This is a genomic window from Stenotrophomonas maltophilia (genome assembly GCF_001676385.1).
GTDB classification, from domain to species: Bacteria; Pseudomonadota; Gammaproteobacteria; order Xanthomonadales; family Xanthomonadaceae; genus Stenotrophomonas; species Stenotrophomonas maltophilia_J.
Genome location: NZ_LYVJ01000011.1, coordinates 113,395 through 171,065, shown reverse-complemented (window position 1 = coordinate 171,065; position 57,671 = coordinate 113,395). Strand labels below are relative to the sequence as shown.

Sequence of the window (57,671 nt, the reverse complement as noted above, 5' to 3'; positions counted from 1 at the left end):
AATGCAGAGGGTTTCGATGTCTGAAATGCCTTTAATTACAAAGACTTAGCATTGTTTTCCAGCGATTCTGTCTCTACCAGCACCACCAAGCTTTTGATTTATTCCACATTTTTTAAAGCATAGGGGCACGGAACCACATGCGTTTCACACTGCAGCGCGAAGCCTTTCTCAAGCCGTTGGCACAGGTCGTCAACGTGGTCGAACGCCGCCAGACCCTTCCGGTTCTGGCCAATTTCCTGGTCCAGGTGCAGAACGGCCAGCTGTCGCTGACCGGTACCGACCTGGAAGTGGAGATGGTGTCGCGGATCGCGGTTGAAGATGCCCAGGACGGCGAAACCACCATTCCCGCCCGCAAGCTGTTCGAGATCATCCGCGCCCTGCCCGACGGCAGCCGGATCACCGTCTCGCAGACCGGTGACAAGATCACCGTCCAGGCCGGCCGCAGCCGCTTCACCCTGGCTACCCTGCCCTCCAACGACTTCCCGTCGGTGGACGAGGTGGAAGCCACAGAGCGTGTGGCCATCGGCGAAGCGACCCTGAAGGAGCTGATCGAACGCACCGCGTTCGCGATGGCCCAGCAGGACGTGCGCTACTACCTCAACGGCCTGCTGTTCGACCTGCGCGGCGATGCCCTGCGTACCGTTGCCACGGACGGCCACCGCCTGGCCCTGTGTGAAACCGACCTGGCCAAGCCCAGCGGGTCCAAGCGCCAGATCATCGTGCCGCGCAAGGGCGTGACCGAACTGCAGCGCCTGCTGGAAAGCGGCGATCGCGAGATCGAGCTGGAAGTCGGCCGCAGCCACGTGCGCGTCAAGCGCGACGATGTCACCTTTACCTCGAAGCTGATCGATGGTCGCTTCCCGGATTACGAAGCCGTGATTCCGATTGGTGCCGATCGTGAAGTGAAGGTTGATCGCGAAGCGCTGCGTGCTTCGCTGCAGCGCGCCGCGATTCTGTCCAACGAGAAGTACCGCGGCATCCGCGTGGAAGTCTCGCCGGGCAACCTGAAGATCAGTGCACATAATCCTGAGCAGGAAGAAGCCCAGGAAGAGATCGAAGCTGATACCACCGTCAGTGATCTCGCCATCGGCTTCAACGTGAACTACCTGCTGGACGCCCTGTCCGCACTGCGCGACGAGGAAGTCATCATCCAGCTGCGCGACTCGAACTCCTCGGCGCTGGTGCGTGAGTCCAGCAGCGAGAAGTCGCGTCACGTGGTGATGCCGCTCCGGCTCTGACACGCCTCCGGTTCCACGTGGAACCAATGACGCCCGGGATTCTTCCCGGGCGTTTTTTTTTGTTCCACGTGGAGCATTGGGCCGTGCCTCGGCGAGAGACCCTGGTTCCTCCAGGCCGCCCTGTTCTTCAGCGGCGCGGATGGCCTCAAACGGTATTCATTCCGCTGGTCGGTATCGGGCGTAGTTGCTGATTGCCCCGGGCGGCTTCTTTCAGGTCCGCGCTTCCCAGCATCAATCGCAGCCTGGCACATCGTGGGCAGCGCCCTGGTTCCCCCGCCTCCCGTTTGTTCTGCAGGCGCCACTGTCCACAGGCCCGGTTTGGCGCAGATCGCAGTATGCCTGGCTTTTAAATCTGGGTATAAATCTAAAGCCTGGTGGTGATGGTAGGGCCAGATTTCGTGGAAAAACATGTTATCTGATTGAATCCAAAGCTATTTTCACCCCTGAAACCCCCTGTATAGAGGCCCTTCGTGCCGGGGGGGAACCTGTGGATAGTTTCAATGGCGGCGCGGAATGGCTTTTTTATCCACAGATTGCCCATACCTTGTGTATAAGTCATACAGCGTCACTGTGGACAGCATGAAACGACCGGGCCAGATTCTTTAAAATCTGTGGAACCCCGCGGGAGATCGGGTTGCAGATTTCGCCGGATCGGTGGGAGCGCAGACGACGAAGCCGGTCCAGCATCGGGAGACACCGCGCAGATGCCCGCCAGATCAGCGAAATCTGCGGGGCTACTCCCCCGGCGCCAGCGCAGATTTTTGAAGCATTGCGGGTTTCCGGACAGGCCGCCATGGCAATGGGGCGGAGCGTCGTCACGTGGAACATGCGAGGGGACGCCGCTTAGCGACTCAGCGTCCTGCTTGGGTGCAGACGTAGGCGTTGCGCTTGACCAATGCAGTAAGCTGATGGGCTCCCCGCCCCTGTACCGCCCTGTGCGGATGGTCTTTCGCGCCCCATGCACATCCGCCGCCTCGCCCTCCACCAACTGCGTCGTTTCAGTGCGGTGGAGCTCGCTCCCCAGCCGGGCCTGAACCTGCTGACCGGTGACAATGGTGCGGGCAAGACCAGCGTGCTCGAAGCCCTGCACCTGATGGCGTATGGCCGTAGCTTCCGTGGCCGGGTGCGGGACGGACTGGTCCGGCAGGGCCAGGACGCGCTGGAGATCTTCGTGGAATGGGACGAGCAGCAGGCCCATCACCCTCCGCACCGCCGAAAGGCGGGCCTGCGCCATAGTGGCCAGGACTGGAAGGGGCGGTTGGACGGCGAGGATGTGGCCCAGCTTGGCAATCTGTGTGCAGCACTGGCGGTGGTGACGTTCGAACCCGGCAGCCATGCCCTGGTCAGCGGTGGCGGCGAGCCCCGTCGGCGCTTCCTCGATTGGGGCTTGTTCCACGTGGAACCGGATTTTCTGTCCCTGTGGCGCCGCTATACCCGGGCGCTGAAGCAGCGCAATGCCCTGCTCAAGCAAGGAGGGCCGTCGCGAATGCTCGATACCTGGGACCATGAGCTGGCCGAGGCCGGCGAACCGCTGACCAGCCGCCGCCAGCACTACCTGGAGCGACTGCAGCAACGGACTGTAGCCCTGGCGGCCAGCCTGGCGCCGCAGCTTGGCATCCGGGGGCTGGATCTGGGGCCAGGCTGGCGCCGGCATGAGCTTCCGTTGGCAGATGCGCTCTTGCTGGCCCGCGAACGAGACCGGCAAGCCGGTTACACCTCGGTCGGACCGCATCGGGCAGACTGGAGCGTGGAATTCAGCAACATCCCGGGCCGCGATGCCCTGTCACGTGGGCAAGCGAAGCTGACTGCGCTGGCCTGCCTGTTGGCCCAGGCCGAGGACTATGCAGAGCAACGCGGCGAATGGCCGGTAATCGCACTGGATGACCTTGCGTCCGAACTGGATCGGACCCATCAGGCCCGTGTACTCGAGCGCTTGCTCAATGGACCGGCGCAGATCTTCGTCACCGCCACCGAAACACCTGCGGCATTGCAGGATTTGACCCATATCACCCGGTTTCACGTGGAACATGCACAGATCGTGGCTGTGCCATAGTGGGCACACCAGGGCCGTTCGACCCCGGCTGGTATAATTCGGGTTGGAATCCTTTCATTCTCGGCGCGCCGCTCCAAGCGGCGTCCGACCTGCGGAGCCTACGGCAAGCGCAATGAGCGACGAACAGAACACCCCGGCAAACAACGGCAACTACGACGCCAACAGCATTACCGCCCTGGAAGGCCTGGAGGCTGTCCGCAAGCGTCCCGGCATGTACATCGGTGATGTGCATGACGGTACCGGCCTGCACCACATGGTGTTCGAGGTCGTCGACAACTCGATCGACGAAGCACTGGCCGGCCATGCCGACCATGTCGCAGTGACCATCCATGCCGACGGCTCGGTGTCGGTGTCCGACAACGGTCGCGGTATCCCGGTCGGCAAGCACGAGCAGATGAGTGCCAAGCTCGGCCGCGAAGTGTCCGCCGCCGAGGTGGTAATGACGGTCCTGCACGCAGGCGGCAAGTTCGACGACAACAGCTACAAGGTGTCCGGCGGCCTGCATGGTGTCGGTGTCAGCGTGGTCAACGCGCTGTCGCAGAAGCTGCTGGTCGATGTGTTCCAGGGTGGCTTCCACTACCAGCAGGAATTCAGCAACGGCGCTGCGGTCAGTCCGCTGGCTAAGCTGGAGAGCACCACCAAGCGCGGCACCACCGTGCGCTTCTGGCCCTCGACCGTGGCGTTCCATGACAACGTGGAATTCCACTACGACATCCTGGCCCGCCGTCTGCGCGAGTTGTCGTTCCTGAACTCCGGCGTCAAGATCGTCCTCGCCGACGAGCGTGGCGATGGCCGCCGTGATGACTTCCACTATGAAGGCGGCATCCGCAGCTTCGTGGAGCATCTGGCCCAGCTGAAGACCCCGCTGCACCCGAATGTCATCTCCGTCACCGGCGAGCACAACGGCATCGTCGTGGAGGTGGCGCTGCAGTGGACCGACTCCTACCAGGAAACGATGTACTGCTTCACCAACAACATCCCGCAGAAGGACGGCGGTACCCACCTCGCCGGTTTCCGCGGTGCGCTGACCCGCGTGCTCAACAACTACATCGAGCAGAACGGCATCGCCAAGCAGGCCAAGATCAACCTGACCGGCGACGACATGCGCGAAGGCATGATCGCGGTGCTGTCGGTGAAGGTGCCGGACCCGAGCTTCTCCAGCCAGACCAAGGAAAAGCTGGTCAGCTCCGACGTGCGTCCGGCGGTGGAAAACGCCTTCGGTGCGCGCCTGGAAGAGTTCCTGCAGGAAAACCCGAACGAAGCCAAGGCGATCGCCGGCAAGATCGTCGATGCCGCCCGTGCACGTGAAGCTGCCCGCAAGGCCCGCGACCTGACCCGCCGCAAGGGCGCGCTGGATATCGCCGGCCTGCCGGGCAAGCTGGCCGACTGCCAGGAAAAGGATCCGGCGCTTTCCGAACTGTTCATCGTCGAGGGTGACTCAGCAGGTGGCTCGGCCAAGCAGGGCCGCAACCGCAAGAACCAGGCCGTGCTGCCGCTGCGCGGCAAGATCCTCAACGTGGAACGCGCGCGCTTCGACCGCATGCTGTCCTCCGACCAGGTCGGGACGCTGATCACCGCGCTGGGCACGGGCATCGGCCGTGACGAGTACAACCCGGACAAGCTGCGTTACCACAAGATCATCATCATGACCGACGCCGACGTCGACGGCGCCCACATCCGCACCCTGCTGCTGACGTTCTTCTACCGTCAGATGCCGGAGCTGATCGAGCGCGGCTACGTCTACATCGGTCTGCCGCCGCTGTACAAGATCAAGCAGGGCAAGCAGGAGCTGTACCTGAAGGATGACCCGGCGCTGGACAGCTATCTGGCCAGCAGTGCGGTGGAGAACGCCACGCTGGTGCCGGCCACCGGCGAGCCGGGCATCGAGGGCCTGGCGCTGGAAAAGCTGCTGCTGGCCTATGCAGCCGCGCAGGACGCGATCGAACGCAACGCGCATCGCTATGACCGCAATCTGCTCGAGGCGCTCGTCGACTTCGTGCCGATGGACCTGGACAGCCTCCGCAGTGCCGGCGATGGCGAAGGCCTGGACGCATTGGCCAGTCGGCTCAACCAGGGCAGCCTGGGGAGCCCGCGTTTCAGCCTGGAACTGCAGGAAGGCAATGATGAGCGGCCTGCCGCCGTACTGGTGACTCGCCGCCACATGGGAGAGCAGCACATCCAGGTGCTGCCGTTGTCGGCCTTCGAGAGTGGAGAACTGCGCGCGATCCACCAGGCGTCGAAGCTGCTTCATGGCCTCGTCCGCGAGGGCGCGACCATTTCCCGCGGCGCCAAGTCGATCGAGGTCGACAGTTTCGCCAAGGCGCAGAACTGGCTGCTTGAGGAGGCCAAGCGCGGCCGCCAGATCCAGCGCTTCAAGGGCCTGGGCGAAATGAATCCGGAGCAGCTGTGGGATACCACGGTGAATCCGGAGACCCGTCGACTGCTGCAGGTGCGGATCGAAGACGCTGTCGCCGCCGACCAGATCTTCAGCACCCTCATGGGGGATGTCGTCGAGCCGCGTCGCGACTTCATCGAAGACAACGCACTGAAGGTCGCGAACCTGGATATCTGACACAATCGGATCACGGCCGGTGCGCGGGGAGGCGCGCCGGCCTTCGACCCTTGAACGCAGGTATCCGATGTCCGCTTCCGCCCCGGCTTCCGCTCCGCCCCCGGTTCCGCCGCCTTCTGCTGCACAGCGCACCCTTTCGCCACTGGCAGGCTTCTTCATCGACCTGGGCATCGGCGCCGTCACCCTGTTCGGCCTGAGCCTGGTCAGTGGCCTGCTGTGGGGCGTGTACCGCGGCGTGGTGGTCAGTTACGCGAATGCGGAAGCCAATGGCGGCGCAATGGGCGCTACCCCGGTGGCCGCCTCGCTCGGCCAGCCCGGTGCGCTCGCACAGATCCTGATGGCACTGTTTGCCACCGGCGGCGCCGCGTTGCTGCTGTACTTCTGGCGACGACCGGCCAGCGCGGCTGAACGGCATGCCTCGCGACAGGCACTGCGGCGGCCCTCGACCTGGGGTTGGACCCTGCTGGTAGCGACCCTGATCGTGCTTGGCAGCAACGGCATTGCCCTGCTGTCGAAGCAGTTCGGCATCGAGCCGGTGCCGACCAACCTTGCACTCATGCAGAGTGCACTCGCGCGTTTTCCGCTGTTCCTGGTGCTGTTCGCGGTGGCAATGGCGCCGGCCTACGAGGAACTGCTGTTCCGCCGCGTGCTGTTCGGCCGTCTATGGCAGGCGGGCCGGCCCTGGCTGGGCCTGGTGCTGAGCAGCCTGGCCTTCGCCATGATCCATGAAATCCCCGGTACCAGCAGCAATGGGCCGGCCGAGATCGCGCAGCTGTGGTTGGTCTACGGCGGAATGGGCGCGGCGTTCTGCTGGCTGTACCAGCGCACCGGCACCCTGTGGGCAGCGATCACCGCACACGCGCTGAACAACGGCGTGGCGCTTGCCGCACTGGTATTCCTTGGCGCAACGTAAGGCCGTGTCTGCTTGACGAAAGATTAAGCCGCGACGCGACACACTGCGCCTATGAACACGGGGGTGGATCCATGAAGCAACTGCTGCTGGCCTTGTTCCTCACCTTCCTGGTCAGCGCCTGCGCGACCACGACCTCGCCCACCGGCCGCCGCCAGATGGTGGGAGGCGTGTCACAGGCCCAGCTGGACCAGCTGGGTGCACAGGCGTTCGCCGAAACCAAGCAGAAAGAAAAGATCAGCAGCGATGGCCGCCAGAATGGCTACGTGCAATGCGTCGTGAATGCCCTGGTCGCGCAGTTGCCGCCCCAGTACCGTAGCGTACGGTGGGAGACCGCCGTGTTCGTGGACAAGGAGCCGAATGCCTTTGCCCTGCCGGGCGGCAAGGTCGGCGTGAACACCGGCATCTTCACTGTGGCCAGGAACCAGGACCAGCTGGCTGCCGTGATCGGTCATGAAATCGGCCATGTCATCGCCCGCCACCACGAAGAGCGCATCACCCGGCAGATGGGGGCGCAGACCGGGCTGGCGGTGCTTGGTGCACTCGCCGGCGCCGCTTACGGCCAGGGCGCTGCCAATACCGTCAACCAGCTGGGCGGCATGGGCGCGCAGGCCGCCTTCCTGTTGCCGGGCTCGCGAACCCAGGAAAGCGAGGCCGACGTGATCGGCCAGCGGCTGATGGCCGAGGCCGGGTTCAACCCCGCCCAGGCGGTGGATCTCTGGCAGAACATGATGGCGGCCAGCGGCGGCCGCAGTCCGCAATGGCTCTCCACCCACCCTGATCCGGCCAACCGGATCCAGGAGCTGCGGCGCGATGCGCCGGGCCTGGCATCCGTCTACCAGCAGGCACAGGCGGCCGGACGGCGGCCAAAGTGCGGATGAGTGCGCAGTTCTATGCTGTATTGCAGCACATAAAACGATTTCTCACGCCATCTGTTTCTGATACGTTTGGCGGCTCAGATTTTTCTGACAGTCCGACTTTGCCGCTGACCGGCGGTTCGATCGAGGTGAACGATGATTTTCCGTAACCACAAAGCTGTGCTTTCCGTCCTCGTCGCGACCGCCCTGACCGGCGCCGTGGTCACCGATGCCGCCGCGCAGTCCTCGCGTTCCTCCGAGCGTGGCAACCGTGGCGGCAAGCAGGCCAAGGCCGAAGTGCTGTACCCGGAAGCGACCCGCCAGGAGCCGACTGCCAAGGCCTCGGCCAAGATGGGCAGCAAGCTCCAGAAAATGATCGACAGCTACAACAAGGAAAAGTTCCCGGAGACCCGCACCCAGGCCGACGCCATCCTGGCCGATAGTGCCGCGAACGAGTACGACAAGTCGCTGGCCGCGCAGCTGGCCTCGCAGGCGGCCTACCAGACCGACGACGTTCCGGCCGCCATCGCCTACCTGAAGCAGGTCCTGCAGTTCAACGGCCTGGACAACAACGGCCATTACCAGTCGATGCTGATGCTGGGCCAGCTGCAGCTGCAGGAAGACCAGACGGCCGAGGGCCTGGCGACGCTGGACAAGTACTTCGCCGAGAGCAAGTCGACCAAGCCGGAAGAACTGATCGCCAAGGGCCAGGCGCTGTACCAGCTGGAACGCTACCAGGAAGCCATCCCGGTGCTGAAGCAGGCCATCGCGGGTGCTGCCGAACCGAAGGACAACTGGAACCAGCTGCTGATGGCGGCCCTGTCCGAAGCGGGCCAGACCGGTGAAGCCGTCAAGGAAGCCGAAGCACTGGCGACCAGGAACCCGAACGACAAGAAGGCCCAGCTGAACCTGGCCAGCATGTACATGCAGGCCGACCAGATGGACAAGGCTGCTGCGGTGATGGACAAGCTGCGCAGCAGCGGCCAGCTCACTGAAGAGCGCGAGTACAAGCAGCTGTACTCGATCTATGCCAACACCGAACACAAGGAAAAGGACGTCATCGCGGTCATCAACGAGGGGTTGCAGAAGGGCATCCTGAAGCCGGACTACCAGGTCTACCTGGCGCTGGCCCAGTCCTACTACTACTCCGACCAGGTGCCGCAGGCGATCGAGGCGTGGCAGAAGGCTGCCCCGCTGTCCAAGGACGGTGAGACCTTCCTGAACCTGGCACGCGTCCTGCATGCAGAAGGTCGCATCCCGGAGGCCAAGCAGGCCGCCCAGCAGGCGCTGGCGAAGGGTGTGAAGAACCAGGCTGATGCCAAGAAAATCATCAACCTGAAGTAAGTAGGAATAACGCCTGAACGCCTGCTCGATTGATGCGCAGGCGCTCAGGATTGGTATAAGCTTGGAGGTTCCTGCGGTGTCATGCACCGCTGATCAGGGATTCCGCCCCCGGCATCCCGGCCCCACTATTGAGCTCTTGGCGCATGACGGAACAACTAGTCGTTCACCGGTACGAACAACCCGATGAGAAGGGGCTGAGCTGGCCTCGCATCGTTGGCATCGCGTTTGTAATTGCCCTGCATCTGGCCGCCTTCATGATGCTCCTCATCCCTGCCGTGGCTCCCAAGGCCGTGGCCGAGAAGGAGCGTAACGTCATGGTGACCATCGTCGACGCCCCGCCGCCGCCGCCACCGCCGCCGCCGCCGCCGCCGCCGCAGGATACTCCCCCACCGCCGGTGAAGAATCTGTCGCCGCCGAAGCCGTCGCCCGTCCCGCCGCCGCCGCAGGCGCCGGTCGTCGACGTGCCGGAACCGCGCCCGAACGATATCGTCACCCCGCCGGCACCGCCTGCCCCGCCTGCGCCGCCGACCTCGATCGAGGCCAGCGTGGATATCTCGTCGAAGGCCATGAACCCGCCGCGTTACCCGCCGGCAGCCTTCCGCGCCGGCATCCAGGGCGAAGTGATCCTGATCATTGATGTCGATGCCAACGGCAACGTCACCAATGTCACGGTGGAAAAGTCCAGCCGTAACCGCGACCTGGACCGTGCTGCGATGGAAGCGGCTCGCAAGTGGCGCTTCAACGCCGCTGAATCTGGCGGTAAGAAGACGGCAGGCCGCGTTCGCGTCCCGGTCAACTTTGCGCTGAACTGATGCGTCCGGGGGCTGCGGTCCCCACATCGCCCGGTTCGATTGTTTAGCTTAGCTACACCCTTTATCACCACACACAACAAAGGTAAGCGTCATGCTGCAGGAAATTTTCATCGCCGCTGCTGCCGGGGGCAATCCGTCCAACGCCCTGTCGCAGATGGGCTTCGAGCACCTGATCCACGAAATGACCACCAAGCCGGGTGATTTCGCCGTTTCCTGGGTCGTGCTGCTGACCCTGGTGCTGATGTCGGCCATGTCCTGGTACTGGACCGTCATCAACATCTTCCGCGCCACCCGCCTGAAGAGCGCGGCCGACCGCGTCGTCAGCCTGTTCTGGGACACCCCGAACGCGCAGGACGCCATCCGCGCGATGGAAGAGCAGCCGGCTTCCGAGCCGTTCTCGAAGATCGCCCTGGATGCTGCCCAGGCTGCTGCGCACCACCAGCGCGCTGAAGGCGGTGCCACCGGTGGCCTGGGTGAGAACCTGAGCCGTTCGGAGTTCGTCGACCGCGCCCTGCGCCAGGCCGTCACCCGCGAAAGCAACAAGCTGCAGTCGGGCATGACCCTGCTGGCTACCGTCGGCGCGACCGCTCCGTTCGTCGGTCTGCTGGGTACCGTGTGGGGCATCTACGGCGCGCTGATCAAGATCGGTGCCACCGGCTCCGCTTCGATCGACGCCGTTGCCGGCCCGGTGGGTGAAGCGCTGATCATGACCGCGATCGGTCTGTTCGTCGCGATCCCGGCCGTGTTCGCCTTCAACTTCTTCAGCAAGGTCAACAGCGCGACCATCAGCAAGTTCGACACCTTCGCGCACGACCTGCACGACTTCTTCGCCACCGGTTCGCGCGTCCGCTAATTGCGGCGCGCGTCATCCAGACGAAGCAGTAGTCACCAAGATTAGACGGAGCCCGTTATGGCTTTCAGTAGTGGTAACAGCGGCGGCCCCATGGCCGACATCAACGTCACGCCCCTCGTGGACGTGATGCTGGTGCTGCTGATCATCTTCATCATCACGGCGCCCCTGATGTCCCACAAGGTCAAGGTGGATCTGCCGGAAGCCAACCTGATCCAGAAGCCGGAAGATGCTGAAAAGCGTCCGAACCCGATCACGCTGGCAGTCAAGGAAGACGGCTCGATCTACTGGAACGACGAAGAAATCAACAAGCAGACTCTCGAGTCGCGCTTGGCGACCGCCGCCCAGCAGACCCCGCAGCCGCCATTGAACCTGCGTGGTGACCGCACCACCAAGATGCGCGTCATCAACGACCTGACCAAGGTTGCGCAGGAACAGGGCATGCTGGACGTCGGCTTCGTCGCGACCAAAGAAAAGGGGCAATAAGCCATGGCATTCAGTAGTGGTGGTGGCAAGGGCCCCATGGCAGACATCAACGTCACGCCCCTCGTGGACGTGATGCTGGTTCTGCTGATCATCTTCATCGTGACCGCGCCGATCATGACGTACCCGATCGCCGTGGACCTGCCGCAGCGCGTGCTCAACCCACCGCCGCAGCTGGTCGAACCGCCGCCGCCGATCGAACTGAAGATCGACGCCAGCAACCAGGTCTCGTGGAACAACAGCCCGATCAGCACGCACGAACTGCAGCAGCGGATGGAACAGGAGGTCCAGCGTGACCCGACCAACCAGCCGGAACTGCGCATCGATGCGAGCCCGGATTCGGAGTACGACGTGATGGCCAAGGTGCTGGCTGCCGCGAAGAACGCTCAGATGAAGAAGATCGGTTTTGTGCAGCAGTAATCGCAATACCGCAACACTCCAGTCATGACGCGACTGCAGACGCCCCTGGAAACAGGGGCGTTTTTTTTTGTTCTCGTCGTGGCGCACCGGTTGGGGTCTCAGATCCCTTTTCCTGCGGAAAAGGGATCTGACCCCATCAAGTGGCATGCGCCGCTATGATCGGCGCATGCTCGCCCTCTTCGATTCCCTGCGCCACTGGCTCGATGGCATCGCCCACCTCGGCACGATCCTCGCGGTCGCCTATCTGTTGTACCTGTTGGCGCTGACCGGCTGGATCATCCTGCAGAAGCGCGAACCGGTGGCCACGCTGAGCTGGATCCTGTCGTTGGCGCTGCTGCCCTACCTGGGACTCTTCATCTATTACCTGCTGGGCCCGCAGAAGGTGAAACGCCAGCGGCTGCGGCGTGGCCGTGCACGCTCAGGCATGGAGCACTACAGCGACGTCTGCCCGCCCGACGCGGACTGCACCGAACTGGCCAAGGTCGCCCAGGCCACGACCGGACTGGCGCCGAGCAGTGCCACCGAAGTCACCTGGCTGGTGGATGGCGCGGCCACCTACGCCGCGCTGCTCGATGCCATCGCCCAGGCGCGCGACCATGTCCACCTGGAGTACTACATCTTCAATTCCGATCACGCAGGCACGGCGCTGCGTGATGCGCTGGTCGAGCGCGCGCGTGTCGGCGTGCAGGTCCGGCTGTTGCTGGATGCCGTGGGATCGTCTGCATTGCCGCGCCGCTTCCTGCAACCCCTGCTCGAGGCCGGCGGCGAAGCCATCTGGTTCCATCCGCGGCAGTTGCTGAAACCCTTCAAGCGACCGTGGTTGAACCTGCGGACCCACCGCAAGCTGGTCATCGTCGATGGACGCGTGGCCTTCACCGGTGGCATCAACATCACCGATGAGGAGGACGAACGCCGCCGGGCCGATGCCTACCGCGACCTGCACATGCGCATCCGCGGCCACGTGGTGCGCAGCCTGCAGCTGGTCTTCGCCGAAGACTGGCTGTACGCCAGTGGGCAGGACCCCTCGCGGCTGCAGGTGGCACGGCTGTGGCCGGCCGACATGCCCCTGCGCGGTGATGGCCCGATCAACGCGCAGGTGCTGGTGTCGGGCCCGGATTCGGGCTGGGAAACCATCCACCGCGTGCATGTGGCGGCAATCCAGGAGGCGCGCGAGCGGGTCTGGCTGGTCACTCCCTACTTCGTACCGGGCGAAGCGGCGCGGATGGCCCTGACCTCGGCTGCGCTCGGCGGGCTGGACGTGCGCCTACTCGTCCCCAAGATGAGTGACTCCTGGTTCGTCACCCAGGCGGCCCGCTCGTACTTCGATGAGCTGCTGCACGCCGGAGTGAAGATCTACGAGTATGGCCCGCGCATGCTGCATACCAAGGCATTCATTGCCGATGAGGATGTCTGCATTGTCGGCAGCGCCAACTTCGATCACCGCAGCTTCCGCCTGAACTTCGAACTGTCGATGATGATCAGCGACCGTGACCGGGTTGCCGCGCTGGCCGAACTGCTGCAGGGCGAATTCGACCGTTCCACGCGGGTACACGACCAGGCCGGCCGCTCGCTGTGGCTGCACCGCCTGCCGGAGGCCTTCGCCCGCCTGGCCTCGCCGCTGCTCTGACGCAGCGCTACACTGCGGCGACATTCCGGGGAGCCTGACTATGTATTGGCTATATCTGCTGCCGGCGCTGGGCTGCTTCGCCGTTGCGCTCAAGACCCCGAGCCCGGGGCTGATGGCCCTGGGCCTGCTGGGGGCCCTGGTCTTCCTGCTGGCCTGGGTCCGCGGCCGCTACGTGGCGCGCTTCGGGGACCTGCAGCGGGATCCTTCGACCCTGGTCGATGCCGAGGAGCTGCGGCGCCTGCGCGAACAGGCCGAGGCCCGTCGTGGCGAAGCCGCCGACCAGGGTCCCTCCTCCCTTTCCAGGTAGTTTCGTTCGATGACCCAGCTCAGCGTCAACGTCAACAAGATCGCCGTCTTGCGCAATTCGCGCGGCGGTACCGAACCGGACGTGGTGCGCGCAGCCCAGGCCTGCCTGGACGCCGGCGCGCATGGCATCACGGTGCACCCGCGCCCAGACCGCCGCCATATCACTGCCGAGGACGTGCTGGCCCTGTCCCGGCTGACCCGCGCGCGGGGCGTTGAATTCAACATCGAAGGCAACCCTTTCGCGCCACCGCGCGAAGGTTACCCGGGCCTGCTGCCACTGTGCGCACAGACGCGTCCGGCGCAAGCCACCCTGGTGCCCGACAGTGATGGCCAGATCACTTCCGACCATGGATTCGACTTCGAGCGCGACGGCGAACGGCTGCGCCCGCTGGTCGCCGAGCTGAAGGCGATGGGCTGCCGGGTCAGCCTGTTTGTCGATGCCGGCAATCCACTGCTGGAGCAGGCCGCCGAGGTGGGTGCCGACCGCGTCGAGCTGTACACCGGCCCCTACGCCGAAGCGTACGGCGCCGGCAATGCCGAGGCGATGCTGGCGCTGTTCGCCACCGCGGCGCGGCGGGCGCAGGCGGTGGGCTTGGGCGTCAACGCCGGCCACGACCTGTCGCAGGACAACCTGCGCGATTTCCTGGCCCACGTGCCGGACGTGCTGGAGGTGTCGATCGGCCATGCGCTGATCGGCGAGGCGCTGTATGACGGGTTGGACGCCACGGTGCGGGGGTACCTGGCGCTGCTCTGACCCAGGGGTGCAGCCGAGCATGGGCTCGGCTCTGCAGTGATACGGGTGCCCTGTAGAGCCGAGCCCACGCTCGGCTCAGCCTCGCCTGAACCCTTCAGGAGGCCGTCGCAGCCATTGAGACGGCTGCGGCGTAATCTGCCGCAATGGGTATCGCGATCAAGGGCAGAGGTTCCACGTCCCACCTTGCCGGGCGCTTTGAGAGCACCGTCAGCGAGGCGGTGGACGACGGCTGGGCGGCCGACGAGAGCGAAGAATTCCTCGCCCCGCGCCTGCGCACCGAAGTACGCGCTGAAACCGCGCGCACCATCATCACCCGCAACAATTCACCGGACGTGGGATTCAGCCAGTCGGTGAATCCGTATCGCGGTTGCGAGCATGGATGTTCCTACTGCTTCGCGCGCCCCTCGCACGCCTATCTGAACCTGTCGCCGGGCCTGGACTTCGAAACCAAGCTGTTCGCCAAGACCAATGCGCCGCAGTTGCTGCGCAAGGAACTGTCGAAACCGGGCTACGTGCCGCAGCCGATCGCCCTGGGCATCAACACCGACGCGTACCAGCCGATCGAACGCAAGTTCAAACTCACCCGCCAGCTGATCGAGGTGATGCTGGAAACCAAGCATCCGTTCTCGCTGATCACCAAGAACGCGCTGGTCGAGCGCGATATCGATCTGCTTGCACCGTTGGCCGCGGAGAACCTGGTCAGCGTGCATTTCTCGGTGACTTCGCTGGACCCGCATCTTTCCGCAAAGCTGGAACCGCGCGCATCCGCACCGCATGCACGGCTGCGCGCGATGAAGCGGCTGCATGAAGCCGGCATTCCAGTCGGGGTGATGGTGGCGCCGGTGATTCCATGGATCAACGACAGCGAGCTGGAAGCCGTGCTGGAGGCCGCACACGACGCAGGTGCGAGCACCGCAGGCTACGTGCTGCTGCGCCTGCCACTGGAAGTGGCGCCGCTGTTCCGCGACTGGCTCGATACGCACCATCCCGATCGCGCCGCGCATGTGATGAGCACCATCCAGCAGCTGCGCGGCGGCAAGGACTACGACAGCCAGTTCGGCACACGCATGCGCGGCCAGGGCGTGTATGCCGATCTGTTGAACAACCGCTTCAAGCTGGCGCGCAAGCGGTTAGGCTTCAACGCGCAGAACAGCCATTGGCCGAAGCTGGACTGCAGCCGGTTCGAGAAGCCGTTGCCGCCGAAGAAGGATTCGCCGCAGGGTTCGCTCTTCTGAGGTGCCTACAACAGCCGGCGAATGCACTCACGGTTTCGTCGCGGTGTGCTGTGCCTGATTAAGGGGCAATGCATGAAAAGCGTTACGTGTGTCCATTGCATCGATGCATCATGCCGGCGGCAATCACGACCGCTATCAGGCAGGAAATCAGCTGACCCAGTACAGCATCGACCCGGGGAGCAACCGGGTGCTGAACTACACCAACCAGGACGGCAACCGTCAGTACCAGTACGACGCATTGGGAAATCGCATCAGCGAAACCGCCGGCAGCCGGATCAGCACCTTCGAGTACGACGCCTTCAATCGCATGAGCCGCAGCAACATCGGAGGCGCAGCGACCGACTACGTGTTGAATGCGCAGGGGCAGCGCGTTGCGAAGATCAATCAGAACACCAATAGTCGCTACTTCTACGCCGGTCAGAACCAGCTCATGACCGAACTGAACAATGGCGTGTGGACCAACTACTTCTGGTTCGAAGGCGAACTGGTGGGGCTGGCCCGCAGCGGGCAGCACAATTACGTGCATACCGATCATTTGGGACGCCCTGAGTTCGTCACCAGCCCAAGCCAGCAGACCGTCTGGAAGGCGTACAACTACGCCTATGGACGCAGTGTCCAGAAGGATGAGATTGGCGGGTTGAACACTGGCTTCCCGGGCCAGTACTACGACGCGGAAAGCGGCCTCTGGTACAACGGCTTCCGCGACTATGACGCGAGCATTGGCCGGTATGTGCAGAGTGATCCAATTGGCTTGGCGGGGGGATTGAATACCTACGCGTACGTCTCGGGGAATCCAATAAACTTCATTGATCCACTAGGTTTGACTCAGGAAGACATTGATCGCCTATACGCACTCGCGAAGGCAACGGAAACGGATCTTGATTTCCCTGCACGTGATCCATTTGTAAGGGATATGGGAAATGTGGCCGGGCAGTACAATCACGTAACCAGAAGGCTCTACTTAGACAAGCAGTATCTTGAGGTCCTTTCTGATGCTCAGAAGAGAGAGCTATATGACACCATCGTCCATGAAGTTCTCCATCGCAATAGAGGCGTGCTCTCGGGCAATGGAGATAAGTACACTGGGCGCCACAAGGAAATCTACGATGAGGCTGCGCGGAGAACGAGCCGAAATGCCGCCAGGATCAAGCTTGCTACGGAGAGCTGCGAATAATTTCCTAACGGTGACAGCCTGTGCATTTCTGTTTTCCATTCCCAGCGGCGATGCGGCTGCAGCACAGAGTGTTCGATTCTTCGTCGATAAGGCGGCGATGAATGCTACGGATTGTTTGCAGGTCGATAGTCGGCGTCTTCTTTTCGATTGCCATCAGATCGTCCCTGGCGACCGCAAGGTGTTCGGAATCAGAACATTCTATTCCTCGTGGAGGAGAGATAGATCGAGTTTCATGAAGCTCACTGTCGAGTTGCCCGACGGACTTAAATCTGGCGATTCCTACAAAATAGCGGATGGCACAGCCAAGGCGTTCCGTAGCACCGGGCCCAGCGCGTTCGCGGGCAAGAATGGATGCTATGGCGCTGCATCGTCGGGAACGATTACGATCGTATCGTCCAGTCCGGGCCGCGTTGATATTCAGGTCGACGCTCTCTTTGATCAGAAGAGCCCGTTGGAATGGCGGGGAGAGTGTGACATTCCTGCTCGTGTTTCTGAGAGATTTAGAACAACGGAACTGGACATTGGGCAACTTGATGCCTGGACGGGCAAAGCCGACCCGGACGCCTCACCGTTTGATCAGGCCCACCCAGTGAGAGGGAAGTAGCGGTCTGTTGTTACATGTACTGCTGCACCGCATTACTCCCCAACAACTTCTGCGCACTCTGGAACAGGATCCAGCTGGTGGCGATGAACTTGTCGCCGCCCTGCGGCCAGTATCCACGCTGGGTGTGGGTGAACGCGATCAGGGCGATCAACAAACTGGCTGTGCGAAGTACAATCTTCCGCCCCTGGAACAGGAGCTGGGTCTCGCCTTCGTCAAAGTCGTCGTTGAGGTACAGTGTCCACAAGAGGAGCGTTCAGCACCATGGATGCAGAACAGCTCCGCCTGCCGGGTCGAGTCGACGCTTCCGGATCCTTGAGCGCATGAAATGAAGTTCATCTACTGGCTCAGCATCGCGTTCCTTTGGATGTTCCCATTGAACTTTCTTCTACTGACGGCGGCTAAATTGCTGTCAGCGGATCTGCGAGGCAGCGAAGAGCTGGTCGGCCTCGGCACTGCCGTATTTGGTGGGGCAGCGGGAGGGATCCTGTATCGACGTCGTCCTCGCAAGCGCCCCGGTCCGTCGAGCATCAATGATCCGGTGCTCGGTGCAAAGACGACTGAAGCCTTGCGGGATTCAAGTAGCGGCGAACAACGGCAGTCGGGGAATGGGCCATGAAAATGCTACCGCTGCGCCATCTGCTCCTGTGCGCTGTCATTGCGGCCCTGATAGGCGGTACCTATCTTTCAATGTTCGGATCCATCGGAGGTGGCGATTGGACCGGAAAGCCAACAGAAGCAGAACTGCGCGCTGCTACCGAGACCTTTGAACTCCCTTCAGGGGTCCTTCCCACGAACGTTAAGTTCTTGCCGAAGGTCACGTTCTTGGGGGCCGTTTTCGACATCGAACTCGAATCTGATCCAGAGCAGATCGCTGCTTTCTTCATCAAACAAGCCGCAGAGAAACGGTGGCGACTGCAGAAAGACAAGCGGCAGCGCCATTACCGATTGATGGTCTTCTGCGAGGATCGCCTGGCGCGCTCGGTAGAGCTGACGACAAGAGGCAGCACGGTGAAGCTCTATGGAGGAACCTACTGGGACTCGGACAGGGGCGGCGACTACTACTGCTCTCCTGACGCCCGGTAATCCACCGACGGCATAACGAACTTGCCTGGATATCGGCTCCAATCGGGAGGGGCGCGATGCCCTCACCCTCCCCCAAACAACTTCTGTGCACTCTGGAATAGGATCCAGCTGGTCGCGATGAACTTGTCTCCACCCTGCGGCCTGTTGCCACGATGGGTATGCGTAAACGCTGTCGTCTCCAACTGGACGACCATTCGCGGTGGATTCAAAGGCCTGAGGAACGTAATGCGAGGTAAAGCGACTCTCCAAGGAGCTTATGACGCCGCAAAAGCCGGGAAAGAAATGATAGATAGCCAATCGTCCAGCACCGATCCATGCGATTGCAATTGGGATAATGATGAAGATTCTACTTTGGGCGCCTGTAGTTGTATTTTCTTTGCTGTCATTGAGAGCAATGGTTTTTGTCGTCTATCAAGGGCTGAATGGCTCTCCCTTTGAAGAAGAGGAAATCATTGTCGCCGGGATCGGATTGGTTTGCGGCTGGATCGCTTGGGTTATGTACAAGACCCTGATCAGATCATGGAGGAAACCGAAGCTCTAGCTTGGGCTGAAGATTGTGAGCCAGCCAGTCGATGGATGAACTTTGCGAGCAGCCCGTTGCACTGGGCATGCTCCTAAGCATGCGACCCAAAAGGCCCAGCAGGTGGTGGAGAAGATGTCCAACCATGCTTATCGGCTCAGTGTCCGCACTGTCGCATGCGCATGAAATCGCCAGGTCATCAACGAAAGTAGCGGTGGACCTGCGTCTCCTTGTTACTGTGGTGGGAAATAGATGAAATGAAGATTATCTACTGGCTTGGCATCGCGTTCCTGTGGATGCTTCCATTGAACGTCCTGTTGCTGACGGCCGGCAAGCTGATGTCGGGTGGCAGGCTTGGAGAAGAAGAGCTCGTTGGCTTCGGTGTGGCAGTGTTCGGTGTAGCGGCGGGCACGATTCTCTATCGCCGTCGCCCACGGTAGAGGTTGCTCGACTGAAAGTGGAACGAAGTCGAGCAAGCGATATCGTCGAGCATGCTCGACGTTCATCCCCCAAACAACTTCTGCGCACTCTGGAACAGGATCCAACTCGTCGCGATGAACTTGTCCCCACCCTGCGGGCGATTGCCACGATGGGTATGAGTGAACGCCGTCGGCGCAATCAGCAGGCTGCCGGTGCGCGGTGCAATCTTCCGCTCCTGGAACAGGAACTCGGTCTCGCCCTCTTCGAACTCGTCGTTGAGATACAGCGTCCACAGCACATGCCGGTGCAGGGTCTCGGCCTGCGGGTCCTTCGGGTACAGCTCGCAGTGCCAGTACGGGTAACCGCCCTCGCCAGCCGCATACCACTGCAGGTTGATCGCACCCGGTCGCAGGCAGGTACGAGCCAGGTCGGCCAGCTGCTGCGGCGGCATGTCAGGGAAGTCCTCGGCAGACAAGCGTCGCGGTTGCCCGTTGCTGTCCTGGATCTGCAACATCAGCGGCGCGATCAATGCTTGTGGATAACGGCGTAGATAAGTCAGCAGGCCGTTGAACACCGCGTGCTGCAGCTGATGGTCCACATCCCGCCAGCCGTCCAGGCCGCTGATGCGCAGGTCCTTGCTGTGCTTGAGTTCCGGGAATACGCCGCTGCCTACCGCGCCTGGCTGCAGCCCCTGTGCGGCGCGCATGCGCTCGACGATCGCAGCGCAGACCTCGCTGGGGACCGCGTTGTGGATGACTTCGATGAAATCGACCGGGCCCTGCTCGTGCATGCATGCATTCCTTCGGCGGCAACGGCCTGATGGTGCCGGTTGCCGCCTCCGGTGTCACCCCACGGTCATGTCATCGATCCGCCATGACCGCTGTCGGGCGATCAGCCCTCAGGCCTGCGCGGCGTCGTGCGCGTGGTGGTAGCGCACGGCTTCGGCTACTTCCTCGCGCGAGCCGAGGAACACCGGCACGCGCTGGTGCAGGTGGTCGGGCTGGATGTCGAGGATGCGCTCACGGCCCGTCGAGGCGGCACCGCCGGCCTGTTCGACCAGCAGGCCCATCGGGTTGGCCTCGTACATCAGGCGCAGCTTGCCGGCCTTGGACGGATCCTTCTTGTCCCACGGGTAGATGAAGATGCCGCCGCGGGTCAGGATGCGATGCACGTCGGCCACCATGCTGGCGATCCAGCGCATGTTGAAGTTCTTGCCGCGCGCGCCTTCCTTGCCTGCCAGCAGATCGCTGACGTAGGCCTGCATCGGCGCTTCCCAGTGGCGCTGGTTGGACATGTTGATGGCGAATTCCTGGGTGGCTGCCGGAATCTGCATGTTCCCGGTGGTCAGCACGAACTCGCCCTTCTCGCGATCCAGGGTAAAGGCGTGGGTGCCGTGGCCGACGGTCAGCACCAGCTGGGTGCTGGGCCCGTAGATGCAGTAGCCGGCGGCGATCTGCTTGCTGCCCGGCTGCAGGAAGGCGTCATCGCCCGGCAGTTCGACGTTGGCCGGGCAGCGCAGCACCGAGAAGATGGTGCCGACAGAGACGTTGACGTCGATGTTGGAGCTGCCATCGAGCGGATCGAACAGCAGCAGGAAATCGCCGCGCGGGTAGATGTCCGGCACCGGCTGGCTGTGGTCCATTTCCTCCGAGGCGCAGGCGGCGAGATGGCCACCCCAGGCATTGGCTTCGAGCAGGATCTCGTTGCTGATCACGTCCAGCTTCTTCTGTGCCTCACCCTGCACGTTGCCGGTACCGGCGTCGCCGAGCACGCCACCGAGGGCGCCCTTGCTGACGGCGATGGAGATGCTGGTGCAGGCGCGGGCGACCACGGCGATCAGCTGGCGCAGGTCGGCATTGATGCGGCCGGCGTGCTGTTCCTGGATCAGGAAACGGGTCAACGAGGTACGGGACATGGGCGGGCAGGTCTCGGCAGCGGGAAAACGCCTATTGTCGCTGGTCTGGCGGGCGCGTGCGTGAGCACGGGGAGAGGTAATCGTTTCCAGATGCGTTGCGCCGCAGAAGCGGGGTGCTTGCCTTCTGTAGAGCCGAGCCCGCGCTCGGCTGCTCTTCGTCCTTCATGCCGCACAAGCCGAGCGTAGGCTCGGCTCTACAGACCAGGGCCCCAAAAACAAAGGCGCCTTTCGGCGCCCTTGTCTTCAAACCACTGGAGCGTTGTTTCAGCCCTTGGCGACGGTGGCCACGGCCTTGGCGACGTATTCCAGGTTGTTCTGGTTCAGCGCGGCCACGCAGATGCGGCCGGTGCCGACGGCGTAGATGCCGAACTCGTCGCGCAGGCGCTCGACCTGCCCACGGCTCAGGCCGGAGTACGAGAACATGCCGGCCTGCTCGTTGATGAAACCGAACTGCGGCGCGCCGGCGGCGGCCAGCTTCTCGACCAGGCCCTGGCGCAGTGCATGGATGCGCTCGCGCATCTCCGTCAGTTCCTGCTCCCACATCGCGCGCAGTTCCGGGTGGGTCAGCACGCCGGCTACCAGCGCCGCACCGTGGGTGGACGGGCTGGAGTAGATGGTGCGGATCACGCGCTTGACCTGCGACTGCACCGCCTTGGCGTCAGCGGCGGTCGGCGCCACCATCGACAGCGCACCCACGCGCTCGCCATACAGCGAGAACGACTTGGAGTACGAGTTGGCGACGATGAAGCTGTCGATGCCGGCTTCGGCGATGATGCGCACCGCAGCGCCGTCCTGCTCGATGCCCTTGTCGAAGCCCTGGTAGGCCATGTCGATGAAGGGGAACAGCTGCTTGTCCTTCAGCAGTTGTGCGACCTGCTTCCACTGGGTGACCGTGAGGTCGGCACCGGTGGGGTTGTGGCAGCAGGCATGCAGCAGCACCACGGTGCCGGCTTCCAGCTTGCCCAGGTCGGCCAGCATGCCGTCGAAATCGACGCCATGGGTGCTCGGGTCGAAGTAGGTGTAATCCAGCACGTCGAAACCGGCGGCGCTGAACACCGCACGGTGGTTTTCCCAGCTCGGGTTGCTCAGCGCAACGGTGGCGTGCGGCAGCAGCTTCTTCAACACATCGGCGCCGACGCGCAGCGCACCGCTGCCACCGACGGTCTGCGCGGTGGTGACGCGGCCGGCAGCCAGCAGCGGCGAATCCTTGCCGAACACCAGTTCGCGCGTGGCCTGCGTGTATGCGGGCAGGCCGTCGATCGGCAGGTAGCCGCGTGGTTTGGCCTCGGCGGCGAGCTGCTGCTCGATCTGCTTGACGGCGCGCAGCAGCGGAATGCGGCCGCTCTCGTCGTAGTAGATGCCCACACCCAGGTTGACCTTGGTTGGGCGGCTGTCGGCGTTGTACGCCTCGGTCAGGCCCAGGATCGGGTCACCTGGGACCAGTTCCACGTTTGCAAAGAAGGACACGGCGGTACTCGTTCGGTAGACGGAAAGGGGGAGGAATTGCGCGACGCAGCTTGCGGCACCTGGGCCGAAGCCGACCCATCGTAACAAAGCCTGCCGGCACTGGCCGCCGCCATCGTCACCCGGGTGTCCGTACCATGGCGTGCGTTGCCGCCCGATCCATCAACCTGAATCATGAATCCCGTCGCACGCCGCCGCTGCCTGCCGTTGTCCGCCCTGCTGCTGTCGCCCTGGGCGGCCGTGGCCGAGCCCGCACCGACCGTCCTGCCCAGCGTGCAGGTACAGGCTGCGCGGGTGCCGGGCATCGACCCGTTCGCGCTGCCGGCCAGCCAGGACACGGTCTGGATCGACGCCAGCCGCGCCGGCGCCGGCGTGCAGCTGTCCGAGGCGTTGGCCGGGGTCCCGGGCCTGGTCGCGCGCGACCGCCAGAACTTCGCGCAGGACACCCAGCTGTCGATCCGTGGCTTTGGTGCGCGCTCGACCTTCGGTGTGCGTGGGGTGCGGGTGTTGATCGACGGAGTACCGGCGACCATGCCCGACGGACAGGGCCAGCTGTCGCATGCCAGCCTGCTCGGCGCCGAACGCATCGACGTGCTGCGCGGGCCGTTCTCGGCGCTGTATGGCAATTCCTCTGGAGGCGTGCTGCAGGTATGGAGCGCACAGGGACAGGCCGGCGACCCGTGGCGACTGCGGCTCAATGCCGGTGCCGACAACTCGCTCAGCGTCGGCGCGCAATTGCAGGGTGCCGGTCACGGGCTGGACTACAACATCGCCGCCAACCACTTCCGCACCGATGGCTGGCGCGACCACAGCCGTGCGCGCCGTGAGTCGCTCAACGCACGCATTGGTGGTGAGCTGGGCGGTGGGCGGCTGGAACTGCTGCTCAATGCGCTGGATGCCCCTGACGCGCAGGACCCGCTGGGCCTGAGCCGTGCCCAGGTCGCGGCTGATCCGCGCCAGGCTACCGCCGTGGCGTACCAGTACAACACCCGTAAATCGGTGCGCCAGCAGCAGGCCGGCCTGCGCTGGACCCGTGAAACCGGGGCGCAGCGCTGGCAGTTGATGGGCTATGCCGGCCAGCGCGCGGTGCACCAGTACCTGCCGATTCCGCCGACGGCGCAGGCCAATCCGCTGCATGCCGGTGGAATGATCGATCTGGAGGGCGGCTACGGCGGCCTGGACGCGCGCTGGGGCTGGCACGGCGACCTCGCCGGTCGACCGCTGGATCTGGTGGCCGGGCTCAGCGCAGACCGCCAGCGCCAGCACCGCACCGGCTACGAGAACTTCGTTGGCCGTGCGTTGGGCGTGCGTGGCCGCCTGCGCCGTGACCAGATCGATACCGTGCAGAACGTGGACCAGTTCGCCCAAGCCTGGTGGCAATGGAGCACACGCTGGTCGTTGCTGGCCGGCGTGCGCCACAGCGCGGTGCGTTTCGCGTCCGATGACCGCTACATCGTCGGCGCCAATCCCGATGACAGTGGCCGCCGCCGCTACCAGGCGACCACCCCGGTGGCCGGGATCAGCTTCGAGGCCAGCCCGCAGTGGCGCCTGCATGCCGCCGTGGGCCGCGGCTTCGAGACGCCCACCTTCAACGAGCTGGGTTATCGCGCCGATGGCCAGGCGGGATTGGCCTTGGATCTGGCGGCGGCGCGCAGCCGCAGCCTGGAGGTGGGCAGCAAGTGGCATGCACAGGACGGAACCCAGCTCGATATCAGCCTGTTCCGTGCAGATACGAGCGACGAGCTGGCAGTTGCCAGCAACATCGGCGGACGCAGCACCTATCGCAACATCGGCCGCACGCGCCGCCAGGGTGTGGAACTTCAGTACCGCCAGCCGTTGGCCGAACAGCTGGAACTACAACTGGCCTGGACCTGGCTGCAGGCCCAGGTGCGTGCGCCGTACCTGACCTCGAACACCTGGGTTGCCGCCGGCAGTCGCCTGCCCGGCGTGCCGCGCCAGCAGGCCTTCGCCCGGCTGCAGTGGACCCCCTCCGACTGGCAGTGGGCACTGGAGGCCTCGGCAAGCAGCGATACCGTGGTCAACGACCTGGCAACCGAACGCGCGCCGGGCTACGCGTTACTGAACCTGGAAGCCGGCCGTCGCTGGACGCTGCCCGGTGGCGAGCTGCGCGCCTTCGCCCGGCTGGAGAACGTGCTGGACCAGGCCTACATCGGTTCGGTGATCGTCAACGACGGCAATGGCCGTTTCTACGAACCCGGCCCGGGGCGACGGCTGAACGCCGGCCTGCAGTGGTCCTGGCACTGATGCCGCTCAACGCCGGGCCAACCCGGGCGCGACCCCTCAATCGGGTGCCTTGGCCGGCACGAAGGGTGAGGTCGGGTCGCTGGCGGGGAAGGTCTCCTCCAGGGCTTCGTCCTGGTTGTCGCTGGCGTGCTGCTTGCGCTCACGGCGCTTGAGCGGGCTTTCCTGGCCGCCGCGATGGCGATCACCGCCGTCCTTGCGATCCAGGGCAGCCTGTTCAGCCTCACGCTTCACGGGTAGATGCTCACCGGCGTGCCCGGCGTCGAAGAACGGTGCACCCGTGCCGCGGTAGTCCGCGTTGTCGGCATCGCGCTTGCCGCGCTGCTCGCCGGGAACGGGCGGGTGATTCTCCCGCAGCGGGTCTCGTGAGGTCTCTCGGCTCATGGTCTGGTACCTGCGCTCAGGGGCTCCCACTAGACCGCTTCCGAGGTAAAGCCGCCGCGAACCTGGCGTCATGAACATCTCGCTCACCCCCCGGTAACGGCGCCGCGCGTATTCCTGCCCACCCGCCCCGCCGCTGCAGGAGCCGGCCATGCCCCGTCTCGAGCGCCCCGCCCCGTCCGTATTCAACGCCCTGCTCGACCCGCTCGGGCAACGCACCACGCAGCGACGCTCGCTTCGAGATGAAGACCCGCAGGCAGTGGCGCAGGACTACCTGCAGTACATGCTCAGCGATTACGAAGCACGCCGCGGCCAGACCCATCGAAACTGGCGCGACCTGTGCCCGGCGTATGCCTTCGCACTGACGACCCACGCAGCCGACTGGCCGCGTGGCGACGCCGCCGACACCTGCGAAGAGCTGGCCGAGCACTGGGAGCAGATGCGTGGCCAGTCGCGCCTGGGATGGGCGCAGGCGCGGCCGGTGGTGGAAGATGCCTGGCGCGCGCTGGATCACATCCCAGCGGCGGCGGTGAGGCCGTTGCTGCAGTAGCGCCGGGCCGGTGAAGCAGCCGAGCGTCGGCTCGGCTCCACATCAAAACGGCGGCGCCACCTGATGTGCACGGCACGGACACGGGTGGTTTACGCACTTCGGCCCACGCTGGGCACCCTGCCCCATCAAAGGTGCATCCATGGCCCGCCCGATCTGGACCGGCACGTTGTCCTTCGGCCTGCTCAATGTTCCGGTGTCCTTGATGTCCGGCGAGCGCAAGGTCGACCTGCAGTTCCGCATGCTCGACTCGCGCGACCGCAAACCGATCCGTTTCGAGCGGGTCAATGCCGAGACCGGCGAGGAAGTCCCCTGGAAGGACATCGTCAAGGCCTACGAGTACGACAAGGGCAGCTATGTCGTGCTGGAGGAAGGTGATATCCGTTCGGCGGCCCCGGAAAGCCATGAGGCGGTGGAAGTTGAATCCTTCGTGGATGCGGCGCAGATCGACCCGCGCTACTACGAGAAGCCCTACCTGCTGGTGCCCGGCAAGAAGGCCGAGAAGGGCTATGTGCTGTTGCGCGAAACCCTGCGCAGTACTGGCAGGGTGGGCATCGCGCGCGTGGTGGTGCGCACGCGCGAGTACCTCTGCGCGGTGATGCCGCATGAAGACGCACTGGTGTTGATGATCCTGCGCTACCCGCAGGAACTGGTGGATCCTGAAGACTACAAGCTGCCCAGCGGCAAACTGTCCGATTACCGCATCACCAGCAAGGAAACGGCGATGGCCGAACAGCTGATCGAGTCGATGGCAGGTGATTGGGATCCGTCGCAGTACCACGATGAGTTCCGCGAGCGCCTGCAGCAGGTGTTGAACAAGCGCATCAAAGCCAAGGGCGGTACCACCCGGGTCGAGGACGAGCCTGCGCCACGCGAGGACGCGACCACCAATGTGGTCGACTTCATGGCATTGCTGCAGAAGAGCCTGGATGCCAACAAACGCACGCCGGCGAAGAAGGGCGCGGCCCGCAAGGCACCGGCAAGGAAGGCGGTGAAGAAGAGCGCAAAGAAGGCCGCGAAGAAAGCCGCTTCCCGGCGCCGGGCGGGTTGAGCCATGTCGCTGCACCAGTACCGGCGCAAGCGCCGCCTTGGCGGTGGCGCGGGGCAGACCCCCGAACCCGACGATATGCCTGTCCCCGGCGACCCCAGGCACCGGCCCGCGTTCGTCATCCAGCTGCACCATGCCAGTTCGCGCCACTACGATTTCCGCCTGGAAATGGATGGCGTGCTGAAGAGCTGGGCGGTACCGAAGGGCCCGTCGCTGCGCCCGGGCGAGAAACGGCTGGCGGTGGAGGTGGAAGACCACCCGCTGTCCTACGCCCGCTTCGAGGGGGACATCCCCGAAGGCCATTACGGCGCCGGCCATGTCGATGTGTTCGACCACGGCACCTGGGCCTGCGACGGTGATCCCTTGCAGGCGCTTGCCGCCGGCAGGATCGACTTCGTGCTGCACGGGCAGCGCCTGGCGGGTGGCTGGAAACTGGTGCGGACGGCGATGAAGGGACGCCAGGTACAGTGGCTGCTGATCAAGCGCGACGACGACGAAGCACGTGACGCCGAGGCGGATGACCTGCTGGACCAGCCGCTGTCCACGCGCGCCCGCGCGCCGGCGCAGACCGCAGCAGGCAAGGCCGCGCGGGCCGCGCGTGCACCGGCCCGCAAGGCGGACGCGCGTTGGCGTGCACGCGCGTTGCGGCTGGATGGAGCGCGCGGCACGCCGTATCCGCGCGGGTTCAAGCCCCAGCTGACCGATCACCGCGACAGTGCACCGGATGGCGATCGTTGGCTGCACGAGATCAAGTGGGATGGCTATCGGCTGCTGGCCGAGCTGCACGACGGCGAAGTGAAGCTGCGCTCGCGCAATGGCCTGGACTGGACGGCCGACTTTCCCGAGGTCGCCCAGGCCGTGCTGGCATTGCCGCTGCGCGACGTGCGGCTGGACGGCGAGCTGGTGGTGCTGGACAAGGAAGGACGCAGTGATTTCGCAGCGCTGCAGCGGGTCATCGACGGCAGCTCGAAGCAGCCGCTGCGCTATATCGTGTTCGACCTGCCCGGGATAGCCGGCGCCGACATCAGCCGTTGTGCCCTGCTTGAACGCAAGGCATTGCTGAAGGACCTGCTCGGCAGCAAGCCCGGCATCCTGGCCTTCAGCGAACACGTGATCGACCACGGCCCGCAGGTCTTCGAAGCCAGTGGCGCGGCCGGCTTCGAAGGCATCGTCAGCAAGCAGGTCGATGCCCCCTACGTGAACACCCGCGCACGCAGCTGGGTGAAGGTGAAGCACGAAGACACCGATGAGTTCGTGATTGTCGGCCACACCGCACCCAAGGGTGCGCGGGTGGGTTTCGGGTCGCTGCTGCTGGCGACGCCGGGCAAGGAGGGCCTGCGCTACGTGGGGCGCGTTGGAACAGGCTTCGATGATGCCGGCCTGCGCGCGTTGAGTGATGCACTGCAGCCGCTGGCGGTGAAGGCGCCGGTGGTGCAGCTGCCGGCGCATGTGCCGTTCCGGGCCGGCAGCGTGCGCTGGGTGAAGCCGGTCGTCGTGGCCGAGGTAGCCTTTCGCGGCTGGGGCAAGGAAGGGCTGCTGCGGCAGGCCAGCTTCAAGCGCCTGCGCAGCGACAAGCAGAGGGAGGATCTGGCGGTGAACGCAGCGAACGTGGATCCCGGTGGCGAAGTGCAGATCACCCATCCCGAGCGGGTGGTGTTTCCGAAGCGGAAGCTCAGCAAGGGCGATGTCGCCGACTACTACCGGCGGATGGCGCGCTGGATACTGCCCGAGATCGCCGGGCGGCCACTGTCGCTGCTGCGGTGCCCGGATGGCGTGGGCAGGCCTTGCTTCTTCCAGAAGCACCACGGCGCCGGCCTCGGCGATGCGGTCCATGCCGTCCCGCTGCAGCAGAAGAGGGGCCAGGAAGACTATGTCTACATCGACGACGCGCGCGGGCTGCTGCAGCTGGTGCAGATGAATACCCTGGAGCTGCATCCGTGGGGCGCGACAGTGGCCGATCCGGAGCACCCGGACCGGCTGGTGTTCGACCTCGATCCGGGCGAGGGTGTCAGCTGGGCACAGGTCAAGGCCGGTGCACGCGATGTGCGTGATCGCCTGCAGGAGATCGGGCTGCAGAGCTTCGTGCGCCTGTCGGGCGGAAAGGGCGTGCACGTGGTGGTGCCCCTGCTGCCCACGGCTGGCTGGGACCAGGCCAAGGCCTTCTGCGAAGCGTTCGCGCAGGCGATGGCGCAGCAGGCGCCGGACCGTTACGTGGCGACGATGAGCAAGGCCAAGCGCGGCGGCGTGATCTTCATCGACTGGCTGCGCAATGCGCGCGGCGCGACCAGCGTGTGCTCATGGTCGCTGCGCGCACGCGAGAGTGGCGGCGTAGCGGTGCCGCTGCGCTGGGAAGAGCTGGCGCGTGCCCGTGCGGCCGATGCGTTCACGCTGGACAAGGCACTGGCCCGGGCAGAACGTTTGAAGGCTGACCCATGGCAGGGTATCGAGCGGCTGAAGCAGACACTACCGCGCATGGACCTCTAGAGCCGAGCCCATGCTCGGCTTTCATGCACATCGACACAGGCAGCCGAGCATGGGCTCGGCTCTACAGGGGCGGCGTTACCTTGCGTCGCGCGATGGGCGGCGGCCGAACCACCAACCGGCCAGCAGCTGCACCGGCAACGACGCCAGCAGCGAAGCGAGGAACCAGAACGGGAAGTCCGCACCAGCGGTCCACATGGCATAGCCGCAGCCGAGGGCAATCAGCGACCAGATCGAGAAGCCATGCGAGCGCGGCCAGCACGGCGCGTAATAGGTCGCGAAGGAAATGCCGGCGATTCCGCCCAGCACGCTGAAGGCCAGGTCCCAGCCCAGCTGTGCGCCGCCACGGGTTGCCAGCCCGAGCAGCGGCGGCAACCAACCGGCGACGCTGCTGACCAGCGCAAGCGACAGCACGCCGCCGATCAGGGCGACCACGGACAGGAACAATGTCTTGAGCGTTGCAGGCATGCCCGCATTGTACGGCCGCCAGCGCGCCCGGGCGGCCGGCGCTACGGGAAGATCGGCATGGCCGCCGTGTCCGTGGGAGAGGAGGACGGAGCGACGGCGGCCATGCACGGGCGGTCAGGCAGCGAGGTCAAGTACCACGCGGCCCTCGATGGTGCCCGCGTGCATGCGCGCGAACACATCGTTGATGTTCTCCAGGCGATCGGTGCTTACCGTTGCGGCAACCTTGCCCTCGGCGGCGAATTGCAGCGATTCCTGCAGGTCCAGGCGGGTGCCGACGATCGAGCCCCGGACGGTGATGCCGTTGAGCACCATGCCGAAGATGTCCAGCGGGAAACTGCCCGGCGGCAGGCCGTTGAGCGAGACGGTGCCACCGCGGCGGACCATGCCCAGTGCCTGCTCGAAGGCCTTCGGCGACACAGCGGTGACCAGCGCACCGTGCGCACCGCCGATCTCCTTCTTCAGGTATGCCGCCGGATCGGTGGTGCGCGCGTTGACGGTGACCTGCGCGCCCAGGCGCCGCGCCAGCGCCAGCTTGCCATCGTCCACGTCCACGGCGGCCACATTCAGGCCCATCGCCCGGGCGTACTGCACCGCCATGTGGCCCAACCCGCCGATGCCGGAGATCGCCACCCAGTTGCCCGGCCGGGTGTCGGTCATCTTCAGGCCCTTGTAGACGGTCACGCCCGCGCACAGCACGGGTGCGATCTCGACGAAGCCCACCTCCTTTGGAAGCAGGCCGACATAGTTGGCATCGGCCAGCGCGTACTCGGCGAAGCCGCCGTTGACCGAGTAGCCGGTGTTGCGCTGTGTCTCGCACAGCGTTTCCCAGCCCCCCAGGCAGTGTTCGCAATGGCCACACGCCGAGTACAACCAGGGGATGCCGACCCTGTCGCCTTCCTTGACATGCCCGACCCCGCCGCCCACGGCCACGACGTGCCCCACGCCCTCGTGGCCGGGGATGAATGGCGGGTTCGGTTTCACCGGCCAGTCGCCCTCGGCGGCGTGCAGGTCGGTATGGCAGACGCCACAGGCTTCGATCCTGACCAGCACCTCGCCCGCCCCCGGGCGCGGTACCACGACTTCCTCGATGACCAGTGGCTTGCCGAACTCACGGACGACGGCGGCCTTCATGGTTCTGTTCATGCATGCTTCTCCGTAGTGCGCTTGCAGGCAGGATGGCGCCGGCCCCATGCCTGCGCCTTGATCCCGATCAATCCATCAGAAGAAGCCGAGCTTCTTCGGCGAATAGCTGACCAGCAGGTTCTTGGTCTGCTGGTAGTGGTCGAGCATCATCCGGTGGTTCTCGCGGCCGATGCCCGACTGCTTGTAGCCACCGAATGCGGCGTGCGCCGGGTAGGCGTGATAGCAGTTGGTCCACACGCGCCCGGCCTGGATGGCACGGCCCATGCGGTAGAGGCGCGAGGCGTCCCGGCTCCACACGCCGGCACCCAGGCCGTACAGCGTGTCGTTGGCGATCTGCAGAGCTTCTTCCTCGGTCTTGAAGGTGGTCACCGCTACCACCGGCCCGAAGATCTCCTCCTGGAAGATGCGCATGTGGTTGTGGCCCCTGAATACGGTGGGTTTCACGTAGTAACCACCGGCCAGGTCGCCACCCAGGGTGTTCTGCTCGCCACCGATCAGCACTTCGGCCCCTTCCTGCTTGCCGATGTCGATGTAGGAGAGGATCTTGTCCAGCTGTTCGGCGGAGGCCTGTGCGCCGATCATGGTGTCCGGGTCCAGCGGATCACCCTGCCTGATCGCGGCCACGCGCCTGAGCACCCGTTCCATGAAACGCTCGTAGATGGATTCCTGTACCAGCGCACGCGACGGGCAGGTGCACACTTCGCCCTGGTTCAGCGCGAACAGCACGAAGCCCTCCACGGCCTTGTCGAGGAAATCATCGTCCTCGGCCATCACGTCGTCGAAGAAGATGTTGGGCGACTTGCCGCCCAGTTCCAGCGTCACCGGAATCAGGTTCTGGCTGGCGTACTGCATGATCAGGCGGCCGGTGCTGGTCTCGCCGGTGAAGGCGATCTTGGCGATGCGTGGGCTGCTGGCCAGCGGCTTGCCTGCTTCCAGGCCAAAGCCGTTGACGATGTTGAGCACGCCCGGGGGCAGCAGGTCACCGATGATCTCCATCAGCACCAGGATCGAGGCCGGGGTCTGCTCGGCCGGCTTGAGCACCACGCAGTTGCCGGCGGCGAGCGCCGGGGCCAGCTTCCAGGCCGCCATCAGCAACGGGAAGTTCCACGGGATGATCTGGCCGACCACGCCCAGCGGTTCGTGGAAATGGTAGGCCACGGTGTCCTTGTCGATCTCCGACAGGCTGCCTTCCTGCGCGCGCACCACGCCTGCGAAATAGCGGAAGTGGTCGACCATCAGCGGGATGTCGGCGTTGAGGGTTTCGCGGATCGGCTTGCCGTTGTCCCAGGTCTCGGCGCGCGCGATCAGTTCCAGGTTCTGCTCGATGCGGTCAGCGATGCGGTTGAGGAGGTTGGCGCGCTCGGCGGTGGAGCGCCTGCCCCAGTCTTCCTTGGCGGCATGGGCCGCATCCAGCGCGGCCTCGATGTCGTCGGCGTTGGAGCGCGCCACCGAGGTGAGCACCCTGCCGGTGATCGGCGTGATGTTGTCGAAGTACTGGCCGCTGCGCGGTGCCACCCACTGGCCACCGATGTAGTTGTCGTAGCGGGGTTTGAACAGCGTGCCGGGACCGGCCGGGTCGGTCGAGGGCGAGGGCGGGATTGAAGCAACGGCATTCATCGGGGGCACTCCTTGGATGGCCCGGACAACCCGGGACCTGCCCGGCTACCGCAACGAGCGTGCCAATCCCGCCGGTGCTGCGGCGCATCACGCGGCCCGGCGGCATCAGTGTTGGCGGTCCCTTGGCGGAATGCCGCAGCGCACCAGCGGACGTCATGGCACTTGAAGGCGGGATGTGCTTTTAATCGAAACAGTGCCCGCAACAGCTGTCGCAGAATGCGACAAGGAGCGAGAGGGTGTCCCAGCCGATTCTTCCCGAGCGCGTCGGCGGCGCGCGCCGTGCCTTCTTCGAGCGCGGTGCAGTGCCGGCTGGCGTGGTACCCGACGCCATCCTGCAGTCGTGGCGGCGCTGCCAGCGCCAAGGCCTGTCGGTGGATGCGCGGCCCGACGTGGCGCCGGTGCCCGAACCCTCCCTGCGCGAACTGCGCCAGCGCCGCGAGCGCCTATGGCGGTTGGCCCGGCCCGAGCTGGAAGGCCTGGCCGGCTCGCTGGCCAGCAGTGATGGCATCGTGCTGCTCACCGACGAGGAAGGCTGGGTGCTGGATGCCGAGGGCAGCAACAGCTTCCTGGACCGTGCCGGCCAGGTCGCGCTGATGCCCGGCGTGCGCTGGGACGAAGGCACCGTCGGCACCAATGCCATCGGCACCGCCATCGTCGAAGGCCGCGCCCTGCAGGTACGCGGCGGCGAGCATTTCTTCGCCCCGCACGGCATCCTCACCTGCTCGGCCACGCCGATCTTCGATCCCTTCGGCCAGCGCGTGGGCGTGCTCGACATTTCCGGTGACGCGCGCCACGCCCATCTGCATGCGCTGGCGCTGGGTCGCCAGGCCGTGGACCAGATCGAGCACCGTTACTTTGCCGACGGACTGGACGACTGCGAACTGCTGCACCTGCATGCCCAGCCGTTGCTGCTGGGCAGCCCGCGCGAAGCGCTGCTCGGCTTCCGCAACGGCCGCCTGGTGGCTGCCAACCGCGTTGGCCTGGGGCTGTTCGGGCTGGACCGGCACGACATCGGCCACGCCTCCTACGAGGCCCTGTTCGACCAGCCACTCGCGCGGCTGCACGACGACGGCATGCTGCTGGACCGGCAGGGACGCGCGCTGTACGGCCACAGTGAAAGCAAGCGCCGCGCACGCGCCGGCAGCGTCGTGCCCGCACGCGCTCCGCGCGTGGTCCCCGTGGCTCCCGTGCCGGCGGCGCCCGGCACGGTGCTGGCCACGCCGGTGCGGCAGCAGTTGCACCGGGCCGTGCGCGTGCTCGATGCCGGCCTGCCGGTGCTGGTGCAGGGGGAGACGGGCACCGGCAAGGAAGTATTCGCGCGCGAGCTGCACCGCCGCAGTACGCGCGCCGGCCAGCCGCTGGTGGCGGTGAACTGCGCGGCCCTGCCAGAGGGGCTGATCGAAGCGGAGTTGTTCGGCTACGAGGAAGGGGCCTTCACCGGCGCGCGCCGGCAGGGCAGTACCGGCCTGCTGCGGCAGGCCCAGGGGGGTGTGCTGTTCCTCGATGAGATCGGCGACATGCCGTTGGCCCTGCAGCCGCGACTGCTGCGCGTACTGCAGGAACGCGAACTGTCACCGCTCGGCGGTGGCCGTCCGGTAAAGCTGGACTTCGCCCTCGTCTGCGCCAGCCACCGCGACCTGCAGCGGGCCGTGGCCGACGGACGCTTCCGCGCGGACCTGTACTACCGCATCGCCGATCATGTGGTGCACCTGCCTACCCTGCGCGAACTGGACGAGCGCGGCGCCGTGCTGCAGGCGCTGTGGGCACCGATGGCCCAAGGCCGCGTACTGCAGGCCGAGGTGCTGGAGCTGCTGCAACGGCAGCGCTGGCCGGGCAACCTGCGGCAGCTGCAGGCCTGCCTGCGCACCCTGGTGGCGTTGAGCGACCCCGGCGAGCCGATCACTGCAGCACACCTGCCGGCGGACCTGATGAGCACGCCGCTGTCGCCGCAGGTGACGGCCGCGGACAGCGCCTGCGCTGTCCGCGGTGGGCTGCGCGATATCGCCGAGGAGGTGATGCGTCAGGCCCTGCAGGCCGCCGACGGCAACATCTCCGCGGCGGCCAAGCAGCTGGGCATCAGCCGCAGCACGCTGTACCGGCGCCTGGGCCGGCCCGCCACGCGCTGAGCGCGCGCGACGGTGCCCGACGCTGCCCGGTGCAACGCAACGGCGGCCTCAGCCGGCCAGCACTGCGGCCTCGCGGGCCAGGCGTTCGATGGCATCCCAGTCGCGGGTCTGCAGCAGCGCCGGGGTGGTCAGCCACGAACCGCCCACGCACAGCACGTTGGGCAGGTGCAGGAACTGTGGTGCGGTCTGCACGCTGATCCCGCCGGTCGGGCAGAAGCGGACATCGGCGAACGGCCCGTGCCAGGCCGACAGCAGCGCGGCGCCGCCAGCCTGTACGGCAGGGAAGAATTTGAACGTATCCAGGCCGTGCTCCAGGCCCAGGATCACTTCCGACCCGGTGGCCACGCCCGGCAGGTAGGGCAGGTCGGCATCGCGGGCGGCTGCATACAGGGCCGGCGTAGCGCCGGGCGACACGGCGAAACGCGCGCCCGCCTCCCGGGCGGCCTGCATCTGCGCGGGCGTGAGGACGGTGCCGGCACCGACCACGGCATCGGGTACCGCCTCCCGCATCGCCCGGATGGCGTCCATCGCCTGCGGCGTGCGCAGCGTGACTTCGATTACCGGCAGGCCACCACGGAACAGCGCCTGTGCGACCTGCACGGCCTCCTCCACCGAGCCGGGGGTATACACCGGAATCACCGGTGCCAGTTTCAGCACCGCGCGCACGCGCGGATCAGCGGCGGACATCGAATCGCTCCTCGCCCATCAGGGCCAGCACGTCAGCTTCGCTGACAGGATTGAAATCACCGGGGATGGAATGCTTCAGGGCCCCGGCGGCCAGGCCGAAGCGCACAGTGGCGTCGGCATCAAGGCCGGACAGGATGCCATGCAGGATGCCGGCCGCGAAGGCATCGCCACCGCCGATGCGATCGACGATGCCCTGCAGCTGGCGCACGGGCGCCTGCGCGCGTGTTCCGTCGCGGCCCAGCAATAGTGCACCCATCGCATGGTGGTCGACGCTGATCACCTGCCGCTGCGTGCACGCCATCCACTGCAGCTGTGGAAACGCTGCGAACGCAGCGACGGCGGCGGCCTCGACGCGGGCGACCGGCTCCTGTTGCGTGAACGGCCGGTCCAGCACCACCTCCATGTCACGGTGGTCGGCGAAGACGATGTCGGCCTGGGCGAACAGCTCGTGCAGCACGGCCTGGGCGTCACCCCCCCAGCGCTGCCAGAGCCTGGGGCGGAAGTTGCCGTCAAAGGAAACACGAACCCCGGCCTGCCGCGCCGCGCGTGCGGCATCCAGCGTCGCTGCGGCGACCTCCGGCCCCAGTGCCGGGCTGACCCCGGACAGGTGCAGCCAGTGCGCGCCCTGCAGCAACGCCGGCCAGTCATGGTCGCCCGCAGTGCTGCGCGCGAACGCCGAGTCCGCGCGGTCATACACCACTTCGCTGGCACGCTGGACCGCCCCGGTGGTGAGGAAATACAGCCCCATCCGAGCGCCCGGCACCTCGTGCACGTGGCGGGTGTCCACGCCGTGCCGGCGCAGTTCTGCCAGCGCGTGGGCACCGAGCGGGTTGCCTGCGACCGCGCCGACCATCGAGACCTGGTGTCCCAGCCGGGACAGCGAGACACCCACGTTGGCTTCCGCTCCGCCCACGTGCACCTGCAACTGCGGAGACTGCAGCAGCAGCTCGCGGCCGGGCGCACCCATGCGCAGCAGCAGCTCCCCGAAACACACGATACGACCCATCTCCGCTCCTTCGTGCTTGCCGCCAGCGTGGGACACTGCGCGGCATGGTTGTGGACCACGTGGGGTGTGGCGTTGACTAGCGGTGTCATTCTAGACCGAAGTTGCGCTGCGGGTGCTCGGTTCGCATGTCGAAACCATTGTCCTGCAAGCGTCTTGGAGACATTGCGGATCTGTTGCGCTGCAAGATGCCCGATTCGAGGCGTGCTGTTAACGTCGGCTTTGACCAGCGGTGTCATTCCGCTGCACAGCTGCGATACCAGACCTTTGGGAGAGGGGAAAGGCATGCAATCTCGGATCCACGGAAAAAAGACACCGGTTACCTTGCTGGCGATGAGCGTGGCGCTGGCCCTGTCCACCACGGCGGCTGCCCAGCAGCAGGCCGCCACCGATCTGGACACGGTCACCGTCACCGGCTACCGCGCCAGCGTTGAAAAGGCGCTGGACATCAAGCGCGGCGAAGCCGGCGTGGTCGACGCCATCGTTGCCGAGGACATCGGCAAGTTCCCCGACCTGAATCTGGCCGAATCACTGCAGCGCATCCCGGGCGTGGTCATCACCCGCGAGGCCGGCGAAGGCCGCAACATCTCCGTGCGCGGCCTGGGCCCGGATTTCACCCGCGTGCGCATCAACGGCATGGAGGCGCTGACCACCGTCGGCGCCGGTGACCAGAGCGGTGGCACCAACCGCGGCCGTGGCTTCGACTTCAATGTGTTCGCCTCGGACCTGTTCTCGCAGCTGCTGGTGCGCAAGACCGCCTCGGCCGACGTTGAAGAAGGCTCGCTGGGTGCCACGGTCGATCTGCGTACCGCGCGGCCGTTCGACTATGAGGGCTTCACCTTCGCCGCCAGTGGCCAGGCCAGCTACAACGCCATGGCCGAGAAGGCCGACCCGCGGGTCGCGGCGCTGGTATCCAATACCTTCGCCGATGGCACCTTCGGCGCCCTGCTTTCGGTGGCCTACTCCGAGCGCCAGGCACTGGAGGAAGGCTCAAACACCGGGCGCTGGGCCAACGGCCCGAGCAACGGCAATTTCGCGGCCTCTTCGCCGTTCGCCGCAGCGCGTGGTGCCAACGTGTTCCATCCGCGTTTTCCGCGCTACGTGCAGATGGAGCATGAGCAGAAGCGCCTGGGCGTGACCGGCTCGCTGCAGTGGAAACCCGGCGATGCCACTGAAATCTCGCTCGACGCGCTGTACTCAAAGATCGATGCCACCCGCGATGAAAACTACATCGAGGCGATTTCCTTCAGCCGCGGCACCAGCGGCACGCCGCGCCTGGTCGGCAAGCCGGCCATGGTGGTCCGCAACGGCGTGATCGAGAACAACGCCCTGGTCCAGGGCGAGTTCGACAATGTCGACATCCGTTCCGAAAGCCGCCATGACGAATGGAGTACCGAGTTCAAGCAGATCGCACTGAACGGCCAGCATCGCTTCGGAGATGATTTCACCCTGTCCGGCAAGATCGGCATCTCGCGCTCCAGGCATGAGAACCCCGTGCAGACCACGGTGATCATGGACAAGTATGACGTCGATGGTTACAGCTACGACTATCGTGGCAACAACCGCGCGCCGATCCTCAACTATGGCATCGACCCGACCAACCCCAACGGCTGGGAGCTGGCGGAAATCCGCCTGCGGCCGCAGTACGTGGACAATGACTTCGATACCGGCCAGATCGACTTCAACTGGAATCTCGGCCCGGGCTTCCGCCTGAAGGGCGGCGTGCTGGCCAAGGACTACACGTTCAGCACCACCGAGCTGCGCCGTGCCAGCGAGCTGGCCGTACCCGGCTTTGCCGATGGCACGAAGGTCGTGCCGGCGGGCATGACCACGCCCGCAGGACTGAAGGGCATCAACGGCAGCCCCGCCAGCTGGGTCGTCCCCGACCTCGGGGCGATTGCCGAGCAGTTCGACATCTACAGCAACAGCGGCAGCTTCGCGGTGGCGCCGCGTGCCAACAATGTGCGCAGCGTGGAAGAAAAGGACCGCGGTGCCTACCTGATGGGCGAGTTCTCCACCGAACTGGGCAGCCTGCCCCTGTCGGGCAACGTGGGCGTGCGGTACGTGCGCACCAAGCAGTCCTCCACCGGCCTGTCCACGCTGGCCAACGGCACGGTGCAGACCACGGCCAACCGCACCTATGACGACACCCTGCCCTCGTTCAACCTGGTGGCGGAAGTCACGCCGGACTTCCTGATCCGGCTCGGCGCGGCCAAGGTGATGAGCCGGCCGGGACTGGGCAGCCTGACGCCCGGTGCGACCGTGGCTGTGGCCGGCGGCGCGCGCACCATCTCCAGCGGCAATCCTGACCTGGATCCGATCCGCGCGACCAATGTCGATCTCGGCTTCGAATGGTACTTCGCCGAGGGCGCGATGGCCGGCATCGGCCTGTTCTACAAGGATATCGAGAGCTTCATCCAGACCACCCGCGAAGTGCGTCCCTACAGCGACAGCGGCCTGCCCGCCTCGCTGCTGGAGGGCACCGGAGCCTCGGCCAGCGATGACTTCACCTACAGCAAGCCGGTCAACACGCCCGGTGGCGAACTGCACGGCGTGGAAGCCAACTACACGCAGCCTTTCACCTTCCTGCCCGGCAAGTGGGCCAACCTCGGCATACAGCTGAACTACACTTGGGTGGAATCGAAGATCCAGTACCTCAACTCGGCAGGCCAGCCGGTCATGAAGACCGATCTCACCGGCCTGTCGAAGTCATCGTGGAACGCGACGCTGTTCTACGAAGGGGAGCGGTTTGCCGGCCGCATCTCGGCGACCAACCGCGATGACTACCTGACCCAGGCCCCTGGCCAGGAGACCGGCTTCAATCTGGATGGCTACCACGGCATGACCGGCACCACGGTGTTCGATGCCTCCGTCCGCTACAAGATCAGCGACCAGCTGGAACTGAGCCTGGAAGGCATCAACCTGACCAACGAGGCGTCCGACGAGTGGGTCTACTCGCCGCTGACCGGCCGACTGCCGTTGCAGTACACCGAAACCGGCCGCCAGTACCTGCTGGGCCTGCGCTACAAGTTCTGAGCGACGCCGGCGGCGCGCACCGGCGTGCGTGCCGCCGGCTGTTGCGCCGCAAGGTGCCGCCGCAGCGCGGTCCTGCTACGGTCCGGCGGCCCTGCGCCGGTCGTTGCCCGTTGAAAGGAAACATCTCCATGCCGCACCGTTCGACCGTGTTGCGTTGCCTGCTGCTGGCCGTGGCGCTGGCCGCGGGCCCCGCAACGGCCGCCGCCGATGCACCTGCCCTGTTGTTCCACGTCGATGCCAGCCAGGGCCTGCAGGCAGTCACCGCGCAGGGCGATGCGGTGCCGAATTTCCGCGACAAGGTCGCCGTGGTCGATGCGGGTGCGCGCGGCAAGGCCATCCAGTGGCAGGACGATGGCGTGCTGGCGTGGAATGCGCCGGGCAATATCCTTGCCCAGCGTGGCACCCTTGCCTTCGACTGGCGCGCACGCTACGCGGTGGGTGAGGCGCCGTTCGTGATCTTCCGCGTCGGCTATGCCGACCACAGCAGCTGGGACATGGCTTGGTTGCGCATCGACTGGAACGGCCACGGATTCGATGCATTCGTCACCGATGCGAATCTGTCACGCACGCGCGTGTCGTTCCGCATGGACACGCCACCACGCGCGGACCAGTGGCTGCACCTGGCCTTCGCCTGGGACGAAGATCAGGGTGTGCGCCTGTTCATCGACGGCCGTGAAGCGGCGCGTGCACAGGCCACCGGCGACTACGATGCCGCACTGGACCAGCTCGGGTTGGCCGGACGGGTGATGGCACCCTACCAGGTGCAGAGCCGCTACAACTTCCTGCGAGGCAGTGATTTCCAGCACATCCGCATCTACGACCGCATGCTCGACGCCGCGGCCGTGGCGGCACTTGCGCAGGGCAGGCCCGTGGACAGTGCCATTGCCGCGGCCACCGATGAGCGCGCCTGGCGCCATCGCTTCGGCTGGGAGGGTGCACCTCCCCCCGCCCTGTCGGCCACCGCCACGCGCATCCGCAAAGTCGAATTCGCCGATACCCGCGACCTGAAGGCGTGGATGTGGAAAGCCACCGACGGCATCGCCGAGACCACCTGGCCGGGTGTCTACAACCGTTCGCGCCTGCCCGGCCGCAATGACTACTTCCAGCTGCCGGACTGGAACACCTATGTGGAAGGCGGCCAGCACCTCGACTTGACCCTGCCGGCCACCGAAACGGTGAATCGGGTGGAGATCCGTGGTGCGGCCTTCGGCACCCTGGCCCACGGGCCCGACGCCGAACATGCCACTGACGTGCTGGCCACCCGCCCGCGCGGCGTGGTGCGCAGCGTCGACGACATTGCCGCACAGCGCGGCGGCGTGCTGCGTTTCAGCAACGTGGAACAGGAGACACCGATCCAGGAAATCTGGGCGTACCACGTGAGCGAAGGCGCCGAGCCGGAAGGCACGCTGAAGCAGACCTACATCATCGACAGCCACGCGCTGCCTGACTACACCAACCTGGATACGCTGCGCCGCTACATCGACGGACGTTTCCCCGCCGCCGAACGCAGCATGGTGATGGCGCTGCCGAAGGGGGCCGGGTCACGCCGGCGCAGCGCCGATACGCTGCCAGCGAAACCGCGCCCCATCGTGCACGTGCTGATCCCTTCCGGGGTGGGCGATGCACCGGCCAACCAGCCGTTGATCCGCAGCTGGGCCTACAGCTGGGAAAACATGCATGACGGCCTGGATGGCGTGGCCATCGACATCCCGGCGCTGAACCTGCCGGCCACCCACGACGGGCTGATCCCATTCAACATCCGCATCAAGGACCCGATCTGGCCGGCGCGCGACATGATCGATGTTTCGGTGTCGGTGCCGCCGGGGCAGGAGCGCACGCTGTGGCTGGACCTGCGCGATCGCATCCTCACGCCGGACAGCCTGTGGCTGAGCATCGCCTCGGCTGCGCCGGGCTTCGACGCGAGCGCTCTCGACGGCGCGCAGATCCGGCTGGTGTTCAAGCCGCGCGCCGACGCACTGAAGGAGCACGTGGCCGACCGCTTCAACCAGGTGCGCGACAACTGGGGCTTCCTGGTGGAAGAACACACCACCTCCAAGCGCCAGCGCCTCTATGCCCGCGTCTACGCAGACCTGAGCGACCTGCTGCGGGTCGACCCGGACCACGAACTCGGTCGCCTGTACTGGAACTACATCAGCTACAACAGCCAGGGCCGCCCGCCCTACACCACACCGGCCGTGCCCAAGGGCGTGCCGGCGTGGGCGTTCAACCAGGTGCAGGACCTGGCCCAGGTACGGCAGTTCGTCGACTGGTGGATCGACGAACGCCAGGTGGCCTACGGTGACTTCGGCGGTGGCATCTCCGACGATTCCGACCTGACCCAGCAATGGCCGGGACTGGCCTTGATGGGCGTGCAGCCGGATCGATTGAACGCTTCGCTGACCGCGCTGTCCGATGCTGTGTACCGCAACGGCATGTTCAGCAACGGCCTGAGCACCATCGAGACCGATGAGCTGCATGCCTACGAGGAAGGCATCAACACCAACAGCGCCATGCTCTACCTCAACTGGGGCGACCCGCTGACGCTGGAGCGCCTGATGGAAACGGTGAAGGCGTTCGACGAGCGCATCGTCCTGCGCAACCCGCAGGGCCATCTGTTGTTCTCCAGCAACTGGTTCGGCGGCAACAAGGTCTACCGCGAACCGAACTGGCAGTGGCAGAAGCCATACTCGTTCCCGGTGCTGCACCCGGCGTTCCTGCTGGGCCAGTACAACGCCGATCCGACCGGCCGCAAGCTGGTGATCGGACTGGCCGATGGCTACCTGGCCCATGCGGGCCAGGACGGCAAGGGCCGCTTCACCCTGCCCAACGAGATCCACTGGGCCACCGGGGCCACCCGTGGCGGCGAGCTGAACGATGGCTCGGGTGCCGGCGACACGATGCACACCTTCTGGGCCGCGTGGCGCTGGACCGGGGATGCGAAGTACCTGCAGGCACTGGACTATCGTGCGGCCCGGGGGGGGCCGGGGGCGCTGGCCAACCTGGGCGAGAACTTCGTGGAGGTGCTGGGCCGGCAGCAGGCGTGGTATCCCCTGCTGACCGCCGAGGCCGACGCCGGCAAGACTGGATTCGCCAGCCTGATGGCCTGGCAGGCCACCGGCGACAGGGCGTACATCGACGCGCTGCATGCCGACGGGCGGCAGGCCAAGGTGCAGCGCGCCTACATGAACACCGAAGGCCACTGGTGGTCCGATCGCGTGGACGCGCCGAGCGAGTTCCTGCAGCGCGCGCGCCTGGGCGGTATCGCGCTCAAGCGCAACCAGAGCTGGCCCGGCCACACCGTCAGTTGGCGCTTCGATCATGAGGGTGCCGCTGAACAGGTCGCGCTGCTGGTGCATGCGCCCTCACGCGAGCGCTTCACCATCACCAGCTACAACCTGGGCACGCGCGCCATCGGCGCCGACATGACCGGCTGGAACGTCGCCAGCGGCACCTGGCGCGTGCGCAGTGGCGTGGATGCCGACGGCGATGGCCGCATTGACGGCACCCCGGCCGAACGCACCGTGCAGTTGGAAACCAGTGCGTCGGTACCGATGCAGTTCCGCCCGGGACGCACCGAAGTGTTCGAGTTCGAGCGGATCACCGCCGGCACGCCAGTGGAAACGCGACCGGACCTCGGCGTCGGGCGTGGCGACGTGCGAGTGGATGGTCGCCAGCTGCACGTGACCGTGCACAGCCTGGGCCACGTCGGCAGCAGCGCGGGAATCGCGGTGCTGGAGGATGCACGCGGCCGGGAGATCGCGCGCACCGGTGTGCCGGCGCTGCCCGCGCCGACCGACCTGCGGCCGAAGACAGCGGTGGTGTCGTTGCCGTTGCCGGCCGGTGACCGCAGCGGACTGCGCGTGCGCATCGGGTTGGCCGATGGCGGTGAGGAAGTGACGCGGTTGAACAACGTGGTGGCCGTACCGCATTGAGGCGTCGCCGGGCACGCCCGGCACCCGGTCACGACGCTTCGGTCTCCATGGCTTTCACCCGCCGCTGGTACCAGTCATCGCCCAGCGGCTCGAAGACCGCGCTGCGTTCCATCACCCCTTGGTAGACATGCAGCGACACCGCGATGTCGTCGTCGCTGGCATTGCACAGCGTGTGGTATTCGTGCGGAGGAATCAGGCTGCCTGCGCTGCCGCGCTGGCCATGCAGGGCCGGCTGTGCGGCGAACCGATGCTGCTCGCCACGTTGTTCGAGCAATGCATAGGGCGTCACGACCAGCTCGCCGTGCCAGACGCCTTCCACGCACCACATGGCGTCATGGTCGTGCAGTGGCGTGCCCTGCCCCGGTGCCCAGCACATGGCGATCACGCTGTAGCCCAGCAAGGGGCTGCGATGCAGCTCGCGCCGGGCGTAGTGCCCTTGTACAGGGCGGCTGACGCAGGGCGGCAACTGGATTGCGGGATCGGCGATCGCATCGCGCAGGACGCGCTGCAGTGCCTCGGTGATCGCTGCCGGATCGTCCAGCTCGACGGCACGGTCGATCGCGGCAATCAGCCGCTCGCGGCCGTTGAACGGCAGTGGCGTGTTCGGCGCTTCCATGTATCCGACTCTAGCCGAGCCGGGTTAACAGAGCGTTTGTGCCGCGGTGTCATTCACTGCGTGCCGCGTTGCATGAACGGGACTTTCGCGTACAGCACACGCTCGCCGGCACGGGGATCATCGACCATGCGGCTTTCGCGGTCGAACAGCATGGTCTGGCGCCGGGGTAGCGCGTACGGTGCCCATTGCGACATTCCGCGATGATTGGGGTTGCCGTTGCGCGCGAAGGCGATCAGCGCGTCGCTCATTGTCGCCGCCAGCGCATGCGCGTCCGCGCCGCCTCCGGTGCGTGCGCCGGGCAGGCCGGCATTGTCGAACACCAGCGGAATGTCGAGGGTATGGAAGGCACGCAGGCGCCCGCCCTCCACCGGTGAACCCCAGTCGAGCTGGTAGGCCCAGGTTGGCGCCGCACCTCTCGGCTGGCGTGCACGGGCTTCGAGCTCCTCCACCGCACCGCGCCAGGAGCGCCCGGCCGTGGTCGCGGCGAAGAACACGTCCGATGGCGTGTAGTGCGGGTACAGCCGGCGGTACTCGGCAATCACCGTGGACGGCAGCAGGTCGACGAACTGCTGCTTCTCCAGCTGTGCCGGCAGCGTCTCCCAGGTCAAGGTGAAGTTGGCCGGGTCATTGCCGAGGAAGGCGCGCGTCTCGTCGCGGGTATTGCCGATCACCATCGGAATGGCCGCCGATTGCAGGGGGGCCTGCGGCCAGAACGGATGCACGGGCAGCGTCACTTCATCCAGCACCGGGCCGAAGTACAGCGCTGTGCTCTCCACGCGCGAGGGGTCCCGCGCACGGGTTGCCGCCAGCAGGTCCGCCGCCGGAAGGCGCAGCAGCGCGGCCAGATCCGCCGCGCCCGCCGCCTGCATGGCGATCGCCGCCCGCTGCGCGGCCGCGCGCGGTCCCGCTGCAGTGACCTGCTGGCCGCTCATCGTCCACGCGCGCTGGAACAGGCCGCGTGCAGCCGGCATCGCCATCAGCGTGGCGATCTTGGCGCCGCCGCCGGACTGGCCGAACACGGTAACGTTGCCGGCATCACCCCCAAACACGGCAGCATGTTCGCGCACCCAGTGCAGCGCCTGCACCAGGTCCAGCTGGCCGATGTTGCCCGAGGCGGCATAGCGCGCGTCTCCAAGGGCGCCCAGGTAAAGGTAGCCGAAGGCATTCAGCCGATGGTTGACGGTGACCACCACCACATCGCCGCGGCGGCACAGGGCAGCGCCGTCATACAGCGGGTCGCTGCCGGAGCCGTTGTTGAAGCCGCCGCCGTGGATGTACACCAGGACCGGTCGCCGGCCACCGTCCCCAAGCGCAGGAGTCCACACGTTGAGGAACAGGCAGTCCTCGCTGCCCGGCCCGTCGGCACCGCCCTGCGGTGCAGCAGCGCCGTACTCGAGGGCATCGGCGATGCCGGACCAGGTGGCTTCGGGGCGTGGCGGCTGGAAGCGGTGGTCACTGGTGTCGGCGCCATAGCGCAGGCCGCGGAACACCAGCACGCCCTGCTCGTACTGGCCGCGCACACGCCCGCTGCGCACCCGTGCCAGTGGCAGGCGTGCATCGCGCGGACCCGGCACAGCGGCCTGACCGGGCCACGCCGGTGCCGTTACGGTGGCGAGGGCGCAGCACAGGCTGTCGCGCAGGAAGTGGCGGCGTGGCAGGTCGGCGGGCGCATCGATCATCGCTGCGCCTCCGCCGCCTCGAACCAGCGTTGCGCCAGCTCGGGCCACAGCGCCAGCGTCGTGCCGGCGCGCACCTGCATTCCGAATCCATGGCCGCCGCGGGCAAACACATGCAGCTCATGCTCGATGCCGGCCCTGGCCAGCGCCTCCGCCATCATCTCGCTGTTGCGCGCGCTGACCACGCCATCGTCATTGGCGTGGATCAGCATCGTCGGCGGCATGCCCGCACGGACGTGTTGCTGTACCGAGTACCGGGCAGCCAATGCGGCATCAGGATGCTCGCCGAGCAGGCGACTGCGCGACCCGCTGTGCGCCTGTGCGCCCATGTCGATGACCGGGTAGACCAGCACCACGCGCGCCGGACGCGCGCTTGACCGGTCGAGCGCATCGCGTGCGGGATAGACCGGCAAGTCGAAGCCGGTAGCCAACCGCGCGGCGACATGGCCGCCGGCCGAGAAGCCCATCACACCGATGCTGCCGGCGTCGAGGTGGCGCCGCGCAGCCTGGTCGCGTATCACCCGCATCGCACGCTGCGCATCGGCCAGTGCGGCCTGGCGATCGCGCCCCGGCTGCGGCAGGCGATAGCGCAGGACGAACAGCGTATAGCCCGCCCGATCCACCCACTCCGGTACCAGTGCGCTGTCCTCCTTGTCGATCACCACCCGCTGGTAACCGCCGCCCGGGATCACCAGCAAGGCCCGGCCGTTCGGTCGTGCCGGCGCGTGCACCAGCAGATAGGGGGCATCGATCCCATCCACGAACCGGTCCGGGTGGGCCGGTTCGGCGCTGCGTTCGACTACCCGCGCCGGTCGCGCCGGCGCGGTTTCGCCGGGCACCTGCCCGGATGGCCACAGCGGCAGCTGCTCGCCGGGCAGTTCCCGGCCCGGCCGCTGGCCCTCGCGCAGTGGACTATCGCCGGCGCGCGCCAGGGCAACGAAGAGCAGCGCGGGCAGGCAGATCAGCAGGATCGGCAGACGCATGACGGACCAGGCTCCAACAGGGAAGGGACAGCGTGCCGTTCGCCCTGAGGCAGGCAGGTGATGCGCTGCCGCTTGCGTGATGACACCGGTTTACCATATACAGCTTCTGCAGACGCTGTCGATGGGCAGTGCAACACGCCAGAGGGAGACCGTTCTTGAGCAACGAACATGGCACGCAGGGGCAGGCGCCCGCGCCGGACGAGGCCGCTGCCATCGCCCGGGCCTTCACCGCAGCACGCCGCGCCGGCCAGGCACTGCCCGACTTTCCGGGCACCATTCCGGCCGACCTGGTGAGCGCCTATCAGGTGCAGGACCTGGCGATCGCCGCCTGGGGCGACCAGGTGGTGGGCTGGAAGGTGGGGTACATCGCCGAGGAACGCCGCGACGCCTCCGGGGACGAACGGCTGCTGGGCCCGATCTTCAAGCGTCAGCTCTGGAATGATACCGGTGGAACAACCGCCATTCCGGTGTTCGCCGGAGGCTTCGGCGCCGTCGAGGCAGAGTATGTACTGGAGCTTCTGGAGGACGCCCCCGCCGGGCAGCTGCACTGGTCCCCGGAGCAGGCGGAAGCGCTTCCGGCCCGGTTGCATATCGGCGTGGAGGTTGCCAGCAGCCCGCTGGCCACCATCAACGTGCTGGGTCCGCGCGTGGTGGTCTCCGATTTCGGCAACAACAATGGCCTGGTGCTGGGGCCGGAGATCGTCGACTGGACGACCCGCGATGAGACCGCGCTGCGTGCGGAGACCGTCATCGACGGCGAGGTGGTCGGCACCGGCGGTGCCACCCGCCTGCCCGGTGGCCTGCGCGCGGCCTATGCCTTCGCGCTGTCCCGTTCGGCGCAGCGTGGCCGGCCGCTGCGCAAGGGTGACCTGATCGCCACCGGCAATGCCACCGGCATCCACGATATCGAGGCAGGACAAACGGCGCTGGTGCGCTTTGCCGGCTTCGGAGACATTGCCTGCCGGGCCGTGCCGGCGGGATGACCGCCGGCCAGGCCTGGTGAACACGCGCGGGAGGGCGCAGATGATCACACGACGTAATTTCCTGGCCGGCGGCGCCGCTGCGCTGGCGACGCCGATGTTCGCCGCCTGCGGGCGTGGGGCCGCAGGCGACGTGGACGGCAGCACCCTGCTGACCGCGACCGACGTGCACGTGGCCGACTACCCCACCGTCACCGCGGTGAAGTGGATCGGCGAGACCCTGCAGCGTGAGACCAACGGCCGCCTGCGGCTGCGGCAGTACCACTCGGGCCAGCTGGGCCGCGAGTCGGAAGCGATCGACATGGCGCGCTTTGGCGCCATCGACATCACCCGCGTGTATGCCGGTGCACTCAACAACGCATTTCCGCTGACCCAGGCACTGTGCCTGCCGTACGTCTTCAGGTCGGTCGCGCAGCAGCGCGCCGCACTCGATGGCGGCGTGGCCGACGCGGTGCTGCGTGGCTTTGAAGGCCGCGATCTGGTCGGCCTGGCGATCTACGACTCCGGTGCACGCTGCTTCTACAACACCAAGCACCCCATCGTTTCGCCCAGGGACCTGCACGGCCTGAAGCTGCGCGTCGCCTCATCGGACATCTTCATCCAGCTGATGCGCCTGCTCGGCGCCAACCCGACGCCGATGTCGCTGGGCGACACGTTTTCCGGCATGGAGACCCACATGATCGACGGCGCCGAGAACAACATGCGCAGCTTCCATTCCAGCCGCCATTTCGAAGCCGCGCACTACTGGTCGCAGAGCGACCATTCGTATGCGCCGGACGTCCTGCTGATGTCGCGGGCCCGTTTTGAACGCCTCAGCCCGGATGACCGCCAGCTGCTGCTGCACACCGCCCGCGCATCGGTGGCGGTGATGCGTGAGCAGTGGGACGCATCGGAGGATGCCGCGCGCCGGGCGGTGCTGGCCTACGGAGTGAAGGCCAACGAGGTCGACATGGCGGCCTTCCGCGATGCAGCCCAGCCGCTGCTGAAGCACTACCTGCAGCAGCCTGGCATCGCCGCGCTGGTTGACCGCATCCGTGCCGCCTGAGGATACCGCCATGACCGAAACGACGACGTCCACCACCGGACCCGGCCAGCGCCTGCTGGACCGCATTGCCGACATCGCCATCTACGGCGCCGTCGCCGCCCTGCTGGGGCTGGTGGTGGTGCAGGGCTGGCAGGTGTTCGCGCGCTACGTGATCAACGATTCGCCCAGCTGGACCGAGCCGGTCACCCTGCTGCTGCTGGCCACGGCGATGAGCCTGGGCGCGGCCTGCGGCGTGCACAGCAACCGCCACTTCGGCTTCTTCCTGCTGCATGCCTACATGGGCGCCGGCCTGCGCCGCGCGGTGGACGTGCTGGTGCAGCTGGTGGTGGCGGTGCTGGGCGGCTTCATCGCGTTCTGGTCGGCCGACCTGCTGGTCGACGGACTGGACATCAAGACCGCCGGTGCCAACCTGCCGCAGAGCATCAACTACCTGCCGCTGGCGGTGGGGGGCGCGCTGATGCTGATGTTTGCACTGAACCGCGCGTGGAACGCGCTGCAGGCCCGCGCCGCCGGCGCCGAAGACGCTGAAGGAGATCGTTGATCCATGGGTATCGCCCTTCTCTTCTCCGTATTCGCCGTCCTGCTGCTGCTCGGCGTGCCGGTCGCCTACGCGCTGGCCGCTGCGGCACTGGCCACCCTGCTGTACCTGGATATCCCCAGCATCGTGCTGGTGCAGCAGATCTCGGCCGGTACCGGCTCCGCTTCGCTCATCGCCATTCCACTGTTCATCTTTGCCGGCGAGATCATGATGCGCGGCGGCATCTCCGAGCGCCTGATCGCACTGGCCTCGTCGCTGGTCGGGCGCCTGCGCGGTGGCCTGGGCCAGGTGTCGATCCTGTCCTCGCTGTTCTTCGGCGGTGTTTCCGGTTCGGCCATCGCCGACGTCTCGGCGGTCGGCGGCACGATGATCCCGCAGATGGTCAAGCGCGGCTACGACCGCGATTTCGCCGTCAACGTCAGCATCACCGCGGCGCTGGTGGCCCTACTGGTGCCTCCGTCGCACAACCTGATCCTGTTCTCGGCTGCAGCAGGCGGTGGCCTGTCGATCGCCGATCTGTTCGCTGCGGGCATCGTACCGGCGCTGCTGATGACGTTGGCGCTGATGGCCACCGGCTATGTGGTCGCACGCCGTCGCGGCTACGGGGTGGAAGTGTTTCCTGGCTGGCGCGCGGTGCTGCTCCGCGTGGTGTCCGCCCTGCCCGGCCTGGGCCTGGTCGCGCTGATCTTCGTCGGTATCCGTGCCGGCATCTTCACTGCCGTGGAAAGCGCAGCCATCGCCGTGGTCTACGCCCTGCTGGTGACCACCGTGCTGTACCGGCAGCTGCGCTGGCGCGAGTTCTTCGACACCGTCATCCATGCCGCGCGCAGTACCGGCGTGATCCTGTTCGTGATCGCCACCGCGGCGGTGTTCGGCTGGCTGCTGGCGTACCTGCAGGTGCCGGCTGCCGCCGTCGAGTTCCTGCAGTCGTTCGCGCACAGCCGCTTCATGGTGCTGCTGATGATCGTGGTGATGCTGCTGTTGCTGGGCACCTTCATGGACCTGGCGCCGATGATCCTGATCTGCACGCCGATCTTCCTGCCGGTGGCGCGCGCCTACGGCATCGATCCGATCCACTTCGGCCTGGTGCTGGTGCTCACCGGCGGCCTCGGCCTGGTCACCCCGCCAGTCGGCTCGGTGCTGTTCATCGGCACCTCCATCGGCAAGATCAGCGTGGGCCAGAGCATGCGCACCATCTGGCCATTCTGGCTTGTCGCGTTGGCGGTGCTGCTTGCAGTGGCCTTCTTCCCGGGCCTGTCGTTGTGGTTGCCCGCCGCCCTGCGCGGCTGACCCGCAGGAGATGCTGATGCGCGCGATCCTCCCCTTCCTTGCCAGCCTGTGCCTGGTCGTGCCGGTACTGGTTCCGTCGCCCGCCGTGGCGACCGGGCCAGCCACGGTGCATTGGGCACAGGGTATTGAACAGCAACGCCAAGCCGACCTGGGCGATGGCACCTTCCTGAATCCGGTGCTGGCCGGTGACCGGCCCGATCCGTCGGTGCTCAAGGACGGCGAGGACTACTACCTCACCCTGTCCTCGTTCGACGCCTATCCAGGCCTGCCCCTCTGGCACTCGCGCGACCTGGTCAACTGGCAGCCGCTCGGCCACGCGATCACCCGCAACGTCGGAGCAATCTGGGCCCCGGACCTGGTCAGGCACGACGGCCGGTATTACATCTACTTCCCGGCGCGGACCGGTGAGCGCCGCAGCAACTTCGTGGTGTGGGCCGACGACATCCGTGGCCCGTGGAGCGAGCCGATCGACATCGGCCTGGGCGGCTACATCGACCCCGGCCACGCCGTGGGCGAGGACGGCAAGCGCTACCTGTTCCTCAGCGGCGGCGACTACGTGCAGCTGGCCGATGACGGACTGAGCGTGGCCGGCCCGCCCAGGCACGTCTACGACGGCTGGCGCTACCCGCAGGACTGGGACGTGGAAGCGTACGCGCAGGAAGGACCGAAAATCACCCGGAACAACGGCTGGTTCTACATGACCACCGCGGTGGGCGGCACCGCCGGGCCACCGACCGGCCACATGGTGATCACCGCGCGCTCGCGCTCGATCCATGGGCCTTGGGAAAACGCACCCAACAATCCGATCACCCGCACCCGCTCGGCGGCCGAGCCATGGTGGTCGCGCGGCCATGCCACGCTGGTCGAGGGCACCGATGGGCGCTGGTGGATGATGTACCACGGTTACGAGAATGGATTCTGGACACTGGGACGACAGGCGCTGCTGGACCCGATCGAATGGACCGACGATGGCTGGTTCGTCGCCCGCGGCGGCGATCTCGGCCAGCCGCTGCGCAAGCCCTCGGGCAGCGCGCTGCCACACGGCATGGCTCTTTCCGACGACTTCCGCGGCCCGGCACTCGGGCCGCAATGGGCGTTCTTCAACCCGGCAGCCGACGAATACCAGCGGCTGCACTTCGTCGCGGAGGGGCTGCAGGTGCGCGGCAAGGGCAGCACGCCCCGCGACGCTTCACCGCTGACCGCCATCGCCGGTGATCCGGCCTACCAGTTCGAGGTGGAGCTGGAAATTGCGCCCGGCGCAGTGGGCGGTGCCCTGCTGTTCTACAGCGACCGCCTTTACGCCGGCGTCGGCAGCAACGGCGAGCAGTTCATCCTGCACCGCTACGGCGAGGAGCGCCCCACCCGCCTGGCGCCGAGTGCCAAGGGCGGCCGGTTGTGGCTGCGGGTTACCAACAACCGCCACATCGTCACCGTCCACACCCGTACCGACGGCACCGCCTGGCAGAAGTATCCGGTTCAGATGGAAGTGTCCGGTTACCATCACAATGTAGCCGGCAGGTTCCTGGCACTGAAGCCGGCCCTGTATGCGGCCGGTGACGGTACGGTAACCTTCCGCAGCTTCCGCTATCGCGCGCTGGACTGAGCGCGAGGCCGGAATTCCCAGACCTACCGGGTTCAAAACATGTCAGTGCGCAACAAGAACGATGCCGCCCCGCCGGCATTGGCGAAGGGCAAGGCCGCCACGATCAACGACATCGCGCGACTGTCGGGGGTATCCAAGAAAACGGTTTCAAGAATCATCAACAACTCGCCGCTGGTGCGCAAGGATACGCGCGACAAGGTGGAAGCACTGATGCGGGAAGTGGGCTATACGCCGGACCCGTTGGCCCGGGGCCTGGCGTTCCGCCGCTCGTTCCTGATCGGCATGGTCTACGACAACCCCACCGCGCAGTACATCGTGGACATGCAATATGGCGCGCTGGACGCATTGCGTGGCACCAGCTTCGAGCTGGTGGTGCATCCGTGTGACAGCCGCAGCCCGGGCTATATCGAAGGCGTGCGGCGCTTCGTGCAGCAACAGAAACTGCACGGGGTGATCCTGGTGCCGCGTGCTTCGGAAGACCAGGCGCTGGCCGACATGCTGGACGAGATCGGCTGCCGCTTCACCCGCGTGGCCGCGTTGCCGCTGGACGAGACCTCGCAGATGGTGGTTACCCACGACCGCGACGGTGCAGCCGAGGCCGCCGATTACCTGCTTTCGCTCGGGCACCGCGACATCGCCCTGGTGACCGGCCCCAGCGCCTACCGCTCGGCCCACGAGCGCACCGCCGGCTTCATCGATGCGCTGTCCCAGCGCGGCATCGAATTGCCGAAGGACCGCATCGTCGAAGCCGGCTACACGTTTGAGTCAGGTGTGGCAGCGGCCGAAAAGCTGCTGCTCGGCAAGCGCCGCCCGACCGCCATCTTCACCGGCAACGACGAAATGGCTGCCGGCATCTACAAGGTGGCGCTGCGCTCGGGTATCAGCATCCCGCGCCAGCTGTCCATCGTCGGCTACGACGACAGTCCGCTCGCATCGCGGCTGTGGCCACCGCTGACGTCGGTGCGCCGGCACACCCGCGATACTGGGCGCACGGCCGCCGCGATGCTGATCCAGCCCGAAGGCCAGGCCGCGCTGCCCATCGCCAGCGTGCGGCCGCACCTGATCGTCCGCGACTCCTGCCAGCCGCCGGAGGATTGATCCCTGCGGGATCAATCCTGCAGGTCACGACCGTGGGTCGTGACACGCCACCTGCCCGATCGACCGCGCCCTGCCCGGGCAACCCCGGCATCGTGCGGCGCAAAATGACACCGGTTTCCTTTCTGGCTAGAATCGATCGTGAACCGCGCCGGGGCCGATCCGCCGGCCCGCCCCCCGCCCTGGAGACGCCATGTACTGCAAGACCCACTACGCCACGCACCCCGAAGCCATCGTCGGCGCCAGCAACGATCAGCTGCGCGACCTGTACCTGCTCGACGGCCTGTTCAACGCCGGTGCGGTGACCCTGAAGTACACCCACTACGAGCGCTTCGTGATTGGCGGCGCAGCCCCGGTCGATGCCCCGGTGGCCCTGCCCACGCAGACCGAACCGGCCTCGGCCGCCGGCCATCCGTTCCTGGAGCGCCGCGAGCTGGGCGTGATCAACGTCGGCAGCGGCACCGGTACGGTTACCGTTGACGGTACCGTGTACACCCTGGGCCCGAAGGACGGCCTGTACGTGGCCATGGGCAGCAGGGAGGTGGTCTTTGCCTCGCAGGACGCGGCCAGCCCGGCGCTGTTCTACCTGGCCTCGACGCCAGCGCACGCGCGCTTCGAGACGCGGCAGCTGTCGATCAGCGATGCCGTCGCACTGGACCGTGGCGCGCTGGAAACCAGCAACGAGCGCACCATCTACCAGTACATCGTGCCGGCCACCTGCCCGTCCTCGCAGCTGCTGCTGGGGCTGACCGTGCTCAAGCCGGGCAGCGTGTGGAACACCATGCCGCCGCACCTGCACGACCGCCGCAGCGAGGTCTACTTCTACTTCGACCTGGGCGACAGCGACCGTGTCTACCACTTCATGGGCGAGCCGGCCGCGCAGCGCCACATCGTGATCCAGAACAACGAAGCGGTGGTGTCGCCGCCGTGGTCGATCCATATGGGCGCCGGCACCAGCAACTACGCCTTCATCTGGGCGATGGGCGGCGAGAACCTGGACTACACCGACATGCACGTGCTGGACATCTGCCAGCTGAAGTAAGCCCCGCCGGGCCATCGCGCGTCCCGCCGGTGGCCCTCCGCCCGCATCACGCACGCCTCTATCAAGGAACGCATACGCAATGGCTAATCCCTTCAGCCTGGAAGGCAAGGTCGCTCTGGTAACCGGTGGCAATACCGGCCTGGGCCAGGGCATCGCCGTGGCGCTGGCCGCCGCAGGCGCCGATGTCGCCGTGGCCGGTATCGCGCCACCCACCGGCACCATCGAGAGGATCACCGCACTGGGCCGCCGCTGCTTGGCGATCGAAGCCAACCTGATCAGCATCGAACCGGTGGCGCGCGTGGTCCGCGAAACCATCGAGGGCCTGGGCGGCCTGGACATCCTGGTCAACAACGCCGGCCTGATCCGTCGCGCCGATGCGGTGGACTTCAGCGAGCAGGACTGGGACGACGTGATGAACGTCAACCTCAAGTCCGCCTTCTTCATTTCGCAGGCTGCCGGACGCCACTTCCTCGAACAGGGCCGCGGCAAGATCATCAACATCGCTTCGATGCTGTCCTTCCAGGGCGGTATCCGCGTGCCGTCGTACACCGCCAGCAAGAGCGGCATTGCCGGCATCACCCGGCTGCTGGCCAACGAGTGGGCGGGCAAGGGCATCAACATCAATGCCATCGCCCCGGGCTACATGGCCACCGACAACACCGCCCAGCTGCGCGCCGACGAAGCGCGCAACAAGGCGATCCTGGAGCGCATCCCGGCCGGTCGCTGGGGCACGCCGGACGACCTGGCCGGCGCGGCCGTGTTCCTGGCGTCGTCGGCGTCAGACTACATCAACGGCGCCGTGCTGCCGGTCGATGGTGGGTGGCTGGCGCGCTGACGCGGCAAGGCGACGAACGGTGAGTGCGGACCTTGGTCCGCACCGCTTTCCCAAAGCAGCCGAGCACGGCTCGGCTCTACAAGGGCCTGGCCATGCGCAAGCTGTTGCTGTTGCTGCTGCTGTCGTGCACCACCGCGCAGGCGGCGCCCGTGCGGGTCTTCATTGCCGGTGATTCCACCGCCGCCGAATACGGGCCCGAGCGCGCACCACAGGCGGGCTGGGGCCAAGCGCTGCAGAGCTATCTGGACCCGGCGCGGTTCGAGGTGCATAACCATGCCAAGGGCGGGCGCAGCACGCGCAGTTTCATCGACGAAGGGCGCCTGGATGCCATCGCCGCCGGGCTGCGCCGCGGCGACGTGCTGCTGATCCAGTTCGGCCACAACGACGCGAAGTTCGAAGACCGCACGCGCTATGCCGATCCGGACAGCGACTACCCGCGCCTGCTGATGCGTTACGTGCAGGTGGCGCGCGGCAAGGGCGCCACGCCGGTGCTGGTCACGCCGGTGGCGCGGCTGCTGTACGACTTCGGATCACTGCTGGACACGCATGGCCGCTACACGCAGTCGATGAAGGCGTTGGCGGGGCGCGAGCAGATTGCGCTGATTGATCTGAATGACCGCAGCACGCGCTGGATCCGCGCGCTGGGCGAGCAGGGCGCGCGACCTTACTTCCTGTTCGTGCCCGAGCGGGACAAGGCCGATGGCACCCATTTCAGCGTGGCTGGCGCCAATGCGGTGGCCTGCCTGGTACTGCGCGAGGCGGTGCCGCTGCTGCCGGCGCTGCAATCGGCGCTGGTGCGTGATATCGATTGCGAAGTGATGGGGGCAGGGCAGGGCGCCGATGCAACGCCGCCCTCGCAGGTGCTGCACGAGGACGCGGTTGCGCGCGCGCAGCCCGGCCCGCATGGCGGACCGGGGCCGACCACCGCATATCCGTTCTTCACCGATGTGGCGGACCTGCCGTTCGTGCTGCGCAAGCGCGTGCTGCACAAGGGCGCGGGCATCGGCCTGCACCCGCAGCACAAGGACGAGATCTACTACATCGTCAGCGGGCAGGGTAGCTACGTGCTGGATGGAAAGCAGTACGACGTGGGCCCCGGCCACGCGTTGCTGACCCGGAAGGGCAGCAGCCATGCGCTGCAGCAGGTAGGCGAGGAGGATCTGGTGGTACTGCTGGCGTACCCGCGCGATTGATGGGCCGCCGAGCGCCGGTTCAGCTCTACACCGTGCTGCGGTGGCCTGTAGAGCCGCGCCCATGCTCGGCGGTGCGCATCACACGTCGCCGCCGTCGGCCCAGCCTTCACCCGTGCCCTTCTGGAACACGCGGTCGTCGTCCTGCACGTCACCGGCAGGCAGGTGCGCCTGGTCGGCCAGTGCCGCGTAGATCGGGGTGAAGTCCGGCGACGTCGCCTGCATCAGCTGTTCGAAGCTGTCGATGACGAAGTAGGTCTTCTGGAAGGTGTCGATGCGGTACCTGGTGCGCATGATCCGCTGCAGGTCGAAACCGATGCGGTTGGGCGCGGCCGATTCCAGCGAGTACAGCGATTCGCCCTTCGACGACACAATGCCGGCACCGTAGATGCGCAGGCCGTCGGGCGTATCGATCAGGCCGAATTCCACCGTGTACCAGTACAGGCGGGTCAGGTTCTGCAGCGCGTCCGGACCGATCGCGTGGGCCTTCACACCCCCACGGCCGTACGCCTCCATGTAGTCGGCGAACACCGGGTTCATCAGCAGCGGCACGTGGCCGAACAGATCGTGGAACAGGTCCGGCTCGGCGATGTAGTCGATCTGGTCCGGGCGACGGATCCACCAGGTCACCGGGAAGCGGCGGTTGGCCAGGTGGTCGAAGAAATCCAGTTCCGGCAGCAGGCCTTCCACGCCGACCAGGGTCCAGCCGGTGGCGGCCCCAAGCACCTCGTTGAGCTGGTCGAAGCGCGGGATCATGTGCGCGCTCATGCCCATCTCGTCCTGTGCATCCAGGAATTCCTGGCAGGCACGACCGACCAGCAGCTCGCGCTGGCGCTGGTACAGCGTGCTCCAGGTGGCATGGTCGTCGGCGGTATAGGTGTCCCACGGCTGCTCGACGAGCGCGGTGGTGTACACCGGCACGTAGCCCTTGTCGGTCTGCTGGTGTTCGACGCGGCGGGGCGGGGCGAGGTCCATGGAGCACTCCTTGACGGGATGCCACGATGCTAGGGCAGGGCACGCGCAACAGGGTTGCAAAAGTTGCGCAGATTGGCCTCTTCGGCGCAATATCCTTGCGTACTCACCATGTTGCGGGGCAACAATGGCCGGAGAAGTCCAGTTCGATCGCACGGATATACGCTTGCTGGCTGAAATCCAGCGGGATGGGCGCGCCACCAATGCCGAACTGGCGGCGCGGGTCAACCTTTCGCCCTCGGCTTGCCTGCGCCGCCTGCAGCGGCTGGAGAGCGAGGGCGTGATCGTCGGTTATGGCGCACGGCTTGAGCCGCGGCAGCTGCGCCTGGGCCTGCAGGCTTTCGTGCGCGTGCAGCTGGAAAAGCACGATCAGGCCGCCATCGCGCATTTTGTCGAGAGCGTGCAGGGCTGGGACGAAGTCGTGGCCTGCCACG

Annotated in this window: 49 protein-coding genes and 2 pseudogenes (1 of these 51 running past the window's edge); 36 read left to right on the top strand and 15 right to left on the bottom strand. The window is 66.1% G+C overall.

The features are described from left to right. The first annotated feature begins 137 nt into the window (after positions 1-137). The 16 genes from dnaN (at position 138) to A9K58_RS19545 (ending at position 17,239) form a co-directional block, all read left to right on the top strand. Entirely contained in the window at positions 138-1,238 is a 1,101-nt protein-coding gene (dnaN, locus tag A9K58_RS15130) for a DNA polymerase III subunit beta (RefSeq protein WP_005411731.1), read from the top strand. A gap of 958 nt (positions 1,239-2,196) precedes the next feature. Continuing rightward, the gene (gene recF, locus A9K58_RS15125; RefSeq protein ID WP_065200116.1) at positions 2,197-3,291 is read left to right on the top strand and encodes a DNA replication/repair protein RecF; all 1,095 of its coding nucleotides are present in this window, start codon (positions 2,197-2,199) and stop codon (positions 3,289-3,291) included. Positions 3,292-3,403: 112 nt separating this feature from the next. Then, on the top strand, positions 3,404-5,863 hold the full coding sequence (gene gyrB / locus A9K58_RS15120; protein WP_065200115.1) for a DNA topoisomerase (ATP-hydrolyzing) subunit B: 2,460 nt from the start codon (positions 3,404-3,406) through the stop codon (positions 5,861-5,863). Positions 5,864-5,930: 67 nt separating this feature from the next. After that, entirely contained in the window at positions 5,931-6,776 is an 846-nt protein-coding gene (locus A9K58_RS15115; protein WP_065200114.1) for a CPBP family intramembrane glutamic endopeptidase, read from the top strand. Positions 6,777-6,847: 71 nt separating this feature from the next. Next, complete coding sequence (locus A9K58_RS15110) at positions 6,848-7,654, top strand: M48 family metallopeptidase (RefSeq protein WP_065200113.1); 807 nt, start codon at positions 6,848-6,850, stop codon at positions 7,652-7,654. A 132-nt stretch (positions 7,655-7,786) separates the two neighbouring features. Further along, positions 7,787-8,974, top strand: a complete 1,188-nt coding sequence (locus tag A9K58_RS15105) for a tetratricopeptide repeat protein (RefSeq protein ID WP_065200112.1) — start codon at positions 7,787-7,789, stop codon at positions 8,972-8,974. A gap of 143 nt (positions 8,975-9,117) precedes the next feature. Further along, on the top strand, positions 9,118-9,786 hold the full coding sequence (locus A9K58_RS15100) for an energy transducer TonB (RefSeq protein ID WP_065200111.1): 669 nt from the start codon (positions 9,118-9,120) through the stop codon (positions 9,784-9,786). A 91-nt stretch (positions 9,787-9,877) separates the two neighbouring features. Continuing rightward, a complete protein-coding gene (gene exbB / locus A9K58_RS15095) occupies positions 9,878-10,639 on the top strand; it encodes a TonB-system energizer ExbB (RefSeq protein WP_065200110.1) in 762 nt (253 codons plus the stop codon). A 57-nt stretch (positions 10,640-10,696) separates the two neighbouring features. Further along, positions 10,697-11,122 carry an ExbD/TolR family protein gene (locus tag A9K58_RS15090; protein WP_005421196.1) on the top strand — a complete coding sequence of 142 codons (426 nt, stop codon included), beginning with the start codon at positions 10,697-10,699 and terminating at the stop codon, positions 11,120-11,122. Positions 11,123-11,125: 3 nt separating this feature from the next. Beyond that, complete coding sequence (locus tag A9K58_RS15085) at positions 11,126-11,539, top strand: ExbD/TolR family protein (protein WP_065200109.1); 414 nt, start codon at positions 11,126-11,128, stop codon at positions 11,537-11,539. Positions 11,540-11,705: 166 nt separating this feature from the next. Beyond that, a complete protein-coding gene (cls, locus tag A9K58_RS15080) occupies positions 11,706-13,166 on the top strand; it encodes a cardiolipin synthase (protein WP_065200154.1) in 1,461 nt (486 codons plus the stop codon). Positions 13,167-13,206: 40 nt separating this feature from the next. Continuing rightward, complete coding sequence (locus tag A9K58_RS15075) at positions 13,207-13,473, top strand: hypothetical protein (protein ID WP_065200108.1); 267 nt, start codon at positions 13,207-13,209, stop codon at positions 13,471-13,473. 9 nt (positions 13,474-13,482) lie between these two features. Next, entirely contained in the window at positions 13,483-14,226 is a 744-nt protein-coding gene (locus tag A9K58_RS15070; protein ID WP_065200107.1) for a pyridoxine 5'-phosphate synthase, read from the top strand. 143 nt (positions 14,227-14,369) lie between these two features. Continuing rightward, the gene (locus tag A9K58_RS15065; RefSeq protein ID WP_065200106.1) at positions 14,370-15,461 is read left to right on the top strand and encodes a PA0069 family radical SAM protein; all 1,092 of its coding nucleotides are present in this window, start codon (positions 14,370-14,372) and stop codon (positions 15,459-15,461) included. Positions 15,462-15,549: 88 nt separating this feature from the next. Continuing rightward, on the top strand, positions 15,550-16,635 hold the full coding sequence (locus A9K58_RS20090) for an RHS repeat-associated core domain-containing protein (protein ID WP_269194775.1): 1,086 nt from the start codon (positions 15,550-15,552) through the stop codon (positions 16,633-16,635). A gap of 232 nt (positions 16,636-16,867) precedes the next feature. After that, entirely contained in the window at positions 16,868-17,239 is a 372-nt protein-coding gene (locus tag A9K58_RS19545; RefSeq protein ID WP_155760516.1) for a hypothetical protein, read from the top strand. A 10-nt stretch (positions 17,240-17,249) separates the two neighbouring features. On the opposite strand, the pseudogene A9K58_RS15055 reads toward A9K58_RS19545, so the two are convergent. Continuing rightward, a pseudogene (locus tag A9K58_RS15055) lies at positions 17,250-17,486 on the bottom strand (2OG-Fe(II) oxygenase); the annotation flags it as partial. A gap of 78 nt (positions 17,487-17,564) precedes the next feature. On the opposite strand from A9K58_RS15055, the gene A9K58_RS19205 reads away from it, so the two are divergent. Continuing rightward, positions 17,565-17,855, top strand: coding sequence for a hypothetical protein (locus A9K58_RS19205; protein ID WP_081284088.1), 291 nt, complete (start codon positions 17,565-17,567; stop codon positions 17,853-17,855). Further along, the gene (locus tag A9K58_RS15050) at positions 17,852-18,322 is read left to right on the top strand and encodes a hypothetical protein (protein WP_231109328.1); all 471 of its coding nucleotides are present in this window, start codon (positions 17,852-17,854) and stop codon (positions 18,320-18,322) included. The genes A9K58_RS19205 and A9K58_RS15050 overlap by 4 nt, the downstream gene beginning before the upstream one ends. A gap of 62 nt (positions 18,323-18,384) precedes the next feature. On the opposite strand, the pseudogene A9K58_RS19540 reads toward A9K58_RS15050, so the two are convergent. Then, positions 18,385-18,498 (bottom strand): annotated as a pseudogene (locus A9K58_RS19540) (2OG-Fe(II) oxygenase); the annotation flags it as partial. A gap of 601 nt (positions 18,499-19,099) precedes the next feature. On the opposite strand from A9K58_RS19540, the gene A9K58_RS15045 reads away from it, so the two are divergent. Beyond that, positions 19,100-19,282: a hypothetical protein gene (locus tag A9K58_RS15045; RefSeq protein ID WP_021204611.1), complete on the top strand. Its 183-nt coding sequence runs from the start codon at positions 19,100-19,102 to the stop codon at positions 19,280-19,282. A 62-nt stretch (positions 19,283-19,344) separates the two neighbouring features. Here A9K58_RS15045 and A9K58_RS15040 read toward each other — a convergent pair whose 3' ends face one another. The 3 genes from A9K58_RS15040 to A9K58_RS15030 form a co-directional block, all read right to left on the bottom strand. Then, on the bottom strand, positions 19,345-20,052 hold the full coding sequence (locus A9K58_RS15040; protein ID WP_065200104.1) for a 2OG-Fe(II) oxygenase: 708 nt from the start codon (positions 20,050-20,052) through the stop codon (positions 19,345-19,347). A 108-nt stretch (positions 20,053-20,160) separates the two neighbouring features. Continuing rightward, positions 20,161-21,177 (bottom strand): class 1 fructose-bisphosphatase, encoded by a 1,017-nt coding sequence (locus A9K58_RS15035; protein ID WP_065200103.1) that lies wholly within the window; start codon positions 21,175-21,177, stop codon positions 20,161-20,163. A gap of 264 nt (positions 21,178-21,441) precedes the next feature. Continuing rightward, a complete protein-coding gene (locus A9K58_RS15030) occupies positions 21,442-22,644 on the bottom strand; it encodes an amino acid aminotransferase (RefSeq protein WP_065200102.1) in 1,203 nt (400 codons plus the stop codon). A 171-nt stretch (positions 22,645-22,815) separates the two neighbouring features. On the opposite strand from A9K58_RS15030, the gene A9K58_RS15025 reads away from it, so the two are divergent. Continuing rightward, complete coding sequence (locus tag A9K58_RS15025) at positions 22,816-24,906, top strand: TonB-dependent receptor family protein (protein ID WP_065200101.1); 2,091 nt, start codon at positions 22,816-22,818, stop codon at positions 24,904-24,906. Between the two features lie 36 nt (positions 24,907-24,942). Here the strand turns inward: A9K58_RS15025 and A9K58_RS15020 are convergent, their stop codons facing one another. Further along, a complete protein-coding gene (locus tag A9K58_RS15020) occupies positions 24,943-25,287 on the bottom strand; it encodes a hypothetical protein (RefSeq protein WP_065200100.1) in 345 nt (114 codons plus the stop codon). A 148-nt stretch (positions 25,288-25,435) separates the two neighbouring features. Here A9K58_RS15020 and A9K58_RS15015 point away from each other — a divergent pair, with 148 nt between their 5' ends. The 3 genes from A9K58_RS15015 (at position 25,436) to ligD (ending at position 29,363) form a co-directional block, all read left to right on the top strand. Then, the gene (locus A9K58_RS15015; protein ID WP_065200099.1) at positions 25,436-25,834 is read left to right on the top strand and encodes a hypothetical protein; all 399 of its coding nucleotides are present in this window, start codon (positions 25,436-25,438) and stop codon (positions 25,832-25,834) included. A 139-nt stretch (positions 25,835-25,973) separates the two neighbouring features. Further along, complete coding sequence (gene ku, locus A9K58_RS15010) at positions 25,974-26,882, top strand: non-homologous end joining protein Ku (protein WP_065200098.1); 909 nt, start codon at positions 25,974-25,976, stop codon at positions 26,880-26,882. 3 nt (positions 26,883-26,885) lie between these two features. Continuing rightward, positions 26,886-29,363 (top strand): DNA ligase D, encoded by a 2,478-nt coding sequence (gene ligD / locus A9K58_RS15005; protein WP_065200097.1) that lies wholly within the window; start codon positions 26,886-26,888, stop codon positions 29,361-29,363. 75 nt (positions 29,364-29,438) lie between these two features. On the opposite strand, the gene A9K58_RS15000 is transcribed toward ligD, so the two are convergent. The 3 genes from A9K58_RS15000 to adh form a co-directional block, all read right to left on the bottom strand. After that, entirely contained in the window at positions 29,439-29,828 is a 390-nt protein-coding gene (locus A9K58_RS15000; protein ID WP_065200096.1) for a hypothetical protein, read from the bottom strand. A gap of 114 nt (positions 29,829-29,942) precedes the next feature. Beyond that, positions 29,943-30,971 (bottom strand): alcohol dehydrogenase AdhP, encoded by a 1,029-nt coding sequence (gene adhP, locus A9K58_RS14995; protein ID WP_065200095.1) that lies wholly within the window; start codon positions 30,969-30,971, stop codon positions 29,943-29,945. Positions 30,972-31,046: 75 nt separating this feature from the next. Next, positions 31,047-32,588 (bottom strand): aldehyde dehydrogenase, encoded by a 1,542-nt coding sequence (gene adh / locus A9K58_RS14990; protein ID WP_065200094.1) that lies wholly within the window; start codon positions 32,586-32,588, stop codon positions 31,047-31,049. Positions 32,589-32,824: 236 nt separating this feature from the next. On the opposite strand from adh, the gene A9K58_RS14985 reads away from it, so the two are divergent. Then, on the top strand, positions 32,825-34,714 hold the full coding sequence (locus A9K58_RS14985) for a sigma-54-dependent Fis family transcriptional regulator (protein WP_065200093.1): 1,890 nt from the start codon (positions 32,825-32,827) through the stop codon (positions 34,712-34,714). A 48-nt stretch (positions 34,715-34,762) separates the two neighbouring features. Here A9K58_RS14985 and eda read toward each other — a convergent pair whose 3' ends face one another. Both eda and A9K58_RS14975 read right to left on the bottom strand, forming a co-directional pair. After that, entirely contained in the window at positions 34,763-35,401 is a 639-nt protein-coding gene (gene eda, locus A9K58_RS14980) for a bifunctional 4-hydroxy-2-oxoglutarate aldolase/2-dehydro-3-deoxy-phosphogluconate aldolase (RefSeq protein WP_065200092.1), read from the bottom strand. Continuing rightward, positions 35,388-36,407 carry a sugar kinase gene (locus A9K58_RS14975; protein WP_081284086.1) on the bottom strand — a complete coding sequence of 340 codons (1,020 nt, stop codon included), beginning with the start codon at positions 36,405-36,407 and terminating at the stop codon, positions 35,388-35,390. Before A9K58_RS14975 ends, eda begins: the two co-directional genes overlap by 14 nt. 282 nt (positions 36,408-36,689) lie before the next feature. On the opposite strand from A9K58_RS14975, the gene A9K58_RS14970 reads away from it, so the two are divergent. Together A9K58_RS14970 and A9K58_RS14965 are read left to right on the top strand one after the other, a co-directional pair. Further along, positions 36,690-39,440: a TonB-dependent receptor gene (locus A9K58_RS14970; RefSeq protein WP_065200091.1), complete on the top strand. Its 2,751-nt coding sequence runs from the start codon at positions 36,690-36,692 to the stop codon at positions 39,438-39,440. 128 nt (positions 39,441-39,568) lie between these two features. Then, a complete protein-coding gene (locus A9K58_RS14965) occupies positions 39,569-43,372 on the top strand; it encodes a LamG-like jellyroll fold domain-containing protein (protein ID WP_065200090.1) in 3,804 nt (1,267 codons plus the stop codon). Between the two features lie 28 nt (positions 43,373-43,400). Here the strand turns inward: A9K58_RS14965 and A9K58_RS14960 are convergent, their stop codons facing one another. The 3 genes from A9K58_RS14960 to A9K58_RS14950 are packed head-to-tail and all read right to left on the bottom strand — an operon-like array spanning position 43,401 to position 46,647. After that, positions 43,401-43,988 carry a cysteine dioxygenase family protein gene (locus A9K58_RS14960; protein WP_065200089.1) on the bottom strand — a complete coding sequence of 196 codons (588 nt, stop codon included), beginning with the start codon at positions 43,986-43,988 and terminating at the stop codon, positions 43,401-43,403. Between the two features lie 53 nt (positions 43,989-44,041). Next, positions 44,042-45,667: a carboxylesterase/lipase family protein gene (locus A9K58_RS14955; RefSeq protein ID WP_065200088.1), complete on the bottom strand. Its 1,626-nt coding sequence runs from the start codon at positions 45,665-45,667 to the stop codon at positions 44,042-44,044. Then, a complete protein-coding gene (locus A9K58_RS14950; RefSeq protein ID WP_231109327.1) occupies positions 45,664-46,647 on the bottom strand; it encodes an alpha/beta hydrolase in 984 nt (327 codons plus the stop codon). The genes A9K58_RS14955 and A9K58_RS14950 overlap by 4 nt, the downstream gene beginning before the upstream one ends. Before the next feature lie 155 nt (positions 46,648-46,802). Between A9K58_RS14950 and A9K58_RS14945 the strand changes: the two genes are divergently transcribed. From A9K58_RS14945 to A9K58_RS14905, 9 genes are all read left to right on the top strand, one after another. Further along, on the top strand, positions 46,803-47,630 hold the full coding sequence (locus A9K58_RS14945; RefSeq protein ID WP_065200087.1) for a 2-keto-4-pentenoate hydratase: 828 nt from the start codon (positions 46,803-46,805) through the stop codon (positions 47,628-47,630). 40 nt (positions 47,631-47,670) lie between these two features. Further along, the gene (locus A9K58_RS14940) at positions 47,671-48,672 is read left to right on the top strand and encodes a TRAP transporter substrate-binding protein (RefSeq protein WP_065200086.1); all 1,002 of its coding nucleotides are present in this window, start codon (positions 47,671-47,673) and stop codon (positions 48,670-48,672) included. A 10-nt stretch (positions 48,673-48,682) separates the two neighbouring features. Next, entirely contained in the window at positions 48,683-49,213 is a 531-nt protein-coding gene (locus A9K58_RS14935; RefSeq protein WP_065200085.1) for a TRAP transporter small permease, read from the top strand. A gap of 3 nt (positions 49,214-49,216) precedes the next feature. Continuing rightward, the gene (locus A9K58_RS14930; protein ID WP_065200084.1) at positions 49,217-50,500 is read left to right on the top strand and encodes a TRAP transporter large permease; all 1,284 of its coding nucleotides are present in this window, start codon (positions 49,217-49,219) and stop codon (positions 50,498-50,500) included. Between the two features lie 16 nt (positions 50,501-50,516). Continuing rightward, positions 50,517-52,103, top strand: coding sequence for a family 43 glycosylhydrolase (locus tag A9K58_RS14925; RefSeq protein ID WP_155760514.1), 1,587 nt, complete (start codon positions 50,517-50,519; stop codon positions 52,101-52,103). A 39-nt stretch (positions 52,104-52,142) separates the two neighbouring features. Next, the gene (locus tag A9K58_RS14920; protein ID WP_065200082.1) at positions 52,143-53,201 is read left to right on the top strand and encodes a LacI family DNA-binding transcriptional regulator; all 1,059 of its coding nucleotides are present in this window, start codon (positions 52,143-52,145) and stop codon (positions 53,199-53,201) included. A gap of 190 nt (positions 53,202-53,391) precedes the next feature. Further along, positions 53,392-54,240, top strand: a complete 849-nt coding sequence (gene kduI, locus A9K58_RS14915; RefSeq protein WP_065200081.1) for a 5-dehydro-4-deoxy-D-glucuronate isomerase — start codon at positions 53,392-53,394, stop codon at positions 54,238-54,240. Positions 54,241-54,319: 79 nt separating this feature from the next. Further along, complete coding sequence (gene kduD / locus A9K58_RS14910; protein WP_065200080.1) at positions 54,320-55,075, top strand: 2-dehydro-3-deoxy-D-gluconate 5-dehydrogenase KduD; 756 nt, start codon at positions 54,320-54,322, stop codon at positions 55,073-55,075. A gap of 92 nt (positions 55,076-55,167) precedes the next feature. Next, the gene (locus A9K58_RS14905; RefSeq protein WP_065200079.1) at positions 55,168-56,268 is read left to right on the top strand and encodes a GDSL-type esterase/lipase family protein; all 1,101 of its coding nucleotides are present in this window, start codon (positions 55,168-55,170) and stop codon (positions 56,266-56,268) included. A 78-nt stretch (positions 56,269-56,346) separates the two neighbouring features. On the opposite strand, the gene phhA is transcribed toward A9K58_RS14905, so the two are convergent. Then, a complete protein-coding gene (gene phhA / locus A9K58_RS14900) occupies positions 56,347-57,240 on the bottom strand; it encodes a phenylalanine 4-monooxygenase (RefSeq protein WP_065200078.1) in 894 nt (297 codons plus the stop codon). 124 nt (positions 57,241-57,364) lie between these two features. On the opposite strand from phhA, the gene A9K58_RS14895 reads away from it, so the two are divergent. Continuing rightward, positions 57,365-57,671 carry the 5' portion of an Lrp/AsnC family transcriptional regulator gene (locus A9K58_RS14895; protein WP_065200077.1) on the top strand. 179 nt of this gene lie beyond the right edge of the window, so only the first 307 of its 486 coding nucleotides appear in the window; it begins with the start codon at positions 57,365-57,367; the stop codon falls past the right edge of the window.

Bases quoted from the DNA above. Each gene is read 5' to 3' on its own strand.
- A9K58_RS15075 (WP_065200108.1), top strand. From the start codon at position 13,207: ATGTATTGGCTATATCTGCTGCCGGCGCTGGGCTGCTTCGCCGTTGCG.
- A9K58_RS15085 (WP_065200109.1), top strand. From the start codon at position 11,126: ATGGCATTCAGTAGTGGTGGTGGCAAGGGCCCCATGGCAGACATCAAC.
- kduD (WP_065200080.1), top strand. From the start codon at position 54,320: ATGGCTAATCCCTTCAGCCTGGAAGGCAAGGTCGCTCTGGTAACCGGT.
- recF (WP_065200116.1), top strand. From the start codon at position 2,197: ATGCACATCCGCCGCCTCGCCCTCCACCAACTGCGTCGTTTCAGTGCG.
- A9K58_RS14920 (WP_065200082.1), top strand. From the start codon at position 52,143: ATGTCAGTGCGCAACAAGAACGATGCCGCCCCGCCGGCATTGGCGAAG.
- A9K58_RS14940 (WP_065200086.1), top strand. From the start codon at position 47,671: ATGATCACACGACGTAATTTCCTGGCCGGCGGCGCCGCTGCGCTGGCG.
- A9K58_RS15115 (WP_065200114.1), top strand. From the start codon at position 5,931: ATGTCCGCTTCCGCCCCGGCTTCCGCTCCGCCCCCGGTTCCGCCGCCT.
- eda (WP_065200092.1), bottom strand. From the start codon at position 35,401: ATGTCCGCCGCTGATCCGCGCGTGCGCGCGGTGCTGAAACTGGCACCG.
- A9K58_RS14955 (WP_065200088.1), bottom strand. From the start codon at position 45,667: ATGATCGATGCGCCCGCCGACCTGCCACGCCGCCACTTCCTGCGCGAC.
- A9K58_RS14970 (WP_065200091.1), top strand. From the start codon at position 36,690: ATGCAATCTCGGATCCACGGAAAAAAGACACCGGTTACCTTGCTGGCG.
- A9K58_RS15110 (WP_065200113.1), top strand. From the start codon at position 6,848: ATGAAGCAACTGCTGCTGGCCTTGTTCCTCACCTTCCTGGTCAGCGCC.
- A9K58_RS14925 (WP_155760514.1), top strand. From the start codon at position 50,517: ATGCGCGCGATCCTCCCCTTCCTTGCCAGCCTGTGCCTGGTCGTGCCG.
- A9K58_RS15000 (WP_065200096.1), bottom strand. From the start codon at position 29,828: ATGCCTGCAACGCTCAAGACATTGTTCCTGTCCGTGGTCGCCCTGATC.
- A9K58_RS15100 (WP_065200111.1), top strand. From the start codon at position 9,118: ATGACGGAACAACTAGTCGTTCACCGGTACGAACAACCCGATGAGAAG.
- cls (WP_065200154.1), top strand. From the start codon at position 11,706: ATGCTCGCCCTCTTCGATTCCCTGCGCCACTGGCTCGATGGCATCGCC.
- A9K58_RS15050 (WP_231109328.1), top strand. From the start codon at position 17,852: ATGAAAATGCTACCGCTGCGCCATCTGCTCCTGTGCGCTGTCATTGCG.
- gyrB (WP_065200115.1), top strand. From the start codon at position 3,404: ATGAGCGACGAACAGAACACCCCGGCAAACAACGGCAACTACGACGCC.
- A9K58_RS19205 (WP_081284088.1), top strand. From the start codon at position 17,565: ATGAAGTTCATCTACTGGCTCAGCATCGCGTTCCTTTGGATGTTCCCA.
- A9K58_RS15090 (WP_005421196.1), top strand. From the start codon at position 10,697: ATGGCTTTCAGTAGTGGTAACAGCGGCGGCCCCATGGCCGACATCAAC.
- A9K58_RS14935 (WP_065200085.1), top strand. From the start codon at position 48,683: ATGACCGAAACGACGACGTCCACCACCGGACCCGGCCAGCGCCTGCTG.
- A9K58_RS15040 (WP_065200104.1), bottom strand. From the start codon at position 20,052: ATGCACGAGCAGGGCCCGGTCGATTTCATCGAAGTCATCCACAACGCG.
- A9K58_RS19545 (WP_155760516.1), top strand. From the start codon at position 16,868: ATGAAGCTCACTGTCGAGTTGCCCGACGGACTTAAATCTGGCGATTCC.
- A9K58_RS14975 (WP_081284086.1), bottom strand. From the start codon at position 36,407: ATGGGTCGTATCGTGTGTTTCGGGGAGCTGCTGCTGCGCATGGGTGCG.
- ku (WP_065200098.1), top strand. From the start codon at position 25,974: ATGGCCCGCCCGATCTGGACCGGCACGTTGTCCTTCGGCCTGCTCAAT.
- adhP (WP_065200095.1), bottom strand. From the start codon at position 30,971: ATGAACAGAACCATGAAGGCCGCCGTCGTCCGTGAGTTCGGCAAGCCA.
- adh (WP_065200094.1), bottom strand. From the start codon at position 32,588: ATGAATGCCGTTGCTTCAATCCCGCCCTCGCCCTCGACCGACCCGGCC.
- A9K58_RS14965 (WP_065200090.1), top strand. From the start codon at position 39,569: ATGCCGCACCGTTCGACCGTGTTGCGTTGCCTGCTGCTGGCCGTGGCG.
- A9K58_RS14960 (WP_065200089.1), bottom strand. From the start codon at position 43,988: ATGGAAGCGCCGAACACGCCACTGCCGTTCAACGGCCGCGAGCGGCTG.
- ligD (WP_065200097.1), top strand. From the start codon at position 26,886: ATGTCGCTGCACCAGTACCGGCGCAAGCGCCGCCTTGGCGGTGGCGCG.
- A9K58_RS15065 (WP_065200106.1), top strand. From the start codon at position 14,370: ATGGGTATCGCGATCAAGGGCAGAGGTTCCACGTCCCACCTTGCCGGG.
- A9K58_RS15045 (WP_021204611.1), top strand. From the start codon at position 19,100: ATGAAGATTATCTACTGGCTTGGCATCGCGTTCCTGTGGATGCTTCCA.
- exbB (WP_065200110.1), top strand. From the start codon at position 9,878: ATGCTGCAGGAAATTTTCATCGCCGCTGCTGCCGGGGGCAATCCGTCC.
- A9K58_RS15035 (WP_065200103.1), bottom strand. From the start codon at position 21,177: ATGTCCCGTACCTCGTTGACCCGTTTCCTGATCCAGGAACAGCACGCC.
- A9K58_RS14930 (WP_065200084.1), top strand. From the start codon at position 49,217: ATGGGTATCGCCCTTCTCTTCTCCGTATTCGCCGTCCTGCTGCTGCTC.
- A9K58_RS15070 (WP_065200107.1), top strand. From the start codon at position 13,483: ATGACCCAGCTCAGCGTCAACGTCAACAAGATCGCCGTCTTGCGCAAT.
- A9K58_RS14905 (WP_065200079.1), top strand. From the start codon at position 55,168: ATGCGCAAGCTGTTGCTGTTGCTGCTGCTGTCGTGCACCACCGCGCAG.
- kduI (WP_065200081.1), top strand. From the start codon at position 53,392: ATGTACTGCAAGACCCACTACGCCACGCACCCCGAAGCCATCGTCGGC.
- A9K58_RS15015 (WP_065200099.1), top strand. From the start codon at position 25,436: ATGCCCCGTCTCGAGCGCCCCGCCCCGTCCGTATTCAACGCCCTGCTC.
- A9K58_RS15025 (WP_065200101.1), top strand. From the start codon at position 22,816: ATGAATCCCGTCGCACGCCGCCGCTGCCTGCCGTTGTCCGCCCTGCTG.
- A9K58_RS15105 (WP_065200112.1), top strand. From the start codon at position 7,787: ATGATTTTCCGTAACCACAAAGCTGTGCTTTCCGTCCTCGTCGCGACC.
- phhA (WP_065200078.1), bottom strand. From the start codon at position 57,240: ATGGACCTCGCCCCGCCCCGCCGCGTCGAACACCAGCAGACCGACAAG.
- A9K58_RS15020 (WP_065200100.1), bottom strand. From the start codon at position 25,287: ATGAGCCGAGAGACCTCACGAGACCCGCTGCGGGAGAATCACCCGCCC.
- A9K58_RS14950 (WP_231109327.1), bottom strand. From the start codon at position 46,647: ATGCGTCTGCCGATCCTGCTGATCTGCCTGCCCGCGCTGCTCTTCGTT.
- dnaN (WP_005411731.1), top strand. From the start codon at position 138: ATGCGTTTCACACTGCAGCGCGAAGCCTTTCTCAAGCCGTTGGCACAG.